The 56,223-nt window shown below is 69.1% G+C and carries 57 protein-coding genes and 1 tRNA gene (2 of these 58 cut by a window edge); 29 read left to right on the top strand and 29 right to left on the bottom strand.

Annotation, left to right across the window (positions count from 1 at the left end; all coding sequences use genetic code 11):
* From OG285_RS19285 to OG285_RS19245, 9 genes are all read right to left on the bottom strand, one after another.
* On the bottom strand, positions 1-31 hold the 5' portion of the coding sequence (locus tag OG285_RS19285; protein ID WP_371791675.1) for an acyl-ACP desaturase. The gene continues 941 nt to the left of window position 1, outside the view; the window shows 31 of its 972 coding nt (coding positions 1-31); its start codon is at positions 29-31; the stop codon falls past the left edge of the window.
* 191 nt (positions 32-222) lie between these two features.
* Positions 223-1,671, bottom strand: coding sequence for an MFS transporter (locus tag OG285_RS19280; RefSeq protein ID WP_371791674.1), 1,449 nt, complete (start codon positions 1,669-1,671; stop codon positions 223-225).
* A gap of 180 nt (positions 1,672-1,851) precedes the next feature.
* On the bottom strand, positions 1,852-2,718 hold the full coding sequence (locus OG285_RS19275) for an alpha/beta fold hydrolase (protein WP_371791673.1): 867 nt from the start codon (positions 2,716-2,718) through the stop codon (positions 1,852-1,854).
* Positions 2,719-2,839: 121 nt separating this feature from the next.
* Positions 2,840-3,772, bottom strand: a complete 933-nt coding sequence (locus OG285_RS19270) for a prephenate dehydrogenase (RefSeq protein WP_356827707.1) — start codon at positions 3,770-3,772, stop codon at positions 2,840-2,842.
* Positions 3,757-4,674 (bottom strand): phytanoyl-CoA dioxygenase family protein, encoded by a 918-nt coding sequence (locus OG285_RS19265; protein WP_356827705.1) that lies wholly within the window; start codon positions 4,672-4,674, stop codon positions 3,757-3,759. Before OG285_RS19265 ends, OG285_RS19270 begins: the two co-directional genes overlap by 16 nt.
* A 64-nt stretch (positions 4,675-4,738) precedes the next feature.
* Positions 4,739-5,803, bottom strand: a complete 1,065-nt coding sequence (hppD, locus tag OG285_RS19260; protein WP_371791672.1) for a 4-hydroxyphenylpyruvate dioxygenase — start codon at positions 5,801-5,803, stop codon at positions 4,739-4,741.
* Positions 5,800-7,083, bottom strand: coding sequence for a beta-ketoacyl synthase (locus OG285_RS19255; protein WP_371791671.1), 1,284 nt, complete (start codon positions 7,081-7,083; stop codon positions 5,800-5,802). Before OG285_RS19255 ends, hppD begins: the two co-directional genes overlap by 4 nt.
* Positions 7,083-8,732: a class I adenylate-forming enzyme family protein gene (locus OG285_RS19250; protein WP_356827699.1), complete on the bottom strand. Its 1,650-nt coding sequence runs from the start codon at positions 8,730-8,732 to the stop codon at positions 7,083-7,085. The genes OG285_RS19255 and OG285_RS19250 overlap by 1 nt, the downstream gene beginning before the upstream one ends.
* 119 nt (positions 8,733-8,851) lie before the next feature.
* Entirely contained in the window at positions 8,852-9,115 is a 264-nt protein-coding gene (locus tag OG285_RS19245; RefSeq protein WP_356827697.1) for an acyl carrier protein, read from the bottom strand.
* Between the two features lie 18 nt (positions 9,116-9,133).
* Between OG285_RS19245 and OG285_RS19240 the strand changes: the two genes are divergently transcribed.
* Positions 9,134-9,802: a 4'-phosphopantetheinyl transferase superfamily protein gene (locus OG285_RS19240; RefSeq protein ID WP_371791670.1), complete on the top strand. Its 669-nt coding sequence runs from the start codon at positions 9,134-9,136 to the stop codon at positions 9,800-9,802.
* Positions 9,803-9,807: 5 nt separating this feature from the next.
* On the opposite strand, the gene OG285_RS19235 is transcribed toward OG285_RS19240, so the two are convergent.
* Both OG285_RS19235 and OG285_RS19230 read right to left on the bottom strand, forming a co-directional pair.
* A complete protein-coding gene (locus OG285_RS19235; RefSeq protein ID WP_371791669.1) occupies positions 9,808-11,112 on the bottom strand; it encodes a class I adenylate-forming enzyme family protein in 1,305 nt (434 codons plus the stop codon).
* Between the two features lie 385 nt (positions 11,113-11,497).
* Complete coding sequence (locus OG285_RS19230; RefSeq protein WP_371791668.1) at positions 11,498-12,574, bottom strand: alpha-hydroxy acid oxidase; 1,077 nt, start codon at positions 12,572-12,574, stop codon at positions 11,498-11,500.
* Positions 12,575-12,780: 206 nt separating this feature from the next.
* Here OG285_RS19230 and OG285_RS19225 point away from each other — a divergent pair, with 206 nt between their 5' ends.
* From OG285_RS19225 to OG285_RS19190, 8 genes are all read left to right on the top strand, one after another.
* Positions 12,781-13,731, top strand: a complete 951-nt coding sequence (locus OG285_RS19225) for an alpha/beta hydrolase (protein ID WP_371791667.1) — start codon at positions 12,781-12,783, stop codon at positions 13,729-13,731.
* Positions 13,732-13,735: 4 nt separating this feature from the next.
* Positions 13,736-15,076, top strand: coding sequence for a PLP-dependent aminotransferase family protein (locus OG285_RS19220; protein WP_371791666.1), 1,341 nt, complete (start codon positions 13,736-13,738; stop codon positions 15,074-15,076).
* A gap of 81 nt (positions 15,077-15,157) precedes the next feature.
* Entirely contained in the window at positions 15,158-15,757 is a 600-nt protein-coding gene (locus OG285_RS19215; RefSeq protein WP_371791665.1) for a TIGR03086 family metal-binding protein, read from the top strand.
* A 74-nt stretch (positions 15,758-15,831) separates the two neighbouring features.
* Entirely contained in the window at positions 15,832-16,092 is a 261-nt protein-coding gene (locus OG285_RS19210) for a hypothetical protein (RefSeq protein WP_356827683.1), read from the top strand.
* A 15-nt stretch (positions 16,093-16,107) separates the two neighbouring features.
* Entirely contained in the window at positions 16,108-17,082 is a 975-nt protein-coding gene (locus tag OG285_RS19205) for a hypothetical protein (RefSeq protein WP_371791664.1), read from the top strand.
* Entirely contained in the window at positions 17,072-17,425 is a 354-nt protein-coding gene (locus tag OG285_RS19200; protein ID WP_356827679.1) for a holo-ACP synthase, read from the top strand. Before OG285_RS19205 ends, OG285_RS19200 begins: the two co-directional genes overlap by 11 nt.
* Complete coding sequence (locus OG285_RS19195) at positions 17,422-17,874, top strand: acyl-CoA thioesterase (RefSeq protein WP_371791663.1); 453 nt, start codon at positions 17,422-17,424, stop codon at positions 17,872-17,874. The genes OG285_RS19200 and OG285_RS19195 overlap by 4 nt, the downstream gene beginning before the upstream one ends.
* Positions 17,871-19,466: an AMP-binding protein gene (locus OG285_RS19190; protein ID WP_371791662.1), complete on the top strand. Its 1,596-nt coding sequence runs from the start codon at positions 17,871-17,873 to the stop codon at positions 19,464-19,466. Before OG285_RS19195 ends, OG285_RS19190 begins: the two co-directional genes overlap by 4 nt.
* 20 nt (positions 19,467-19,486) lie before the next feature.
* Here the strand turns inward: OG285_RS19190 and OG285_RS19185 are convergent.
* Positions 19,487-19,560, bottom strand: a tRNA-Thr gene (locus OG285_RS19185).
* Between the two features lie 181 nt (positions 19,561-19,741).
* Between OG285_RS19185 and OG285_RS19180 the strand changes: the two genes are divergently transcribed.
* From OG285_RS19180 to OG285_RS19170, 3 genes are all read left to right on the top strand, one after another.
* Positions 19,742-20,875, top strand: a complete 1,134-nt coding sequence (locus tag OG285_RS19180) for a sn-glycerol-3-phosphate ABC transporter ATP-binding protein UgpC (protein ID WP_356827673.1) — start codon at positions 19,742-19,744, stop codon at positions 20,873-20,875.
* A 221-nt stretch (positions 20,876-21,096) separates the two neighbouring features.
* Positions 21,097-21,510 (top strand): hypothetical protein, encoded by a 414-nt coding sequence (locus tag OG285_RS19175; RefSeq protein ID WP_356827671.1) that lies wholly within the window; start codon positions 21,097-21,099, stop codon positions 21,508-21,510.
* Between the two features lie 142 nt (positions 21,511-21,652).
* On the top strand, positions 21,653-22,390 hold the full coding sequence (locus tag OG285_RS19170; protein ID WP_356827669.1) for a nucleotidyltransferase family protein: 738 nt from the start codon (positions 21,653-21,655) through the stop codon (positions 22,388-22,390).
* Between the two features lie 138 nt (positions 22,391-22,528).
* Here the strand turns inward: OG285_RS19170 and OG285_RS19165 are convergent, their stop codons facing one another.
* The 7 genes from OG285_RS19165 to OG285_RS19135 form a co-directional block, all read right to left on the bottom strand.
* The gene (locus OG285_RS19165; RefSeq protein ID WP_371791661.1) at positions 22,529-24,175 is read right to left on the bottom strand and encodes a DoxX family membrane protein; all 1,647 of its coding nucleotides are present in this window, start codon (positions 24,173-24,175) and stop codon (positions 22,529-22,531) included.
* Positions 24,176-24,436: 261 nt separating this feature from the next.
* A complete protein-coding gene (gene rlmB / locus OG285_RS19160; protein ID WP_356827665.1) occupies positions 24,437-25,393 on the bottom strand; it encodes a 23S rRNA (guanosine(2251)-2'-O)-methyltransferase RlmB in 957 nt (318 codons plus the stop codon).
* 72 nt (positions 25,394-25,465) lie between these two features.
* Positions 25,466-26,866: a cysteine--tRNA ligase gene (cysS, locus tag OG285_RS19155; protein WP_356827663.1), complete on the bottom strand. Its 1,401-nt coding sequence runs from the start codon at positions 26,864-26,866 to the stop codon at positions 25,466-25,468.
* 155 nt (positions 26,867-27,021) lie between these two features.
* Positions 27,022-27,426: a PPOX class F420-dependent oxidoreductase gene (locus OG285_RS19150; protein WP_356827661.1), complete on the bottom strand. Its 405-nt coding sequence runs from the start codon at positions 27,424-27,426 to the stop codon at positions 27,022-27,024.
* Between the two features lie 179 nt (positions 27,427-27,605).
* Positions 27,606-28,076, bottom strand: coding sequence for a 2-C-methyl-D-erythritol 2,4-cyclodiphosphate synthase (ispF, locus tag OG285_RS19145; RefSeq protein WP_356828312.1), 471 nt, complete (start codon positions 28,074-28,076; stop codon positions 27,606-27,608).
* A 55-nt stretch (positions 28,077-28,131) separates the two neighbouring features.
* Positions 28,132-28,926 carry a 2-C-methyl-D-erythritol 4-phosphate cytidylyltransferase gene (ispD, locus tag OG285_RS19140; RefSeq protein WP_356827659.1) on the bottom strand — a complete coding sequence of 265 codons (795 nt, stop codon included), beginning with the start codon at positions 28,924-28,926 and terminating at the stop codon, positions 28,132-28,134.
* 355 nt (positions 28,927-29,281) lie between these two features.
* A complete protein-coding gene (locus tag OG285_RS19135) occupies positions 29,282-29,764 on the bottom strand; it encodes a CarD family transcriptional regulator (RefSeq protein ID WP_006380568.1) in 483 nt (160 codons plus the stop codon).
* A 610-nt stretch (positions 29,765-30,374) separates the two neighbouring features.
* Between OG285_RS19135 and OG285_RS19130 the strand changes: the two genes are divergently transcribed.
* Positions 30,375-31,058 carry a DUF461 domain-containing protein gene (locus OG285_RS19130; RefSeq protein ID WP_356827657.1) on the top strand — a complete coding sequence of 228 codons (684 nt, stop codon included), beginning with the start codon at positions 30,375-30,377 and terminating at the stop codon, positions 31,056-31,058.
* Between the two features lie 104 nt (positions 31,059-31,162).
* Here OG285_RS19130 and OG285_RS19125 read toward each other — a convergent pair whose 3' ends face one another.
* Both OG285_RS19125 and OG285_RS19120 read right to left on the bottom strand, forming a co-directional pair.
* Positions 31,163-31,843, bottom strand: a complete 681-nt coding sequence (locus tag OG285_RS19125) for a response regulator transcription factor (RefSeq protein WP_102918029.1) — start codon at positions 31,841-31,843, stop codon at positions 31,163-31,165.
* Positions 31,840-33,165 (bottom strand): sensor histidine kinase, encoded by a 1,326-nt coding sequence (locus tag OG285_RS19120; protein WP_371791660.1) that lies wholly within the window; start codon positions 33,163-33,165, stop codon positions 31,840-31,842. Before OG285_RS19120 ends, OG285_RS19125 begins: the two co-directional genes overlap by 4 nt.
* A gap of 269 nt (positions 33,166-33,434) precedes the next feature.
* Here OG285_RS19120 and phoU point away from each other — a divergent pair, with 269 nt between their 5' ends.
* Both phoU and OG285_RS19110 read left to right on the top strand, forming a co-directional pair.
* The gene (gene phoU, locus OG285_RS19115) at positions 33,435-34,115 is read left to right on the top strand and encodes a phosphate signaling complex protein PhoU (protein ID WP_164259765.1); all 681 of its coding nucleotides are present in this window, start codon (positions 33,435-33,437) and stop codon (positions 34,113-34,115) included.
* Between the two features lie 98 nt (positions 34,116-34,213).
* Positions 34,214-34,363, top strand: a complete 150-nt coding sequence (locus tag OG285_RS19110) for a hypothetical protein (RefSeq protein WP_356827653.1) — start codon at positions 34,214-34,216, stop codon at positions 34,361-34,363.
* A 200-nt stretch (positions 34,364-34,563) separates the two neighbouring features.
* Here OG285_RS19110 and OG285_RS19105 read toward each other — a convergent pair whose 3' ends face one another.
* From OG285_RS19105 to OG285_RS19085, 5 genes are all read right to left on the bottom strand, one after another.
* Positions 34,564-35,751, bottom strand: a complete 1,188-nt coding sequence (locus tag OG285_RS19105; RefSeq protein ID WP_371791659.1) for a PQQ-binding-like beta-propeller repeat protein — start codon at positions 35,749-35,751, stop codon at positions 34,564-34,566.
* A gap of 379 nt (positions 35,752-36,130) precedes the next feature.
* Entirely contained in the window at positions 36,131-37,297 is a 1,167-nt protein-coding gene (locus tag OG285_RS19100; RefSeq protein WP_356827649.1) for an alpha/beta hydrolase, read from the bottom strand.
* A gap of 303 nt (positions 37,298-37,600) precedes the next feature.
* Entirely contained in the window at positions 37,601-38,602 is a 1,002-nt protein-coding gene (locus tag OG285_RS19095; RefSeq protein WP_371791658.1) for a serine protease, read from the bottom strand.
* Positions 38,603-39,519: 917 nt separating this feature from the next.
* On the bottom strand, positions 39,520-40,521 hold the full coding sequence (locus tag OG285_RS19090) for a hypothetical protein (protein ID WP_371791657.1): 1,002 nt from the start codon (positions 40,519-40,521) through the stop codon (positions 39,520-39,522).
* Positions 40,522-41,126: 605 nt separating this feature from the next.
* Positions 41,127-41,882 carry a GntR family transcriptional regulator gene (locus OG285_RS19085; protein ID WP_371791656.1) on the bottom strand — a complete coding sequence of 252 codons (756 nt, stop codon included), beginning with the start codon at positions 41,880-41,882 and terminating at the stop codon, positions 41,127-41,129.
* Positions 41,883-41,959: 77 nt separating this feature from the next.
* Between OG285_RS19085 and OG285_RS19080 the strand changes: the two genes are divergently transcribed.
* The 4 genes from OG285_RS19080 to OG285_RS19065 all read left to right on the top strand — a co-directional run bounded on the left by OG285_RS19080 (position 41,960) and on the right by OG285_RS19065 (position 44,052).
* A complete protein-coding gene (locus tag OG285_RS19080) occupies positions 41,960-42,238 on the top strand; it encodes a hypothetical protein (RefSeq protein WP_371791655.1) in 279 nt (92 codons plus the stop codon).
* Positions 42,239-42,743: 505 nt separating this feature from the next.
* Entirely contained in the window at positions 42,744-42,968 is a 225-nt protein-coding gene (locus tag OG285_RS19075) for a hypothetical protein (RefSeq protein WP_371791654.1), read from the top strand.
* 8 nt (positions 42,969-42,976) lie between these two features.
* On the top strand, positions 42,977-43,708 hold the full coding sequence (locus OG285_RS19070) for a GntR family transcriptional regulator (protein WP_371791653.1): 732 nt from the start codon (positions 42,977-42,979) through the stop codon (positions 43,706-43,708).
* Positions 43,705-44,052: a hypothetical protein gene (locus OG285_RS19065; protein WP_371791652.1), complete on the top strand. Its 348-nt coding sequence runs from the start codon at positions 43,705-43,707 to the stop codon at positions 44,050-44,052. The genes OG285_RS19070 and OG285_RS19065 overlap by 4 nt, the downstream gene beginning before the upstream one ends.
* A gap of 3,414 nt (positions 44,053-47,466) precedes the next feature.
* Here OG285_RS19065 and OG285_RS19060 read toward each other — a convergent pair.
* Together OG285_RS19060 and OG285_RS19055 are read right to left on the bottom strand one after the other, a co-directional pair.
* Complete coding sequence (locus tag OG285_RS19060) at positions 47,467-47,844, bottom strand: hypothetical protein (protein WP_371791651.1); 378 nt, start codon at positions 47,842-47,844, stop codon at positions 47,467-47,469.
* A gap of 9 nt (positions 47,845-47,853) precedes the next feature.
* The gene (locus OG285_RS19055) at positions 47,854-48,318 is read right to left on the bottom strand and encodes an NUDIX hydrolase (protein ID WP_371791650.1); all 465 of its coding nucleotides are present in this window, start codon (positions 48,316-48,318) and stop codon (positions 47,854-47,856) included.
* 18 nt (positions 48,319-48,336) lie between these two features.
* On the opposite strand from OG285_RS19055, the gene OG285_RS19050 reads away from it, so the two are divergent.
* The 10 genes from OG285_RS19050 to OG285_RS19005 all read left to right on the top strand — a co-directional run bounded on the left by OG285_RS19050 (position 48,337) and on the right by OG285_RS19005 (position 55,402).
* Complete coding sequence (locus OG285_RS19050; protein ID WP_371791649.1) at positions 48,337-49,116, top strand: GntR family transcriptional regulator; 780 nt, start codon at positions 48,337-48,339, stop codon at positions 49,114-49,116.
* 136 nt (positions 49,117-49,252) lie between these two features.
* Entirely contained in the window at positions 49,253-49,609 is a 357-nt protein-coding gene (locus OG285_RS19045; RefSeq protein WP_371791648.1) for a hypothetical protein, read from the top strand.
* Between the two features lie 2 nt (positions 49,610-49,611).
* Positions 49,612-50,967 (top strand): FtsK/SpoIIIE domain-containing protein, encoded by a 1,356-nt coding sequence (locus tag OG285_RS19040; RefSeq protein ID WP_371791647.1) that lies wholly within the window; start codon positions 49,612-49,614, stop codon positions 50,965-50,967.
* A gap of 77 nt (positions 50,968-51,044) precedes the next feature.
* Positions 51,045-51,719 carry a DUF2637 domain-containing protein gene (locus tag OG285_RS19035; RefSeq protein WP_371791646.1) on the top strand — a complete coding sequence of 225 codons (675 nt, stop codon included), beginning with the start codon at positions 51,045-51,047 and terminating at the stop codon, positions 51,717-51,719.
* A 17-nt stretch (positions 51,720-51,736) separates the two neighbouring features.
* Positions 51,737-51,928, top strand: a complete 192-nt coding sequence (locus tag OG285_RS19030; protein ID WP_371791645.1) for a mobile element transfer protein — start codon at positions 51,737-51,739, stop codon at positions 51,926-51,928.
* Positions 51,929-51,942: 14 nt separating this feature from the next.
* On the top strand, positions 51,943-52,098 hold the full coding sequence (locus OG285_RS19025; protein ID WP_371791644.1) for a hypothetical protein: 156 nt from the start codon (positions 51,943-51,945) through the stop codon (positions 52,096-52,098).
* A 23-nt stretch (positions 52,099-52,121) separates the two neighbouring features.
* The gene (locus tag OG285_RS19020) at positions 52,122-52,430 is read left to right on the top strand and encodes a SpdD-like protein (protein ID WP_371791643.1); all 309 of its coding nucleotides are present in this window, start codon (positions 52,122-52,124) and stop codon (positions 52,428-52,430) included.
* A 91-nt stretch (positions 52,431-52,521) separates the two neighbouring features.
* Positions 52,522-53,961, top strand: coding sequence for a replication initiator protein RepSA (gene repSA / locus OG285_RS19015; RefSeq protein WP_371791642.1), 1,440 nt, complete (start codon positions 52,522-52,524; stop codon positions 53,959-53,961).
* On the top strand, positions 53,955-54,164 hold the full coding sequence (locus OG285_RS19010) for a helix-turn-helix transcriptional regulator (RefSeq protein ID WP_371791641.1): 210 nt from the start codon (positions 53,955-53,957) through the stop codon (positions 54,162-54,164). Before repSA ends, OG285_RS19010 begins: the two co-directional genes overlap by 7 nt.
* Entirely contained in the window at positions 54,164-55,402 is a 1,239-nt protein-coding gene (locus OG285_RS19005; protein WP_371791640.1) for a tyrosine-type recombinase/integrase, read from the top strand. Before OG285_RS19010 ends, OG285_RS19005 begins: the two co-directional genes overlap by 1 nt.
* A gap of 739 nt (positions 55,403-56,141) precedes the next feature.
* Here OG285_RS19005 and OG285_RS19000 read toward each other — a convergent pair.
* Positions 56,142-56,223: the 3' portion of a phosphoglyceromutase gene (locus OG285_RS19000; RefSeq protein WP_356827645.1), read on the bottom strand. It continues 680 nt past the right edge of the window; only the last 82 of its 762 coding nucleotides appear in the window; its start codon lies off the right edge, out of view; the stop codon is at positions 56,142-56,144.

Genomic DNA, 56,223 nt, shown 5'->3' with positions numbered 1-56,223 from the left:
TGGAGCGGTCGGATCGGTCGATGGGAGGCATGCTGCTCTCTTCTCCCCGTGGGTCGCACGGTCAGGTGGGTCGCACGGTCGGCGGGTCGCACAGTCGGGGGTTCACACAGTCAGGGGTTCGGGCGGTCAGCGGGTCGCGCGGTCAGGGGTTCGCACGGTCAGGTGAATCGCGCGTTCGCCGGCACCGGGGGAGGTGCCCGCTCCCCCGGTGGATTCCGTCGGTCACGCGGACTTCCGGGCCCCCGCGCGGATCGCCGGGGCGACGGCGGCAGCCGCGACGGACCCGATGGCGCAGGCGAGGAAGACCCGGAGGTAGCCCTGGTCGTCGAGGACGTCGTAGCGTTCGAGGACGGCAGCCAGGACCGCGATGCCCAGCGCCCCGCCGATCTGCCGGGCCGTCATCATCAGTCCCGTTCCGGAGGCGAAGCGCTCGGGGGCCAGGGACGCCGTGGCCGCGTTGGAGATCGCCGTCAGCGCGGCGCCGATGCCGATGCCCGCCACGACGCCGATCGGCAGCCACACGCCGAGGTAGCGCTGCTCGGTCCCGAGCAGCAGGTACATCGCCGCGCACGAACCGCCGAAGAGCAGCGATCCGAAGAGCGCTGCCGCCCACTGGGACTGCGGGCCCACCCGCCGTCCCACCACCAGGGCGCCGATCGCCGCACTGAAGGCGCCCGGCGTCACCGCGAGGCCGGCCTTCAGCTCCGAGTAACCCCACACCGCGTTGAGGAACAGCAGCGTCGAGAGCAGGTAGGAGTACATGGCCGCGCCGAAGAGCAGCGACGTGACGTTCGTGGCCGCGAAGGAGCGGCTGCGCCAGAGGTCCCACTCGATGGCGGGGGCGACGTGCCGCCGGGAGAGCAGGAGAGCCGCCGCGAGGAGTACCGCACCGCCGGTCAGCAGTCCGACGACCCGCCCGCTGCCCCAGCCCCAGTCCGTCCCCTGGGTCACACCGAACACCACCCCGCCGACGCCCAGGGCCAGGGCCAGCGTCCCCAGCGGGTCGGGGAGCCTGCGGCCGCCGGCGGTGTCGCCGGAGAGCCGGGCGGCGCCCGCCACGATCACGATGCCGAGCGGCAGATTGATCAGGAAGACACTGCGCCAGCCCCATGCGTCCACCAGCAGCCCGCCCAGGCTCGGGCCCACGGCCGCCGCCATGCTGCCGACCGCGCCCCAGACACCGAGCGCGACCTGCCGCCGGGCCGCCGGGGTGTGCTGCAGGACGAGACCCAGCGCCGACGGGATCATCCCGGCGGCCGCCACGCCTTGCAGCGCCCTGGCCGCGATGAGCATGGGAACGCCGACGGCGGCCCCGCTCAGCAGCGAAGCGACGGTGAACAGGGCGGTGGAGAAGAGGAACAGCTTCTTGCGCCCGATGACGTCGGCGATCCTGCCCGCGACGGCGAGCAGGGCCGCGAACACGACGGTGTACGCCGTGACGACCCAGGTCAGCTGGGCCAGCGACGCGTCGGGGAAGTCGGCCCGCAGGTCGGGGAAGGCGATGTTCACGACCGTGGTGTCGAGCACCGCGAGGAACGTGGCCCCGGACGCGACGAGCAGGGCCCGCTTCGCGACCGGGGAGGCGGCGACGTCGTGCTCCTGCGTGCCGTCCTCCCGGTCCGTGGTCCCGGCCGGTCCCGCGTCCCGCGAGGGAGGTGAGGCGGTGGTCATGCGAGGAGGTCCCTTCGTCGTCGGTTGCGCAGCCGTCACCCGGTCCGCAGCGGTGGGCCGCCCGATAAAAGTAAACGACCGTCCGTGCTTTATGAAGGGGAATCCGGGAGCATCCCCGTTCCCGCCTCCGGAAGGGCCCCTCCCCCCGTCCTGAAAGGGGCCCCCGGTGCTCCCCCGGTGCTACGCGGCGGGCCCGCCGGCGGCCCCGCCGATGAAGTCCATCGCGCTGTCGATGACCACCTGCTCACCCAGTACCTTGCGGTGCCCGAGCCCGTTCGTCAGGACCAGCTCCGCCTGGTCCCCGTACGCCTGCTTCAGGGCGTGCGCCTGCGCGACCGGCACCAGTTCGTCGTGCACGTCGTGCACGATCCGCATGGGCACCTTGATCTCGTGGGGCCGGCAGGTGGCGTCGAACAGCGACCAGGGATCCTCGACCGCCGCGAACAACTGCTGTGCGATCCGGTCCCGCAGACCGCCGTGGAGCGGGCCGGCGAGCCCGAGGATCCGCGCGAACTCGTCAGGAAGATGGCCGAAATCCTTCACCGCCGAGACCGTCACCAGACGCTCGGCGCGGATCCCGCCGCGCAGCGCCAGGAACGCGCTGGTGGCGCCGAGCGAATGAGCGAGCACGGTGTGAAAGGTCCCGTACTCCTCCTGGAGGAGACCGATGATCTCGCGGTACTCAAGGATGGTGGTGGTACGTCCCGACGACTCCCCGTGCCCCGGGGTGTCGAACGACAGCGCTGTCAGACCGAGTTCTTCGAGGCGCGGGACGAACCCGGCGAACCGCGACGCGCGGGACTGCCAGCCGTGCAGCATGAGCACGGGGCGCGCGCCGGTGCCCCACCGGTAGACGCGCACCCGCTTCCCGGCCACGGTCAGCGTCGCCGTGCCCGCCCGCTCGTGCACCTCGCGCTCGGGGGGCAGCACCTTGCCGCGCCTGAGCGGATGGCAGAACAGCGAGTACACCGCCCTCCCGGCAAGACCGGGCGCCGGGCGCGCCAGAGCGTTCAGGGCCGCACCGACGAGCGGCGCCCCCCGGCTCATCGGCGGGCCCCGTCCGCCGCGCCGGCGGTCCGGCGTGGCAGCCGTACGGTCGACTCGCCTGCCACACACGGGAGTACGGCCGGATCCAGCAGGCCCCGCGGCGGCAGGGGTACGTCGGTGCTCACCTTGTCAGCTCTCCGATCATCTCGCTGTCCGGGTGTGCGGCGCGGGGGACACCGCGTACGGGCGCCCCGGGGATCCGGCCGCGCCCCTGCACACCGCGGACCAGCGCGGTGTGCAGCCGCGCGCGGGCGGCGGAGTCCTCCCGCGACGGTTCAGCCCCCAGGTCCCGCAGTGCGCCGGCCACGGTGTTCAGTTCGGCGACGAACTCGGCCAGCACGTCCGCGACCGCTGTCGCGTTGGAGCCGAGGATGTCGGTCCACAGCTCCGGGTCACCACCGGCTATCCGGGTCGCGTCCCGCACGCCCTGTCCCGCCAGGCGGAGCTGGGAATCGTCCCCCTGCAGGAGCCGGGAGGCGAGGAGACTCGCGACCACGTGCGGCGTGTGCGACACGAGGGCCATGGCCCGGTCGTGCTGGTCGGGTTCCATCGTCACCGGCCGGGCGCCGCACAGCTCGGCGAGTTCCGTGACCCGGACGACCGTACGGCGGCCGACGCCGCCGGCCGGGGTGAGGATCCAGGGCTTGCCCCGGAAGAGATCGACCTGGGCGGCGAGCGGCCCGGACTGCTCCCGGCCCGCCATGGGGTGGCCGCCCACGAAGCAGGTCAGATCACAGCCCAGCGCCGCGGCTTCGGACTGGGGCCGCACCTTGACACTGGCCACATCGGTGAAGTCATGCGCCAGACCCTTGAGTTGCTGGTCCCGCAGGGCTGACGCCACATGCTGGGGCGGCACCGCGATGACTGCCAGGTCCACCGGCACCCGGGGCGCTCCCACCACACCCGCTCCGAGTTCGGCCGCGATGCGCGCGGCTTCCGGGTTCGCGTCGATGAGGTAGGGAGTCACGCCCTGGCTCCGCAGAGCCAGGGCGATCGACGTACCGATCAGGCCCGTCCCGACCACAGCGGCGCTGCGCATCAGCTGCTGCGCCACAGCACGGGGAGGAACTCGGGGTCGCTGTAGTCCGGCGTACCACCGCTGGTCCTGCGCACCAGGACGTCGTGGTTGTACGAGACCTGCGTGCCGTCCGACCGGCGGAAGTCGCGGTACCGGTTCTCGCCGTCCTGCAGGTGGAGGGAGACCGCCCGGCGGGGGCGGTCACTCACGTTGGCACCGCTGCCGTGGTACGTGCGGCAGTGGTGGAAGTTGACGTGCCCCCTGGGTATGTGGACGGGGATCTTGCGCACCTCTGTGTTGTTGTACGCGGCGTTCTCCCGGAGCATGGTCTCCAGCTCGCCGCGGTCACGCTCGGCGAAGTGCTTCGACGTCGCGTCGTTGTCCGCGGTCTCCTTCCACAGGTGGCTGCCGTCGACCATCGTGATCGTGCCCATGTCCTCGCCGCAGTCGTGGAAGGGGATGAAGGCGGTGAGCATCCGTTCCGACGTGGACGTGGCCCAGTAGTGCCGGTCGAAGTGCCAGGGGACGATGTTCGACTGTTCGCCGGCGACCGGCGGCTTGTAGATCAGCGTCGACTGGAACACCCTGATCTCGTCCGCCTGCGCGAGGCGGGCGGCCACCGCACCGAGCAGCGGCTTGCGCAGGATGCCGCCGATGGTGTCGTCCTCGTAGTGGATGTAGTCGTTGTGGCGCTGCACCTCACCGCGCTCGGGCTCCCAGTAGGCCAGCTTGGGCGGGCGGGCCGGCAGGGTGCGGTCGCGGTGGCCGGAGTAGAAGCGCTCACTGGCCGACTCCAGGAGATCCGTCTCCTCGTCGGTGAACAGCTTCTTCGAGAGGTACCAGCCGTGCTCGGCGTAGAACGCGACCTCCTCGTCGGTGGGGAGGAGCGCACGCTCCTCGGCGGTCAGGTCGAACGGAGCAGAGTCCTGAGCAGTCACGGGTGTTCCTTAGGTACGACGGGTACGACGGACGGGGACGTGCCGGAACGGTGCGCGGGCCCGGTCAGGCCAGTGCCTTCTCCCGGGCGACCGCCTCGTAGAGGGCCTTGATGTTCCCGCTGCCGAAGGTGCGCGCCCCGTGCCGGTCGATGACCTCCCAGAAGAAGGTCTTCCGTACGTGCATGGACTGGGTGAAGATCTGGAAGACCTGGCCCCAGTGGTCCTGGTCGACCAGCACACTGGTGCGGCGCAGATCCTCGATCCGCAGTTCGGGCCGGCCCATTCGGGCCGTCAGTTCGTCGTAGTAGGTGTCGGGCGTCTCCAGGAACTTCACACCGCGCGCCTCAAGGGCGGGCACCGTGGTGACGATGTCGTCGGTGAGCAGCGCGAGGTGCTGTACCCCGGCACCGCCGTGCCGGGCCAGGAAGGCGTCGATCTGCCCCGGCTGGCGGTCCGCCACCGGTTCGATGAGAGTGAAGGTGACCTTGCCCGACGGGCTCTGCACCACCTTGGAGTCCATCGCCTGCTCACCGACCTCGATGAACTCCTCGAAGATCTGGCTGAACCCGAAGACCTTCTCGTAGAAGGCGACGGTCGGGCACAGTTCCCCCGCCGGCAGGCAGACCGCCGCATGGTCCACGGTGTGCAGCAGCTGCGCGTTCTCCTCGGGGTCGTCGGCGAAGATGTCCATCACCCCGGGCAGGAAGTCGCTGCGGTCCCCGCTCCGCTGCACCAGCCGGTGGGCGACGTCGCCGAAGCCGAGCACACTGGCCGTGACGACCTCCGTGCCGTCCCGGCGGAAGGTCTCCGCCTCCTCGACGACGGTGGCGCCCCGGCCGACCGCCTCGGCCAGGGCCCGCACGGTGTCGGTCACCTCGAAGGCGATGTTGGCCACGCCGTCCCCGTGCAGCGCCACGTACCGGGCCGCCGGGTGGTCCGGGGAGAGCGCGGAGGTCAGCACGATGTCGGTGCCGCCCTGGCTCAGCAGCAGCGAGCGCCGGTCCCCGTGCCCCGTCTCCGGCCCTGCCTGGCCGCGCACCCGGAATCCGAACGCCGTGCACAGATAGAACGCCGTCTGCTGGGCGTCTCCGACATAGAACTCGATGTGGTCTACGGCTCCGATGTTCACGCGTAATCCCCTCCCTGACGCTTCTTACGAGTGCTGGCTGTACCGAAGAGCAAGCTGACGTTGTGGCCGCCGAAGGCGAACGAGTTGGAGATCGCGGCGTCGATCCGCCCGCGCCGGGCCTCACCCCGCACGTGGTCCGCCTCGCACGCCGGGTCCACCTCGTCGAGGTTGTGGGTGGGCGGGAGGACGCCCCGCGCGAGGGCGAGCGCGCAGATGGCGGCCTCCACCGCCCCGGATCCGCCCAGCAGATGACCCGTCATCGACTTGGTACCGCTGACGGCGGGCGCGTGCGCGCCGAAGACGGACCGGATGGCCTTGGTCTCGGCCACGTCGCCCAACTTGGTCGCCGTGCCATGGGCGTTGACGTAACCGACGTCCTCGGGCACCATCCCGGACGTCCTCAGCGCCCCACGCATGCTGAGCGCGGCCCCCTCGCCGTCCGGCCGTGGCGCGGTGGGCCGGTACGCGTCGGTCGTGGCCCCCCAGCCGAGGAGATCGGCGTACCCGGCCGCCCCGCGGGCGTCCGCGTGCTCGGCGCGCTCGACGACCAGGACGCCCGCGCCCTCCGCCAGGACGAACCCGTTGCGGCGGCGGTCGAAGGGCCGGCTGGCCGCCTCGGGGTCGTCCCAGCCGCTCGCCAGCGCCCTGGCATGCGCGAACGCGAGCGCGGATGTGGGATTGAGCGGTGCCTCGGCACCCCCGCACACCACCACGTCGGCCTCGCCGTACCGGATCAGCCGGGCCGCTTCGGCCACCGCGTGCGCACCGGCGGCGCAGGCCGTGGCCATGGCCGAACTCCACCCCCGTATGCCGTACTTGATGGCGATGCGGGCCGCGGCCATGTTCGGCAGCATCCCGGGCAGCAGATAGGGGCTGACCGCCGTCGGGCCGCGCTGCGCGCGGGCCTGGGTCTGCTCCTCGTACGTGGTGAGACCGCCGGCGCCACTGGAGACGATCACTGCGACCCGGTGCGGGTCGACGTCCTGTCCCACCACGATCCCCGAGTCGGCGAGCGCGTCGTCGGCCGCGGCCAGGGCCATCAGCACATAGCGGTCGACCAGCCGGCCCTCGCTCCTGGGGAGCACTTCGGCGGCCTCGATCCCCGGCGCGATGCCGGCCACGTCCAGCGTGCCGTCGAGGAGGTGTCCGGCCGGGGGTCTGCGCAGACCGGACTTGCCGTTGCTCACCGCGTCGAACAGGTCCGCCGCGCCACGCCCCAGCGGCGTGAAGGTGCCGAGTCCGGTGATGACGGCGGCCGGGCCCGCCGTGCTCGCGGCCATCAGGCGGCCACCTGCCCGGCCGCGGTCTCCTGGCCGAGCAGCTCACCGTCGAGGAACCGCCGGCGCAGCAGGACCTTGCGCACCTTGCCGGTCGCGCCGAGCGGGATGCTGTCCGGGCTGACCACCACCACGCGCTCGACCGTGCGCGCGACCTGGGGCGCCAGGGCGGACAGGACCTCCCCGGTGCGGTCGGCCTCCTGGTCCGCCGTGGGGTCGAGCACCAGCAGGACCGAGGTGGCGACCCTCCCCTCGTTCCGCACGGCGACGACCGTGCACTCCCGCACGTCCGCGCAGTCGGCCAGGATCTGCTCCTCGCACAGCATCGTGTAGAGCTTGCCGCCCTCGCCCAGATCGACCGCGTCCACCAGCCGGTCCACGTGGTAGTAGTAGCCGTCCTCGTCGTGGAACACGAGGTCACCGGTCAGGAAGTAGCCGTCCCTGCGGGTGCGGTAGGTGGTGACCGAGTCGTTCCAGTAACCGAGCGAGAGCGTCGGCGCGCTGACGGCGAGCTGCCCGACCTGGCCGGCGCCCAGCTTCTCCCCGTCGTCACCGACGACGGCCACGTCCGAGAAGGCGTGCGGCTTGCCGATGCACCGGCCGTAGCGCCCGGTGTCGGGGGTGTGCGTGATGAAGAACTGGGAGTGGCCCATCTCCGACGAGCCGAGTCCGTCCACGAAGAAGGATCCGGCGCGGCGCTCCCGGCCGCGGGTGGTGACCGATTCCCGGGTGCCCACGGCGATGAGCTTGCGGATGTGGGACTCGTGCGCGCAGTCACCGGTGTTCCACCAGGTGCGTACGGAGCCGAGGTCGCGGGCCGAGAAGTCCTCGCCCGCCAGCTCCGACCAGGTGGCGGCGAAGCCGAGGACGCTCTGCGGCTGCCAGGACTCGATCGCGTCCAGCACCGCGGGCCCTGACTGCTGTGAGAGGACGGCCAGTTGGGCCCGGTTGGTCAGGGCGAGGTTGACGGCGATCACGGTGGCCGCGTGCGCCGACGGCAGGGCGCCGAGCATCCGGTCGAGCCCCTGGCCCTTGGGCAGCGACAGGCGGTGGCGGATCGCCGCGAACAGGCTGTGGTGCGAGTGGGTCACGGCCTTGGGCAGGCCCGTGGTCCCGGAGGAGTGGGTGATGACCACGGGTTCGTTGCCGTGGTGCCGGTACGGGCCGGGAGCCCGGGCCGCGTCGCCGCCGCCCAGGTCGGCAGGGGCCGCGAGGAACGCCGTGGTGGCCCCCGCCGAGGTCAGGGCGGACCGGTGCGGGGCGTCGGCGATGACGCCGACGGCTCCCAGCCGCCTGATGTACTCGGCGGCCTGCCCGGCGGGGAGTCTGCCGTTGACGAGTGCGGGAATCGCTCCGATCCGGACGAGTGCCAGGTAGCTGAGCACCTGGTCGGCTCCCTCGGTCACCCAGACGGCGACCGGGTCCCGGGGCCCGACCCCGAGCGTGTGCAGCGCGGCCGCCCGGGCGGCCACCCGTTCCCCCAGCTCGGCCAGCGTCAGGGCCTGCCAGGCCGGGTGGCCGTCCACCTCGGTGTCGAAGGTCAGTGTGGGCGTGTCGAGAAGGGTGCCGCGTTCGATCAGCGTGGTGAGTACGTTGCCCACGCCCAACCGCTGGTCGGCGGCGAGTTCCGCGCGCTCGTTCTTGGGATTCATTCCCCGGGTCTCCACATTCTGGGTCGGACTCTTCGCGTACGGCGTGCCGCTCCTGCCCTGCCCGCCGCGGGTGCGGCTCGGGCAGGAAGGAGCGTGTTTCGGGCCTGAGCGGGCGGCGGCTACTTGGCCGCGGCAGCGGTGGCCGCCCGCTCGACGATCTCCTTGACGAGTCCGGAGACGGTGAGGAGAGCGACGGTCTCCATCTCGTCCTCCTCGAACTTCACGCCGTACGTGTCCTCGACCTGGATGGCTATCTCGGCGACGGAGAGCGACTCCAGGTCCAGACCGGCCGGCCCCAGCGGGGTTTCGCCGGTGACGTCCGTAACGTCGTAGTTCATGTTCTCAAGCGCTTCGATGATGAACTTCTCGACTTCAGCAGACATTTGATTGACTCCCTCTTCATGGATGGGCACCCGGGACTGAACCCGGACACGGTGACGGTGCTCTGGTGCACCACGGACGGGGACGAACGCCGTTCTGCACACACCCTGCTGGTGCGTACCGCGGCGCGGATGCTCGATGTCCCGCTGCCCGAGATCTGGTTGGAGCACGAGCCCGGCGGCCGGCCGCTTCTCGGCGGCGCCGGCAAGTCGCTGCAGGTCAGCGTGGCTCACGCGCGCGGAGCCCTGGCGGTGGCGCTGACCACCGCGGCCCCGGTAGGGGTGGATGTGGAGGTGGTACGGGGGCTGCGTGCCGAGGCGCTCGCGCGGACCTGGCTGCACCCCTCGGAGGAGGTGTGGATCGCCGCCCTGCCCGAGGCGGACCGGTCAGCGGCGTTCCTGTGGCTGTGGACCCAGAAGGAGGCGGTCGGCAAGGCACTCGGCCTGGGGCTGCGCCGGGGAGGCATGAGCCGCCCCGTGCCCGTTGCCGAGCACTGGCCTCCCCGCACCGGCGGAATGCCGGTACCGCGCCCGCTGCCGGGTGATCCGCGTATCGCCGCTGCCGCGGCGCTGGCCGACGGCGGGCGTCATGTCATCGGTGTCGCCGTGCACGGGTGCGCGGACGGCGGGCCTGAGACGCGCGGGGTACGGGTCCGGGTGCACCGGGTGGCCACCGCGCCGCGCGATTAAGCAGGTCATGTCAGGGCTGCCGACCGCGCGGCCGCGCGCAGGACACCGGCGTCGCGCACCGGCTTGCCCGTGACGGTACGGGGCAGTTCCGTCAGAATGTGCAGCGCGCGCGGCCGTTTGTACGGCGCGAGGCGGGCCGCGACCGAGTCGGCCAGGCCGTCGGAGGTGTGCTGGTCGGTGACGGTGACGAAAGCCTCGATACCGGTGCCCTGCACCACCACGGCGTCGGCGACGCCGGGCAGGGTGGAGATGGACTCCTCGACCTCGGAGAGGTCCACCTTCAGCCCTCCGACGGACACTTGGGAGTCGAGCCGGCCCTGCACGGTGAGCAGCCCGGTCGACTCGTCCAGGACGCCCGCGTCCTTCGTGCGCAGCCAGCCGTCCACGAAGCGGGTCGGATCCGTCTGCCCCACGTACGGGGTCTCCGGCAGCCCCAGCAGGATCTGTCCCTCCGCGACGCGCACCTCCATTCCCGGCGCCGGGGTCAGAGCGGGGCTGGTGGCCCCGGTCAGATCGGCGGCGATGACTCCGGCCTCGGTCATTCCGTACATGGCTCCGAGCTGGGCGCCGTAGAGCCGGGTGAAGCGCTCCCGGACATCGGCCTTGACGAGTTCACCGCCGACGATCAGGCGGCTCAACTGGGGCAGTGCGAGCGGCGACCGGGCCGCGGCGAGCAGTGCGGCCTGGGACGGAACGCCGAGGATCGTCGTCGGTTCGGGCCCTGCCGCGACAGCCTTGAGGACTCCGTCGACCGTCTGCATTCCGGGCAGCACCACCTGCACTCCGGCAGCGAGCCCGTGGAGCAGGCCGCCCACCAGCCCGAGGACGTGGACGATCGAGGCCAGCACCACGCTCCGTTCCCCTCTGCGGGGGAACCCTTCGAGCCGGGCGTAGCGTTCCAGCTCGGCAAGGAGGCTGCTCACCGTACGGCCGATCACCTTGGAAGGGCCGGTCGACCCGGAGCTCAACTGCAGCAGGGCGTGGGGCGAGACGGCCGGCCGGCCGCCGGGCAGGGGTGTGATGCGGCTGTGGACATCGAAGTAGCCGCGCAGCCGCCCGGTGACCTCCGCCACGGGCTCCACCACCAGCTGGGGCGTGAGGCGGGCGATCGCCTTGCCGACCTCGTACGTGGTCAGCCGGTGGTCTATCAGGGCCACTTGGCCGCCCTGCCGCCATCCGGCGAGCAGCGCGACGACACAGCCCAGGGAAGGGGGCATACGGACCGCGAGTGTCCCGCCGGCCGTCAGACCGGCCGCGCGGAGGCGCTCCTGCTCGTCCGCGACCAGCCGGCGGAGTTCCGCACGACTCACGGAGCGGCCGATATGGAGAATCCTCTCCTGCCCGTCCCCCGAGAGTAATATGTCGTCGACCCACGCGGTCTCGAACCAAACGGGCCTTTTCGGCACCGTTTCCCCCACTGAAATCCCCACCCATCACAGTTTCAGAACGAAACGGCCGCTGCGCACGACTCTGCAAGGCGCACCTGTGCCGGATACAGAAGCCGCCGATATCCCCTCCTGCGGCACATTCATCGTTACCCACTACTTTCGAGTAAGCAAGCAAAACTTTGCGTGAAGTGCCGCCGGACGGAAAGGGCTTTTCCGGGAACGCCAAAATCCCCATTCGCCAGTACGGTGAACCGTACGGAGAAACGAACGAATGGGGTGAGGTTCATTCTGGTCAACCCTACAAAGGTTAACGGCGGGCGACTCCAGAGGAACTGAATAGCTGGACTCGGGGAACACCCATCAGCGCCATGACCTCTTCGAACTCTTCCTGGAGGACTTGGAGAACCGCGGCCGCACCAGCACTTCCCGAATGGGCGAGACCCCAGAAAACAGGGCGCCCGACAAACACGGCGCCCGCACCGAGACACAGCGCTTTAGCGATGTCGGCACCATGCCTAATACCGCCGTCCAGGATGAGCAGACATCGCCCAGCAACCGTCTCGGATATCTCGGGAAGGGCGTCGACGGCACTCTGGGCAAAATCGAGCTGACGCCCTCCGTGATTCGAGACGACGATGCCGTCGATGCCGTACTTCACAGCGGTTTCGGCATCCTCGGCCGCCAGGACGCCCTTCAGCACGATCGGCAGTGACGTGTGCTCACGGAGCCAGGCCAGGTCCTCCCAGGTAATGGAGGGGTCGAACTGCTCCTTCGAATGCCGGGCGATGGCGGATTCACCGGCCGTCCCGACGTGGGACGCGGACATGACCGACGGATCGATGTTCACCGCGCGGACACCCTCGGGAACGGCGAAGCCATTGCGCACGTCCCGGTGGCGACGGGCGACCCTCGGCGCGTCGACCGTCAGGACGAGGGCCTGATACCCGGCATCCTCCGCGCGGCGCATCAGGCCGGTCATCAACTCGCGGCGCCTGAGCCAGTAGAGCTGAAGCCAGAGCGGCCCCTCGGCCGCCGCCGCGATGTCCTCCAGGGTCCGGCTCGCGAACATGCTGACCGTGAAGAGGGAGCCGGCCGCACCGGCGGCCCGCGCCGTCGCCACCTCGCCCTCGGGGTGGGCGAGTTGGTGGTACGCCATGGGGGCGATGCCCAGGGGCGCCGCCAGCCGCGCGCCCAGCAGCGACGTACCGGGGTCACAGTCCGAGACGTCCACCAGGCATCGCGGCCGCAGCGGCAGCCGGTCGAGCGCGTCCCGGCCGGCCGACAGCATTGACTCGGTACCACTTCCACCCGCCAGGAAGTCCCACACGGGCCGCGGCAGCTGCTCCCTGGCAGCCGCCTCGTACTCATGAAGTGCCAGCGACATCAATGCAGTTGCCCCCATCATCGTCTGCCTTCACACGCCGCGGGCCAATCCCCCAACTAACCGCACGGGCGTACGTTAACCTAACCCTCCCACATGTCCGCACGGTCGTCCACTTAGTCAGCCGGGGCCCCGAACTCCCCTTGGCCGCACGGCAGTCCGGACACCGGCCGCACTCCCGCGGCCCACGAACCCCGCCCGGAGGCACCATGTCATTCGATCCACAGCTACAGGCCCTGTACGACCGGCGGGCGCAGCAGGACGTCCGCCCGCTGTACGCCATGACGCTCGCCGAGGCGCGGGCCGCCGATCTCGCCGCGATACGGGCCGGTGCCGGCACTCCGGAACCGGTGGCCCGGGTCATCGACACCTCGATGGACGGCCCGGCCGGACCGCTGCCCCTCCGTATCTACCGCCCCGACGCCGAGGGGCCGCTGCCCGTACTCGTCTACTTCTTCGGCGGCGGCTGGACGCTGGGCTCACTGGACACCGGCGACGCGATCTGCCGGAGCCTGACCAACTCGGCAGGCTGCCTCACCGTGGCCGTCGGCTACCGGCTCGCCCCCGAGCACAAGTTCCCCGCGGCCCCCGACGACTGCTTCGCGGCCGTACGGTGGGCCGCCGAACACGCCGGTCAGTACGGCGGGGACGCGGCCCGGCTGGCCGTCGGCGGGGACAGCGCGGGCGGGAACCTCGCCGCCGCGGTGACCCTCATGGCCCGTGACGCGGGCGGCCCGGACCTCCACGCCCAGCTCCTGGTCTACCCCAACACCGACTGCCTCGCGGACACTCCGTCGCGCCGGGAGAACACCGACCCGCTCCTCTTCAACGACAAGTCCGTGCGGTGGTACTGGGACAACTACCTGGCCACCCCGGAGGACGGCACCCACCCGCTCGCCTCGCCGCTGCGCGCCGCCGACCACTCCGCCCTGCCGCCCGCGCTGGTGATCACCGCCGAACACGATCCGCTGCGCGACGAGGGCGAGAGCTACGCACGGCGACTCCGGGACAGCGGGGTCCCCGTCGAGGTGACGCGGTACCCCGGGACGGCCCATGGCTTCTTCGCGATGGCCGGCACTCTCGACGCGGGCCGCGCCGCGCTCGGGCAGGCAGCGGCCCATCTGCGTACGGCCCTCGCTCCGGCCCCGGCGGGAGGCTGATCCCGTGGACGACCTCACCGCACCCTCCGCGCGGCCCCGCCCGCTCGCCCTGGGCGACCTGCACGCCTCCCTCACCGATCCCGTGCTCGACGCGATGAACTTCCTCAACGAAGTCGTGGCGCGCTTCCCCGAGGCACTGTCCTTCGCCCCCGGCCGGCCGTCGGAGGGCTCCTTCGAGGTGGCCGACCTGCCACGGTACCTGCGCTCCTACACCGACTACCTGGAACACGAACTCGGCTGGCCGCAGGACCGGGTGCGCACCCAGCTCTTCCAGTACGGGCGCACCAACGGCATCATCAACGAGCTCATCGCCCGGACCCTCGCCAACGACGAGCAGATCCACGTGAGTCCGGAGTCCGTGGTGGTGACGACCGGCTGCCAGGAGGCGATGCTGCTCACGCTGCGGGCCCTCTTCGCCCGGCCCGAGGACACCCTGCTCGTCAGCTCCCCCTGCTATGTGGGCGTCACCGGTGCGGCCCGGCTGCTCGACATCGCCGTGCGTCCCGTACCGGAAGGGGCCGAAGGGCCGGACCCCGAGGCCGTCCTGGCCGCCGTGCGCCGGACGCGGGAGGAGGGGCGCCGCCCCCGCGCCCTCTACGTCGTACCGGACTTCGCGAACCCCTCCGGTACGAGCATGCCGGTCGCCGCACGCGAGAGGCTGCTGGAGCTCGCGGAGGCGGAGGACCTGCTCGTCATGGAGGACGATCCCTACGGATTCTTCGTCCGCGCCGGACCGGCCCGCCCCACGCTCAAGGCACTGGACCGTCGTCAACGGGTCCTGCATCTGGGGTCGTTCGCCAAGACCGCCCTCCCCGGGGCCCGCGTCGGATACATCGTGGCCGACCAGACGGTCATCGGCCCGTCCGGGGAACGCGTCCCGCTCTCCGAGCAGTTGTCGAAACTCAAGAGCATGACCACGGTGAACACCTCGGCGCTCGGCCAGGCGGTCATCGGTGGTCTGCTCGTGGAGTCCGGCTGCCGCCTGCGCGAGGCGAACGCCGAGGCCGTGTCGCACTACCGGAACAACCTCGACACCCTGCTGCGCGAGCTGGACCGGCACTTCCCGGCCGAGCGCCGCCGCGAGCTCGGCATCAGCTGGAACGAACCCGACGGCGGCTTCTTCCTCGTGGTCGACGTCCCCTTCCCCGCCGACACCAAGGCCCTGGAGCACTCAGCCCGGACCTTCGGCGTGCTGTGGACCCCGATGCGCGACTTCCATCTCGACGGCGGGGGCACGCACCAGCTGCGCCTGTCCTGCAGCGCCCTCACACCCGACGGGATCGCCGAGGGCGTGGGCCGGCTGGCCCGGTTCATCGAGGCGCGGACGGCCGAGCCGGCCCCGTGAATCTCCCCGCCCGGACACTCAAAGTGAACGCACGATCGTGCTAATGTCTCTTCCGGACAACCACTCCTCGAAAGGGTCCGCATGGATATCCGGAAGTTCGACCGGACGGCTGTGCTGGAGACCGTACGCATCCTGCAACGGGCGACTCCCGACGACTGGGAGTCGCCCACCCCCTGCGCCGGCTGGACACTCCGCCGGCTGGTGGGCCACATGGCGGGCCAGCACCACGGTTTCGCGGCGTCAGCGGGCGGCAGCGACGACCTCGCGGCGTGGCATCCGCTCGACCTCGGCGACGACCCGCTCCCGGTGTACCGCGCCGCAGCACTGGCCGCCATCGACGCGTTCGCCCCGCCAGAGGTGCTCACCCGGATGTTCAGCCTTCCGGAGATCAGTACCGCCGACCGGTTCCCGGCCTCGGTCGCGATCGGGTTCCACTTCCTGGACTACGTGGTCCACGGCTGGGACGTGGCCCGTACCCTCGGCCTCCCCTTCGAGCCGTCCGAGGAGATCGCGGACGCCGCGCTGGTGATCGCCCTGCGCGTCCCGGACGACGAGCGCAGGCTCGGGTCCGACCCGCTCTTCCGCCCGTCCCTGGCGACGGCTCCCGGAGCCGGGTCCCTGGACCTCGCACTGACCGCGCTGGGCAGGAACCCCGGCTGGTCCGCCCCGGCGCATTCCTAGGGCGTGTCCGCGAAGTCGCGCCCCAGCCACCGCCCCGACCGGAACCGACCCGACCCGACCCGACGGAGCCTCCCTTGCTCACCGAACTCAGAAGCCGGATCGCACACCGCCTGGGCCTGCCCCAGGAGGAGGTGTTCGCCGGACAGCCGCTGTCGGCCGTTCTGGCCGCCTCCCCTTCGGCGATCAACTCCATCGACCTGCTCGACGCGTTCGCCGGTGCGCTGGCGGACATCGGCGTCGAGGACGACGTGGAACTCCCGACGATGACGCTCCATCACACGGCGGAGGACGTCCTGGCGGCCCTGGGCAAGCAACTCGCTCCCCTCCCCTCCTGAACGGAAGGCGTGCCCGTGCTGATCATGACCGACATCGTCAAGGAGCTCCGCGCCGGAGCCACCATCAGTGATGTGCTGCGCGTCCAGCAGAGCTACCACGAACAGCGCCGGTGGGCGACGGACGCCCTCTTCGACGGCCGCCGGCTCTCGCGGCCGGCCCCCGCGGACAAGGCCGCGCTCTGGCACGCCGCCCGCGCCGAACTGACAACGCAGCCTGCCGGGATCCGGCTCGCCGTCGACGGGGTGAAGCTCGCCGCCGAGATCCGCGACTCCAACCCCCTGGGCAGCGACGTACTGCACGTCGCCGCAGCCTGGTCGGCCCGGTACTGGCTGGAGGAAGAGGCCCACCACGAAGTCGCGTTCGGCCGCCTCATGGAGATGGCGGACATCGACCCGGTCGACGAGGCCGAGGTCATCGAGCACCGCGGGTCCTTCCCCACGGACAACTACGCCCGCGTCTGCATCCTCCAGGCCTGCGTGGAGATCGAGGCCTGCGTGTCGTACGGATGGCAGTCCCGGACGACCGAGGACGGACTCGTCCGCGACGTGTTCCACACGATCATGAAGGACGAGGTGCAGCACCGGCAGTACTTCGCCTCCTTCGCCAAGGCGCTCGTCGAGACCGGTGTCTACCCGATCAAGGACGTCCTGTCGATGGCGTACACCTGGATCCGCCCCGACGGCGGCGAGACGTTCGGCCCGGCACGCGACGCCCAGACCGAGCGCGAGGGCTTCGTCAACTGGTGGGAGCGGACGCGCTCGGGTGACGGTGAGTTCAGCCTCGGCGACGACGCGCTGCACGAAGGGGCCGTCCACACACAGAAGGTGACCAGCGTGTTCGCCCTGGTGCGTGAAGTCACCGGCATCGAGACCCGATCCTACGAGGACCTCAAACGTGCCTACTTCGCCAGTCTCCGCACGAACGATGTCGACCGGATTCGATCTGCAGTCCGTGACGGAGCTGCGCGAGAAAGCGCACTTGCGCGCTAGCGCAGCGGTGTTCACCGCCGCGGAGCGCGCGCACTGCGCCTCCCGCCCCGACCCGGACGCGTCCCTGACCGGGCTGTTCTGTGCGAAGGAGGCCTTCATCAAGGCGCTCAGTTCGATGGGCGGTGCGCCCGCGGGCTCGTTCCCCCAGATCGAGGTCGTCCACGGCCCGGCCGGGCAGCCCCGGCTGCGCCTGCACGGAGCTGTCGCCGACTGGTGCCGGGAACGGAACATCCTTCCGGACCTGTCCATCAGCCACACCGGAGACCTGGCCGGCGCGGTGGTGGTGCTCCTCGCCCGGCCCACGACCGGTGAAGAGCGAGCCGGCGGTGAGCCGTCCACATGAGCCATCGGCCCACACCACCGGCACCACTGAAACCAGCGGGCCTGTCACACCCCTGTGAAGTCCAAGTCCCCCTGCGTCCGAACGACTTCGACTGGGCCGGGCACCTGAACAACAGCGTGTATCCGCAGCTCCTCGAAACCGGCCGCTGGGAATGGGGCCTGGCCCACGGTGCCGACCTGCGGCACAGCCCGCTGGTCGCGGTGGTGCTCAGACTCCAGCTGGACTATCTGCGGACGGTCGAGTGGGATCCGGTGGGACGCCTCGTCGTACGGACGTCGCTGGCGGACCGGTCCCCGTACAGCTTCACCCTGGCCCAGGACGTGGCGGAACCCGGCGGCACTCCCGTGGCCAGAGGGCTGGTCCGACTCGGGCTCGTCGACCGCCACACCAAACGCGTCCACCGGGCCGACCTCGAATCCCTGCTCGGCCCGACCGGGACGGTGGCATGATCGCCGCAACTCTGCGCGAGGCGCTCGCCGGTCAGGCGGACCGCCGGAACGCCACCGTGACCTTCGGTACCTCGGCCCGGCGGGAGAGCCTCGCCTACCCCGCCTTCGCCGAGCAGATCGCGGCGGCGGCAGGCGGCTTCGTACGACAGGGAGTGCGCCCGGGGGACCGGGTCCTGCTGCGGATCGGCAGCTCCCGGGAAGGAGTGCTGGCCCTCCTGGGACTCCTTCATCTCGGAGCCGTGCCCGTCTCCGTGAAGCCCCGTGTTCCGGGAGCGGCCGTCGAGCAGTACCTCGCCACCGTGATCCGGCAGCAGGGGGTCCGTCATGCCTTCCGGATGCCGGGGCGGGGTCTGAACGGACTCGATCTGGAGCTCTGCCCGGCGCGGGCCACCGGGCCCCCGCCCGGAGGACCGGAGGACCTCGCCTTCGTCCAGTACACGAGCGGATCCACCGGAACGCCCCGGCCCATCCCGCTGAGCCACCGCGCGGTACTCGGCAACATCGAGGCCATCTCGTCCGCAGCCGGGATGGAAGCGGGGGACGCCGGACTCATCGCCCTGCCGCTCCACCACGACATGGGGCTGATCGGAGTGCTGACCTCGCTCGTCCGGGGCCTGGACCTGGTGGTCGAGGAACCGGGAACGTTCCTCCGCAGGCCCCTGGCGGCCCTGCGCCTGGTGCAGTCGGCCGGGCGGGTCCACGGCGCCTTCCCCGACTTCATGCTCCGCTACCTGGCCGCGCGCATCTCGGAGGCGGCGGACAGGGAAGCGCCCGATCCCCGCCTGTTCCGGACGTGGCGCACCGTGTTCTGCGGCGCGGAGCCGATACGCCGGGAATCCGTCCGCACCTTCCTCGACGCCACGGCGCCGTGGGGCTTCGATCCCACGGCACTCGTCTTCTGTTACGGGCTCGCCGAAGCGGTCCTGATGGCCACGTCGCACCGGTTCGTGGACGACACGACGAGTTTCCGCACGGACGGGCCGGCAGCGGCCGCGTGTCTCGGCCGCCCTGCGCCGGGGCTGGCCCTGCGCGTCGTGGACGGAACCGGACGTGAGTGCGCAGCGGGGGAGGCCGGGTCCGTACACCTGCGCGGAGCCACCCTGTTCAACGGATACGACGGCGCCACGGACCACCGCACGCAGTGGTTCGACACGGGTGACCTGGGATATCTGCGGTCGGGACACCTCTACCTGAGTGGCCGCCGGGGCGACCGCATCTCCACCGGAGGCGTGAACCTGTTCGCCACGGACGTCGAGCACGTGGCGGGGGCGGAGCCAGGAGTCGCCGAGTGCGTGGTACTTCCGTACGGAGAGTCGTTCGCAGTCGTGGTGGTCCCCGAGCGCGGCAGGACGATCGACGCCGGAGCGATCGCGACCCGCATCACCACCGACTTCGCCACCGCCCCCGAAGCAGTACTGGAGGTCTCCCACAGCGCTGTGGTCCGCACGGCGAGCGGCAAACCCGCTCGCGGATACATGGCGGAGCAGCTGGAGAAGGGACAGCTCCGACCACACCGGCGGACCCACCGAACGGGCCACCTGCCACCCGCCCCCGAAGGCCAGGGCAACGGAAGAACCCCAGGTCACGACTAGCGAGACCTGGGGTTCCACAGAGCCCCCTATCGGATTCGAACCGATGACCTACGCATTACAAGTGCGTTGCTCTGGCCAGCTGAGCTAAGGAGGCGCGTCGCAGCATTCTAACCGCACCGCGAACGTGACCACGTCGGAAATTTGCCCGGCCCGGAACTACTGACAGACCGCAAACCGCCAGGTAGCGTCTCGGTGCAGTTCACCCGTGTGGACTACACCACTCACCTTTACTCGGATCGTCCGGCACGTTCCTGCCGGTGAAGGAGCGCACGCTCATGGCAACAGTCACGTTCGACAAGGCCACCCGGATATACCCCGGATCCACCAAGCCCGCCGTGGACGCGCTGGAGATCGACGTCGAGGACGGCGAGTTCCTCGTCCTCGTCGGTCCTTCCGGCTGCGGCAAGTCGACCTCCCTGCGCATGCTCGCGGGTCTTGAGGACGTCAACGGCGGCGCCATCCGCATCGGTGAGCGCGACGTCACGCACCTTCCGCCGAAGGACCGCGACATCGCGATGGTGTTCCAGAACTACGCGCTGTACCCGCACATGACCGTCGCGGACAACATGGGCTTCGCGCTCAAGATCGCCGGCATCAACAAGACCGAGATCCGCGCCAAGGTCGAAGAGGCCGCGAAGATCCTCGACCTCACCGAATACCTGGACCGCAAGCCGAAGGCGCTCTCCGGTGGTCAGCGCCAGCGTGTCGCGATGGGCCGCGCCATCGTCCGTGAGCCGCAGGTCTTCCTCATGGACGAGCCGCTGTCGAACCTCGACGCCAAGCTCCGCGTCTCGACCCGTACGCAGATCGCGTCGCTCCAGCGCCGCCTCGGCATCACCACCGTCTACGTCACCCACGACCAGGTCGAGGCCATGACCATGGGTGACCGCGTCGTGGTCCTGAAGGACGGCCTGCTCCAGCAGATCGACTCCCCGCGCAACATGTACGACCGCCCCAACAACCTCTTCGTCGCCGGCTTCATCGGCTCCCCCGCCATGAACCTGGTGGAGGTCCCGATCACCGACGGCGGCGTGAAGTTCGGCAACAGCGTCGTCCCCGTCTCCCGTGAGGCGCTCGCCGCCGCGGCCGACAAGGGTGACACCACGGTCACGGTCGGTGTCCGCCCGGAGCACTTCGAGGTCGTCGAGCACGACGAGGTCCCGAAGTCCCTCGCCAAGGACAGCGCCGACGCCCCGGCCGGCCTGGCCGTCGCCGTCAACGTCGTCGAGGAGCTCGGCGCCGACGGTTACGTCTACGGCTCCGCCGAGGTGAACGGCACGGACAAGGAGCTCGTGGTCCGCGTCAACGGCCGCAAGGTCCCGGACAAGGGCACCAAGCTCCACGTCGTCCCGCGCACCGGCGAGATCCACGTCTTCTCGACCTCGACCGGCGAGCGCCTCAGCGGCTGACGGTCCCGCAAGCGGCCGACGGCCCCCGCACCAGCATTCCGCGGCCCCGCTCTCCCTCACCTGGAGGCGCGGGGCCGCAGTGCGTTCGCCGGTAAACACCCCGGCAGAGCGGGCATTTCGCAGCGGTCCGTCAACACCTGATTCGAAAAGCAAACTCGAACCATCCCCCGCACGAGTGACTAAATGTCGCCAAATCATCACCGACCGCTACGCTCCACAGCGTGACCCACACAGCCCGCCGAATCGGCCGAACTCTCGCACTCGTCCTGCCCGTCGTCCTGGTTCTGTCCGGGACGCTCGCGGTCACCCGCGTCCCGTGGGCAGGCACCTCCAACGGCTCGCAGATGCTGACCGCCTCCACCAAGGAGGTGTCGGTGCGCGCCAAGACCCGTACCCCGCAGGACATTCTGCGCGACAAGCTCCTCGCCGAGCTCCAGGAGAAGGACCCGGGCACCGCGCTCACGCACCTCCAGCGCGAGGTCGAGAGCCGGCCGTCCCTGGCGAGCCACTGCATGTCGATCGCCCGCTCGCTGGGCCGTGCCGCCGTCGAGCGGTACGGGCCGACGCGCGCCCAGTCGTTCTCCCGCCCGGTCTGCGACACCTCCTTCGCGTACGGAGTCGCGCACCAGCACTGACAGCGGCAGTGGTGCCCAGCCGACGAGCACCGGCCTCCTGCCGGGCAGCGACGCCATGAGTCGTACGCACCGACGTCATGAGGTGCACCGGCCCTGCCGAGCACCGACGTCATGAGGCGCACCAGGTCGTAGGGTGCGCCTCATGACGACGACCGCTGATCCTCACGCACACGCGCTGCCCACGCAGGCCGTGGTTCTGGCGGGCGGCCAGGGCTCCCGGCTGCGCCCGTACACCGACGACCGTCCCAAGCCGATGGTCGAGATCCCGGGCACCGGCACGCCGATCATCGGCCATCAGCTGGCCTGGCTGGCATCCGAGGGTGTCACCGATGCCGTCATCTCCTGCGGCCATCTCGCCGAAGTGCTCCAGGAGTGGCTGGACTCAACGGAGTTGCCCCTGCGGGTCACGACCGTCGTCGAGTCCGAACCGCTCGGCCGCGGCGGCGGTCTCAAGTACGCCGCCGTGCATCTCCCCCACCCCGATCAGCCCTGGTACGCGACGAACGGCGACATCTGGACGCGCTTCTCACTGCGCGAGATGGCCGCCTTCCACGCCGAGCGCGATGCCGTCGCCACGCTCGCCCTCGCCCGTCCCCGGATCCCGTGGGGCGCGGTCGAGACGGACCAGTTCGGGCATGTGCTGGACTTCATCGAGTCGCCCCCGTCGCCGTACCTCATCAACGCGGGCGTCTATGTCTTCTCCGCGGGCTTCACGGCCCTTCTCCCGGACCTCGGCGACCACGAGCGGTCCACCTTCCCCCGGCTGGCCCGTGAGCGCAGGCTGGCCGGCTACCCGCTGCCGCACGGCGCGTACTGGCGGGCCATCGACACCGCCAAGGACCTGACCGAGGCGGCGAAGGAACTCGGCAGCCCTGCCTGAGCCTCCCCGCCACGGAACTGGACCGAACTGCACCCCGGCGCACCGCACACCTCAACATCCCCCGTGGGCACGGGTAAGGGGCGACCGCCCTTGCGGTCGCCCCTCACCCGTGCTCCTGCGTCTGCCCCGGTGCCTGCGTCAGCCGAGAAGGCCGCCGATCGGGTTCTTGTTGCTTCCCCCGCCGGACGAACTGCCGCCCTCGCCGCCGCCCGACGTGCCCGAACCGCCACCGGTGCTGCCCCCGCCGGTGCTCGTACCACCCGAGGCCGAGGGGCCCGCGCTGGTCGCCGCCGGGGGCGGCGGAACCTGCTGCTGCTGTTGCTGCCGCGACGGCTGCTGCTGGCCGGTGCCCTGGGTCTCGCTGGGCTGCTGCCGGCCCGTGGAGCCGACGGTCGCGCTCTCCCGGACCGTACCGGGCGTCGACGGCTTCGCCGACGGCCGTGCCGCGCCGCTCGCGGAGGGCTCGGGCGCCCTCGACGTGCGCTCCTGCGACGGGCTGCCCGATGCGCCGGGCTCCTGCGGCAGCGGCTGTCCCGGCAGCCGGTTGGTGGGATCGGTGTTCGGACCCGGTACGGTCACGACCTCGGCGGAGCGCACGGCACCGCCCAGCACCGCGCCGATGACCAGCGTCAGCCCCACGACCACCGAGGCGACGACGGCGCCGCGTCGCAGCACCCGCCGCCGCAGGTCCGCCAGTTCGGAGCGCGGGCCGAGCGTGCGCCAGGCCTCGCCCGCGAGACGGCTGTCGATCGAGTAGACCGGGGCGCCCGCGATGATCAGCGGCGACCAGGCGGCGAGGTAGATGATGTCCGGCGCGTCGTACACCGGGACGGTCCGCCAGCTGACCGTGACGACGAGCGCAGCGGAGAGCAGCGCGCCGAAGACGCCGGCGACCCGCTGCCAGAGTCCGAGTACGGTCAGCACCCCGACGACGACCTGCAGGAACGCGATGGTCAGCCCGGCGCCCACCGGATGCGACAGCGCGAAGTCGCGGAGCGGGCTCGCGAGGGCCCAAGGGTGCAGCGAGTGGAGCCACTTGACCATGGAGCCGCGCTCGCCGCCGTCGAAGTAGACGGGGTCGCAGAGCTTGCCCATGCCCGCGTACATCGAGATGAACCCGAGGAACACGCGGAGCGGGAGCAGCACCACGCCGAGGTTCATCCGGCGGTCGGGGTAGTAGGCGTGGCGGATGCCGTCGGAGCCGGACCGCCTGGGGTCCGTACGGTTCGCGTTGCCGTCGGGGCCGTAGCCGAGGCCGTCGTCGAACGCGCCGTCGACGTCGTTGCCGTCGGCGTCATCCGCGTACGCGCCGCCGGAGTAGCGCTCCTGCTCGTCGTACGCTCCGACGGCCTCGCGCATCCTGGGCAGCAACTGCGTGCCGGGGCTCTCTCCCCCGGGGCCGCCGCGCGGCGGTCCGTCCGCTCCGTCGACGCCGACACGGGGGATGACCTGGGTGGCTCCCGCGTCGTGGCCGGACGCGTAACCGACCTCCTGGACGCCGGAGTTCCGCACGGCCTGGAGAAGTCTGATGGCCCCGGTGTCGTCGGGGGCGGACTTCCCACTCCACACGACAGGCGCCCGGCGCCGCCCGCCCGCGCGGGAGGCCGCGGGGATCCTTGCCGTGTCCTTCGGGCCCGAACCGGCGGGCCGCAGAATCGAGTTCGGTGCGAGCTGCACCCGGAAGCTGGCGTGGTTGACGACGACCTGTGCGGGATCGCACGGCACCTTGACCATGCTCAGCGCGGGCAGGTCGTCGAACCCGGGTGTTCTGGTGTCCACGCTCATCTAACCGAGTGACACAGGTTTAGGACACTGCCTTGACACTCCGGATCTGTCCGCGACCCGTCAACAGGCGTTACCCGTAAGGCGAAGCGCCTCCCGGCGGCGTGTCCGGCGCGCCGCCCCGGCGTCCGGGCGCGGCGCCCCTACCAGCCACGACGACGGCGGCAACAGTGCCAACGGCAACAGCCCGGTGTGCGCCGCCCGTCAGGACGGACCTCGCACACCGGGCTGCGTTCTGCCCGTTCCCCGCTTCCGGTTGCCCGGTCAGGCGCGGCGGCGCGCCGCCTCGTACAGCACGATGCCCGCTGCCACACCCGCGTTCAGCGACTCCGCGCCGCCCGGCATCGGGATCCGCACCCGGTAGTCACAGGTCTCGCCGACAAGCCGGCCGAGGCCCTTGCCCTCGCTGCCGATGACGATGACGACCGGGCCGCCCAGCGCCTCCAGGTCCTGCACCTCGTGCTCGCCGTCCGCCGCCAGGCCGACGACCGTGATGCCGGCCTTCTGGTAGCCCTCCAGCGCCCGCGTCAGGTTGGTGACCCGGGAGACCGGTGTACGCGCGGCCGTGCCCGCGGACGACTTCCAGGCGCCCGCCGTCATCCCGGCCGCCCGGCGCTCCGGGACGACCACGCCGTGGCCGCCGAAGGCGGAGACGGAGCGGACGATCGCGCCGAGGTTCCGCGGGTCCGTCACACCGTCGAGGGCGACGATCAGCGGGTCCTCGTTGGCGTCGTACGCGGCGGAGGTGAGGTCCTCGGGGTGCGCGTACTCGTAAGGCGGGACCTGGAGGACGAGACCCTGGTGGTTCAGGCCGTTCGTCATCCGGTCCAGCTCCGGGCGCGGGGCCTCCATCAGGTTGATGTTGCCGCGCTGCCCGGCGAGCTGGAGCGCCTCGCGCACCCGCTCGTCGTTGTCGATGTACTGCTGGACGTACAGGGTCACCGCCGGGACGCCGTCACGCAGCGCCTCGTAGACCGGGTTGCGGCCGACGACCATCTCGGACGTGCCCTTGGCCCCGCCCCGGCGCGGCGCGGGGCGGCGGGCCGCGGCCTGCCGCGCCTGGGCGCCGGCGACGCGGTTCTTCTTGTGTCCCTTGCGTTCGGACGCGGGCGGCGTCGGCCCCTTCCCCTCCAGGCCGCGGCGTCGCTGGCCCCCGCTGCCGACCTGCGCGCCCTTCTTGTTGGACGTGCGGCGGTTCCTGCGCTGGCTGTTCCCGGCCATGACCTACCTGCTTCTCTGCTGCTCAGTACGTACTACGTATAGGAAAGTGTGCCGCGAACGGCGCCGGAGCGCTCACCGCGGGCCCAGGGTCCAGCGCGGACCGCTCGGCCCGTCCTCGATGACCAGCCCGGACTGCTGGAGCTGGTCGCGGATCGAGTCCGCGGTGGCCCAGTCCTTGCGGGACCTGGCCCCCTCGCGCTGTTCGAGTACGAGCCGCACGAGCGTGTCCACCGCCCCGTGCAGGTCCTCGCCGCGGTCCCCCTCGCCCGCCCACTGCTCGTCGAGCGGGTCGAGGCCGAGGACTCCGAGCATCGCCCGTACCTCGGCCAGTCTGGCGACGGCGGCTTCCTTGTCGTCGGCGGCCAGCGCGGAGTTGCCCTGGCGGACCGTGGTGTGCACGATCGCGAGCGCCTGCGGCACCCCCATGTCGTCGTCCATCGCCTCGGCGAAGGCGGGCGGCACCTCGGCGGCCGGGGCGACCGGTCCCCCGGCCTTCTCGATGACCCGCTGGACGAATCCCTCGATCCGGGCGAAGGCCGACTCGGCCTCGCGCAGTGCTTCCTCGCTGTACTCGATCATCGACCGGTAGTGCGGGGTTCCGAGGTAATAGCGCAGGACGATGGGGCGCCACTGCTTGACCATCTCGCTGACCAGCACGGAGTTGCCCAGCGACTTGGACATCTTCTCGCCGCTCATGGTGACCCAGGCGTTGTGCATCCAGTACGCCGCGAACTCGTCGCCGTACGCCTTGGACTGCGCGATCTCGTTCTCGTGGTGCGGGAAGATCAGGTCGATCCCGCCGCCGTGGATGTCGAAGGCGCGGCCCAGGTACTTGTGAGCCATCGCGGAGCACTCCAGGTGCCAGCCGGGCCTGCCGGGACCCCACGGGGTCTCCCAGGAGGGCTCGCCCGGCTTGACGGACTTCCACATGGCGAAGTCCCGCGGGTCGCGCTTGCCGGTCACACCGTCCTCGGCGGGCTGGCGCAGCCCGTCCAGGTCCTGGTTGGAGAGCTGGAGGTAGTCGTCGTACGAGCGCACGTCGAAGTAGACGTTGCCGTCGGCCTCGTAGGCGTGGCCGCGCTCGATCAGGACGCGCATCATCTCGATCATCTCGGTCATGTGACCGGTGGCACGCGGCTCGTAGGTGACCGGCAGGCAGCCGAGCACGTCGTATCCGGTGTTGAACGCGCGCTCGTTCTCGTAGCCGATCGCCCACCAGGGGCGGTTCTGCTCCGCCGCCTTCTTGATGATCTTGTCGTCGATGTCCGTGACGTTCCGGATGAACGTGACCTCGTAGCCGCGGTACGCGAACCAGCGGCGCATGATGTCGAAATTCAGCCCGGACCTGATGTGCCCGATGTGCGGGGCCGCCTGCACCGTGGCGCCACAGAGGTAGATCGAGACACAGCCCGCTGTGAGCGGAACGAAGTCGCGGATCTGCCGGGCGCTGGTGTCGTACAGACGAATAGTCACTACACCAGGGTAGTGGCCCCATACCAGTGCCCCATGACCCTTTGGCCGACGGGGCAGGGAAGTGTGACGCAACAGTGCCCCGGAGCGCCCGTCCGGCAGCCGGTGACCAGCCGCCGAACGGGAGCTCAGGCGGGCACTGCGGGGGAATCCGGCCCTCAGATGTTGCCGACGACCTTGCGCGGGGTGATCCGCACGACGACCCGGGTGGCGTCGTTGACGGAGTCCGGGTTGAACTCGGCGTACCGCTTGCCCTGGTACTTCAGCGCCAGCTTGTCGATCAGCTCCTGGCCGCCCTCGGTGGAGAGCGTCGCGCTGCCCCGGATCTCGGCGTACGAGTAGGGGGCGTCGGCGGGCTGCACCAGCACGGTGACCCGGGGGTCGCGGCGCAGGTTCTTCTCCTTGCGGCGGTCGACCGTCGTCGAGAACAGGACATCGTCGCCGTCGCGCGCCACCCAGACCGGGCTCACCTGGGGGCTGCCGTCGGGCTGGATGGTGGCGATGTTGACGAAGACGGGGCTGTCGAGGAGTTCCTTGAGCTTGTCACTGAGTGCGGCAGACACGGGCTTGGCCTCCGGGTTGCTGAACAGGGTGCGGAACAGTCGTCGTACGGGCGTCGCGCCCCCATCCCTACCCCAAACAGCGCGGCTCTGTCCCGGCTTCCCCGCCGCGCCGCGCGGATACGGGCGGCCCTGCGTGCTTGCGTACGGACCAACCGTCGTCACGTACGGACCAACCGTCTTCACATACGGACCACCAGTGCCGTCGCGATGGCCGCCAGCCCTTCGCCGCGGCCGGTGAAGCCGAGCCCGTCGCTGGTGGCAGCGGAGACCGAGACAGGAGCGCCGACAGCGCCCGAGAGGACCCGCTGCGCCTCGTCCCTGCGCTTGCCGATCTTCGGCCGGCCGCCGACCACCTGGACGGCCACATTGCCGATGGCGAACCCCTCGGCGCGGACGATCCTGGCGGCCTCGGTGAGCAGGGTGAGCCCGGAGGCCCCGGACCACTCGGGGCGGCCGGTGCCGAAGTGGGCGCCGAGGTCGCCGATCCCGGCGGCCGAGAAGAGCGCGTTGCAGGCGGCGTGGGCGACCACGTCCGCATCGGAGTGCCCGGCGAGCCCGGGGCCCTCGCCCTCCCAGCGGAGGCCGGCGCACCAGAGCTCGCGGCCCTCCTCGAAGGCGTGGATGTCGGTCCCGATACCGACCTGCGGCATCACCACCGACGGCTGCTGGGCGTGGTCGGGCTGGGCGTGGTCGGGCTGGGCGTGGTCAGAAGCCACTGTTGATCCTCCTGCGGGCGAGAACCGCCTCGGCCAGGACCAGGTCCAGCGGCCTGGTCACCTTGAACGCCTCTTCGTGTCCGGGGACCACCACGACCCGCACCCCGAGCTGCTCGACCATGCTCGCGTCGTCGGTGACGTCGTGGGTGACCGTGGCGTGCGCGCGGGCGAGCAGCGCACGGTCGAAACCCTGCGGGGTCTGTACGGCGCGGAGCAGGGCCCGCTCCGGGGTGGCGACGACCGGTTCGGGGCCGCCATCGGTCCGCGGCTCGACCTGTTTGACGGTGTCGGCGAGCGGCAGGGCGGGAACGACCGCGGGTGCACCGTTCCGTACCGCCGCGATCACCGCGTCCACGGTGTCGACGGGCACCAGCGGGCGGGCCGCGTCGTGCACCAGCACCGCGGTGACGCTCTCGGGGAGTACGCCGATCCCGAGGCGGACGGACTCCTGGCGGGTGTCACCGCCGGGTACGACCAGGAGTTCGGTGCCCGGGGGGCAGGAGTGCCCGTTCAGCAGGGCCTCGACCTCCGCCGCCCCGTCCGGCGGGGCCACGACGACCACGAGGGAGACCGCGCGTGATCCGGCCATCGCCCGTACGGCGTGGACCAGCATCGGGGTTCCGTTGAGGGTGCGGAGCGCCTTGGGGGCTCCGGGCCCGAGCCGGACACCGCGGCCCGCGGCAGGGATCACCGCGGCGGTGGTGTGGCCGGATCCGGCCGGAGCGGCGGCTCGGGATCCGGCGGTGGAGCTGCTGGGGGACGGGGTCCCGGGCTCGTCTGACATCGGTTGCGCGTTCAGGGTTTGTGTCCTCAGCCGACATGGGTATGGCCTGGGAGTGCCGGGCGCGACGCCCTGACCGGCCCCTTCCGTGACGACTGGTCGAGTCGGCATCCCGGGCCCGGCACACCACGTACCGATCAAGGTACTGCTCACGCAGCATCGCTCCATGAAAAACAGGCGAACAGCAGACCCGTCCGAAGCCGCGGAGAGCATGAGACCGTGGCGGAAGAGCTGCGCGAGAAAACAACATGCCGTAGTGCCCGACGACACATGGACTGATCCATGTGGTCAGCGGGCACCACGGCATTCAAAGCGTCAAGCAGTAAAACGAGTCAAGCGGTCTAGCGGGTCAAGCAATTCAGGACGCGAGGACCTCGTCGAGCAGAGCCTCGGCCTTGTCTTCGTTGGTGTTCTCCGCGAGAGCGAGCTCGCTCACCAGAATCTGGCGGGCCTTGGCGAGCATGCGCTTCTCACCAGCGGAAAGTCCGCGCTCACGCTCACGACGCCACAGGTCACGGACCACTTCGGCCACCTTGATGACGTCGCCGGAGGCGAGCTTCTCAAGATTCGCCTTGTAGCGACGGGACCAGTTCGTGGGCTCTTCGGCATACGGTGCACGAAGCACCTCGAAGACCCGGTCCAGTCCTTCCTGACCAACCACGTCACGCACGCCTACGAACTCCGCATTGTCCGCCGGCACACGAACAGTCAAGTCGCCCTGGGCGACCTTGAGCACCAAGTAGGTCTTGTCCACGCCTTTGATCTGGCGAGTTTCGATAGCCTCGATCAGCGCGGCCCCGTGATGGGGATAGACCACGGTGTCGCCAACCTTGAACGTCATGTGACAGGTACCCCTTCCGTGGCTATCCAGTCTAACACGAGAACGGCTTCTTCTGAATGACGTTTTCGCAGGTCAGGGCATATCTCGGGGCTTGACAACAGCAACACGAACGTGCTGCGGAGAGCTCCCCCGGGACGGTATTCGCAGGTCGGAGCGGCTCTGCGCACGGAGAGAAACGCAGGCGCCACAGGGATCCGAAGCCTTCCCACAGGCGGCTAACGTCCCGATTTGCCGCATTCGAAACGGTGAACTTCGCGACCCCAGTTCGGATGTCGATCACCCATACGGACGCAATCGGAAATTGATCACTGTGCGCCGGAAGAGGGTTTTCCGTAAGGAATACGTGGTGGCCGAGAGCGGCAGAGGGAATTGATCACTCGCGATATGTGAACGGCGTACGAAGGCATGCGCACGAAGCCATACGTGGGAGCCGTGAGAGCGGGCGCCCCGAAGGCATCCGTCAGGTACCGGTACCGGCCGCGGGGCGGGTCGGGTGCGGGGCCGTGACGACGGCTCGGTAACCTGAGGCCGCTGACACACCCTTAGGGAGGCTTTACCCCTCCCGACCCCCTGTCCGTCCTGTCCGTACGTCCTAGGAGAAGCCGCCGCCGTGAGCAGCAGCCTTCGACGCGGCGTCCTCGCCGCTTCTGCCATCGTGGTCTCGATCGCCGCCCTGTCCGCCTGTGGTGCGGGCAACAACGCGGCGACGATCGAGGTCAAGCCGGACAACGCCGCTACGTCGGTCGGTGTCATCAGGGTCCAGAACGCGACGGTGATCACCCAGCCGAAGGCCACGGTCAAGGGCCCCGCCGTCATCTCGGCGACCCTCTTCAACAACGGTGACACGAACCAGACGCTCCAGGACGTCAAGCTCGCGGGCTCCAGCTCCACCGTGAAGCTCACCCCGGCCAAGGGCAAGGGTCCGATCTCGGTGCCCGCGCACGGCTCGGTCATCATCGGCGGCAAGAACAACGCCGCCGCCGTGCTCGCCGACGGCCGCTCGGCAGCCGCCGACGGCTCCACGCAGGACCTGGTCTTCCAGTTCAGCGAGACCGGCCGGGTGGCGCTCAACGCGCTCGTCGTCCCGGCCACCAGCTACTTCCACGGCTTCGGCCCGAGCAGCCTGCCCGCGGTGCCCTCGTCCCCCGCGGGGACGCCCTCGGGTTCGGCGACACCGGGCGGCAAGGCGACTCCGGGCGGCACCGCGACCCCCGGCGGCAAGACGACCCCGAGCGGCAGGGCGACCCCGGGTGGGAACGCGACGCCCAGCGGCAACGGGACGCCCAGCAGCTGAACCGCGAGCGAGCGCGCAGAGCGCCCGCAGCGCGTACGGAGGTGCCCCGCCGGGCAGCAAGATTCCGGCGGGGCACCTCCGTATGCGCGTACGTACGGGTCGGCTTACGGCTCGAACTTGTAGCCCAGGCCCCGGACCGTCACCAGATACCGGGGCGCGCCCGGGTCCGGCTCGATCTTGGCGCGCAGCCGCTTCACGTGGACGTCGAGGGTCTTGGTGTCCCCGACGTAGTCCGCGCCCCAGACCCGGTCGATCAGCTGCATCCGGGTCAGCACCCGGCCCGCGTTCCTGAGCAGCATCTCCAGCAGGTCGAACTCCTTGAGCGGCAGGTCGACCTTGGCGCCGGAGACCGTCACGACATGGCGGTCCACGTCCATCCGGACCGGGCCGGCCTCCAGCGCCGCCGGGGAGACCTCCTCGGGTTCCCCGCGGCGGCGCAGCACCGCGCGGATACGGGCGACCAGCTCCCGTGACGAGAAGGGCTTGGTGACGTAGTCATCGGCTCCTATTTCCAGGCCGACCACCTTGTCGATCTCGCTGTCCTTGGCGGTCACCATGATCACCGGGACGTTGGAGCGGCCGCGCAGCTGGCGGCACACCTCGGTGCCGGGCAGTCCCGGCAGCATCAGGTCGAGCAGTACGAGGTCGGCGCCGTTGCGCTCGAATTCGTCGAGTCCGTCGGGGCCCGTGGCCGCGATGGCGACCTCGAACCCTTCCTTGCGGAGCATGTAGGACAGGGCGTCGCTGAAGGATTCCTCATCCTCGACGACAAGCACTCGGGTCACGGAAGGACCTCCGGGGCAGGAATGGGTTCAGAGGACAGGAAGGTCGCGAAGGGCTGGTCGTCGTCATCGCCGACAGCGTCAGTGGGATCAGCGGGAGCGGTGTGGCCAGTGTGGCCGGTGGGGCTCTCCGGGGCGGGCGCCGGATCTGTGCGGCGGCCGCGGCGATCGCGTACGGAACCGGCTTCCGGCAGCCGCAGGGTGAAGGTGGAGCCCTGGCCCTCCGAGCTCCACACCGTGACCTCCCCGCCGTGCGAGGCGGCCACGTGTTTGACGATGGCGAGGCCCAGGCCCGTGCCGCCGGTGGCGCGCGAGCGGGCCGGGTCGACACGGTAGAAGCGCTCGAAGATCCGCTCGCGGTCCTTCTCGGTGATACCGAGCCCCTGGTCGGTGACGGCGATCTCGATGAGGTCACCGCCGGGAGCGGAGGTGCGGCGGGCCGCGATGCCGACGCGGGTGCGGGCCGGTGAGTAGTTCACCGCGTTCTCCACGAGGTTTCCCAGCGCGGCGGCGAGCTGGGAGCGGTTGCCCCAGACGTGGAGGTCGGCCGTGCCGCCGGCCGCCATGGTGATCTGCTTGGTGCCCGCCTGGTGGCGGCAGCGGTCGATGGCCTCGGCGACCAGGACATCGACCCGGACCGGCTCGGCGTCTTCGAGCGGGTCGTCGTTCTGGACCCGGGAGAGGTCGATCAGCTCCTGGACCAGATTGGTGAGCCGGGTCGCCTCTATCTGCATCCGGCCCGCGAAACGGGTGACCGCCTCCGGGTCGTCCGACGCGCCCATGACCGCCTCGGAGAGCAGCGAGAGCGCCCCGACCGGGGTCTTCAGCTCATGGCTGACGTTGGCCACGAAGTCACGCCGTACGGCTTCGATGCGCCGGGCCTCGGTGAGGTCCTCGACGAGCAGCAGCACCAGCCGGGAGCCCAGCGGCGCCACCCGGGCCGAGACCGCGAGCGCCTCGCCGCGGCCGGTGCCCCGGCGGGGAAGGTCGAGCTCGACCTGTCGTATCTCCCCGTCGCGCCGGGTGTCCCGGGCCATGTGCAGCATGGGCTCCACGGCCAGCTTCCCGCCCCTGACCAGGCCCAGGGCGTACGCGGCCGAGCTGGCCTTGACCACCGAGTCGCTCTCGTCGAGCACCACGGCGGATGAGCTGAGCACGGAGAGAACTGTGTCCACGCCGGGTGGCAGCACGTCGTCGGTGTGCAGGGAGGTCCGGGTGGGGCGGGCCAGTTCGCGCTCGCTCCAGCGGAACGCCAGCACGCCGATGACACCGGTGCACAGCCCGGCGATCGCGCTTGCTGCGGCGACCGCCGCGTTCACGTCCATGTGTCCAGGTTATGCGGCTCCACCGACACATCCCCAGCCAAACGGGGACCTGCTCGAACGTTCGTCGCCCAGAGTTCACCGAGGGGATAGGGCCGGTTCACTTGGGATGACGGAAACGGACGCGTGGCACACCGACCGTGGAGGCGCGGAGGCGGGACACACCTGTCGGGCCGTACCGGCCGAAAGATCGGCCGTACAGGAGCAGCCGTACAGGCCGGCAGTACAGACCGGCCAGCCGTACAGACCAGCCGTACAAGAGAGGGACTCCCATGCGGGACGCGTACCACGAGGAACTGGACTCGATCGGCGAGGGCCTGGTCGAGATGGCCCGGCTCGTCGGTTCGGCGATCGGCCGGGCCACGACCGCGATGCTGGACGCCGATCTGAAGCTCGCCGAGAGTGTGATCGCCGCCGACCAGAAGGTCGACGATCTCCAGCACGACCTGGAGGCGCGGGCCATCGCCCTGCTGGCCAGGCAGCAGCCCGTCGCCACCGATCTGCGCATCGTGGTCACCTCGCTGCGGATGAGCGCCGACCTGGAGCGCTCGGGCGACCTCGCCCAGCACGTGGCGAAGCTCACCCGGCTCCGCTACCCGGACCGGGCCGTTCCGCATGATCTGCACGCCACGATCCTGGAGATGGGACAGCTCGCGCAGCGGCTGATGGCGAAGGCGGCCGAGGTCATCATCACGATGGACGTCGACCTGGCCCTCCAGCTGGAGACGGACGACGACGAGATGGACCTGCTGCACCGGACGCTCTTCCAGCACCTGATGGACGACCGGTGGAAGCACGGCATCGAGACGGCGGTCGACGTGACGCTCCTCGGCCGCTACTACGAGCGGTTCGCCGACCATGCGGTGTCGGTGGCCAAGCGGGTGGTCTATCTGGTGACCGGCGAGCACGCCGACGAGATCCAGTCCGCTCCGGCGCAGGTCGAGGGGGCGTGAACGGCGCGCTTGCGCGCATGCGCCGTTGATGCGCCCCACCTGGGTGGGTATGGGATGGCGGAACCAGTACGTCCTCGCACGCCGAGCAGGAGGAAATCATGGCCGATTCCCCCGTCACCGACCCCGAGCAGCAAGCCCCCGTCGAAGTGCACCATCTGCGCGTTCTCGGCGCCTGCGGCTGCGGCTCGGGCTGCGGCTGCGGCTGCCAGTCCGGCGCTCCGTGCCAGTGCGGCGGCTGCCAGGGCTGACGCGGACCGTTCCGTACGCCTGCGAGGGCCCCGCGCCACGCCACCGGCTCCGACTCCGGTGACGTGGGGCGGGGTCCCGCTGTCGGCCCGGGAGAAGACCCGGCTCGCCCCCGTTCGTCGCGGGAGGCGGGACGCAGGACACGAAGAACGCAGGCCGGGGCCGGAGGGTGACCACCGGGACCGGCGGCCACGCCCGTCACTCACTTCCCGTACGCCACCAGCAGGTTGGTGGCCGGAACCACCACGAGCCCGCCGCCCGCACCGAGACCGGCCAGCGGCTGGGACACGTTGTGCTCGTCGGGCTCGTTGATCGGCGCGCCGACATCGGTGGACCAGACGGACTGACCGGTGGCGCCGTTGAGCGCCCACAGCCGGCCGGTCCGGGAGCCGACGTAGACGTAGCCGTTGACGACGATCGGCGCCGTGCTGATCCGGCCGTCGCCCTCGAACGTCCAGCGAGGCGCCAGGGTGCGGCTGTGCCGTTCCTGGAGGACACCGCCATCGACGAAGTAGCCCTGGTGGCCGTCGAAGGCCGGTGCCGGCGACCCGCTGGCTGCCTCGTACGTGCCGCGGACCTTCCCGTCGGCGGCGTTGAGGACCGATGGGGTCATCCCGGCGTCGTCGCGGATCCAGACACCGCCGTCGGCAACAACAGGGGTACGTCCCCCGCCGCCGGAGCACTCCGTCTCGTGGTGCCAGACCGGGTTGCCCGACTTGGGGGCGAAGGCGTACGTCTGCTCGCAGGCGTACGAGACGTAGACCCCGTCGGCCGTGACGGCAGGCGAACTGTTGTCCCCGTTCGCGACAGGCTGTGTCCAGAGCATCGAACCGCTGGCGGCGTCCACCGCGTACAGGGTGCCGCCCGAGCCGGCGCCGCCCGTGTACACGATGCCGCCCGCGAAAGTGGGGGGCGAGGTGAAGGAGTACTGACCGGGCAGCGTGACGTGCCAGATCTCCTTCCCGGTGGCCGGGTCGAACGCGGTCAGCACGCCGTCGTAGTTCTGCGCGTACAGCCGACCGCCCCCGTAGGCGAGCGCGGACCACCGGAAGGTGCCGCCGAGGTCAATGGGCTTCCAGGCATCGTTGCCCGAGTCCGCGTCCATGCCGTACAGAGTGGTGCCGTACCCGTCCGGCGAGACAGCGGTGGCGAAGACCCGCCCGTCGGCCACGACGGGATAGGAGACGCTCCCACCCAGGTCGCGGGACCACTTCTGGCTGAGGGGCGGAGCGCCCACCGCGGTATCGACCATGCTGCCGTTGTGCCGTGCGTTGAGCTGGTAGGTGGTGGAGACTCCGGTCTGTGTCGGTTGTGCGCCGGCCGGCGTCACGAGTACGGCAACCGACAGTGCGGCACCGAGCAGGACCGCGGTGGTTCTTCGGCGTTTCACTCAGACATCCCCCTCATCCGGCACCGCCGTGGCGATGCGCGCAGGCCGGACCAGCCCCAGGTTCGGCGGCCCGTTTCCATGCGCCATTGTCTTACTCGGATGCCACAACCGCCTTCTTTTTCTTCCCAGTTGGAGAACTTCGCGACCCTGTTCCGTGAACCTGAGCGGGGCTCCCGCCGCCCCACGACCACCCCTGACGCCCCGCCGCCCGGGCTCAGCGCACCAAAAAGCCCCCTGCCCGCGGAGTCTCCGTGGGGCGGGGGGGGCTTTCTGCTGGGCGCTGGGGTGTGGTTGTGGGTGTGGGTGTGGGGCCCTCAGGCTTGAGAGCGTCGGGGCTCCCCTCCACTCCCACCCGGCCGTCAACCCGGCGGGAAAGTGCTCAGTTGTCGCCCCCGTCGAACTGGGTGCTGACGGCACCGCCCGTGCCGGGGAACGACTTCTCGCCCGTCAGGTAAGGCTCGTACTGCGTCCGGCCGAGCAGGTGGTCGGCGAAATAGGCGCTCACGTAATCCTTGGTGATCCGGCGCTGCTGCTGCTCCGGGAGTTCCTTCTGATCGGTCTGGGGGGTGGTGGCTCCGGGGAACTGGGACGTGCAGGTGCCTGGCTTGCTCCCGGGAACGGCGTCGTCATGTGCGCTGACCTGGCCGCTGCTGGGTGACCACTGCTTGTTGTAGAAGTCGTGGACACCGCCGCGCACCGTGTACTGGGCTATCGGTGCGCTGTTGTCGCCCTTGTTCCAGTCGAAGTACTCCCCGGTGTTCACCTGGTCGCACGTGCCCCACATCACCGCAAACGATGTCTTGGTGATGGGATCGACGTCCCAGGTGGCGGTGGGTGCGAGAGCGAACGCGGCCTTGATGGACACGCCTTGGGGCCACGTGTCACGGCTGCTGTCGGCGATCTCCTCCATCACTCCGCCGCCGCCCATGGAATGCCCCATCAGCCCCACGTTCTGCAAGTCCACATGGTTCTTGAAGTTCACCGGTGACGGACGTCCGGACCTGGCGTCGACGAAGCTGCCGCGCAGCGGGCCCTTGCCCGTGGACGACAGTTGCCGCCACATGCGCAACTGGGCGTTGATCAGTGCCGCGCGCTCCTGATAAACCGTGTCGGCCTGGCCGAGTGACGTCGAGTTGATGCCGTTCGCCCCGATGGAGACAACGACGAACCCCCGGCTCGCCAGATCACGGCCCAGGTAGTCGTATCCGAGATAGCTGGGGATCTGCCGCACCCCAGGTGCGCACGGCCAGGCCGACAGCCGGTCCGAGGCGGCCTTGATGATCGCCTCCTGCTTCGCCGCGTCGGCCGTGTCACCGCTCTGCTCGTCCTTCGCCAGTGCGGCTTGCGCCGCGGTGAGTGACGTGGAGGCGTCGGCGTCGGCGCAGGTGTCCCAGAACCCATGCTCGATCATGATCAGCGGGTGGGTGCCTGAGGAGATGTCGTCGGGGTAGTAAACAGCCCCGTCCAGCTCGTTGTTGCCCACGTATCCGAGAGACTTGGGCGGCGGGAAAGCCTCGTCGCCCAGGTTGTAACGCACCTCGCTCACCCCCTGCCGCGCAGGCTGAGTACTGGACCCGCCGACGGCAGCGAACGCCTCTGTCGAGGTGAAGAAAACAGCACAGGCTGTTACGGGCGCGGCAAGCAGCAGCAACTTCGCACGCCCTGTGCGTCCAAGTTTCATATTCGCCTCACCCATGTGGAAGGTAGATGTCGAGAATCGCGATGGCTTTTGCTGCGACGAAGCAGTCAGCGGGAAATGAGCGGTGGGAGAGCGGTGGGAAATGAGCGGTGGGCGATTGCCCGCGCGGCTCGACGCATCGCCCCTTCCGGAGGGGGACCGGGGCGCCACTCAGGCCCGCTGAGCCCGGTCGTACAGCGGCTTGGTGATCGCCGAACTGAACTGCGGACCGACGAGGTAGCGGAGGCAGCCGTCGTGGGAGGTGGCGCAGGAGGCGCCTGTGGTGTCGAGAAACCCGCCCTGCGTGTTGACGCCGACCACGGTGCCCAGACCGGTCACCCGGTTCAGACCGGTGATCCGCGGCCCGCCGCTGGAGCCGCCGCCCATGATGCACGGCGGGCCGAACTGACCAGGCGGCTCAGGGGACTCGGGCGTGCCGGGGTATTCCTCGGCCGTCCCTGAGCAGTACGCAAGACGTTCACCGGTGTACTCGGGCAGGCCCTCGCGCGCCGGGTCGCCGCTGGCGCGCGGGTAGCCGAAGGAATCGCTGGGCACGTTGCCGGGCCGGTCGAAGCCGATCCTCTGCGCCGTTCCGACCGAATCCTGCAGCCTCTGGCCCCGCTCGCCCACGTTCAGCACGACGAACGCCTGGTCGTAGGCGTTGTACGTCTTCCCGTGCTGCTGATCGTTGGCCAGCCAGGTGGCGTCGACGACGCCCATGCGGCCGACGAACCTGCCGTAGGGCGCGTGACCGTCGTGGTAGCCGGGCACGAACATCTCGTTGGTCGCCCACTGGTTGTTCTCGCCCAGCAGGTCGGTGTTGTCCACGCAGTGGCCTGCGGTCACCACGGTGCTTCGGTTGGCGCTCTGGATCACGGTGGCGGTGCAGCTGGTGTCCTCGCCGTGGTCGGTGAAGAACAGCCGCCCGACCGTCCCCGCCAGCGCGTTGCCGGTGGTCCAGGGCGCGCCGTCGGGGCCGCCGGTGGGCGGGTTGTCGGACGCCGGCGTGGTGAGCGCGGCGATACGCTCCGACGTCCAGTACTGGAGCACCGACTGCTGCTGCGCCTCGGTGACCGCCTGCTGGTGAACGGCAACCTGGCCTGCCGCGGGGCGTTCCGCCGCGTGGGCAGGGACCGCGGCCGGCAGAGACGTGCCTACGGTTGCCGCCGCCACTGCGGCCACTGCGGCCGCGGTGATGCGCCACGACGGACGGGGGGGTTGGCCGACGGAACGGTCTTGGGGGGTATCGCATGGGGTGGAGGGTACGGAGAGAGTGTCAGGAGGCTGTGAGATTCCTGTTTTCAGCCGATGCCGGGCCGGGCAGCGTTCCTGGACGTGTTCACTCAGTTCGCGTTCACGGTGACCGCCGTCGGGTCGTCTCCCAGGCCGGGTCCCCCAGACCCAGGGCAAACGAGAGCCCTCGATCTGCGCCAGGTGCGCAGGTCAGGGGCATGATCGCTACTCTTACTTCTTCTTGCCCTGGTTCTTGCGGGAGATCTCACCGACCAGGGTTTTTGCAGGTGGGGGCGCTGATCGACCCGGCGTGAGCGGTCGCCGTTGGTCGTCATCGGGTGCTGTTGAGCAACCTCGGACGGCCCAGGGACGGCCCAGCCGGAGGCGCCCGAGCACCGCTTCAGGAGGCCGCTCGCGCTTGCCATGGTTCCAAGTGAAGACAAGGCCAAACAGGTCATCCAGTCGCCGACGCCACTGGTGGTCAGAGGGGACTGCTGCACGGATAGGGTGACACTGTCACCCAACCGTGCAGCAGTCCCGGGCAGCATTCAGCGCTTATGGCTGTCGGAGCATGCGGTTTTCGACTGTAAGGTCTGCCGCGGAATTAGATCGAGTCTGCGGCACTCCTTAACTCATGCGGTATCGCACGGCTCGGACGCCTAGGTCATATGCCATGGAACCGAGACACAGGACCACGAGGGGCCACACGAGGGGGGAGTTGGGAGGGATGGCTCCACTGACCAGGGCGGTGGTGACTGCGCCTGTACCGGCCATGGCGGTCAGCGCTGGCCCGCTTGGCGCACTCAGTAGAATTTCTGCGCTTACCGGCCCTGAGGGGCTCTCCTGCTGGCCACGGTTCATGATGCACCGGCCACCGCAGTAGCCGCGGACTGGGCGCGCTCTGTGTAGAGCTTGCCGAGGCGCTTCAACTTACGCCGGACGCTCTCGCCGAACGTTTCTGGGAGCCGTGCAGCAAGCGCCGCTCGATGCCAGTTGCTATCTGGCACTTCCGCCCATTGTTCCGCCACGGATGCCTCCTCGGGTGTGAGCCGGCGGAGCACTGCTGCGACCCGACTGTCGTCGTGCTCGGCGTGCAAGACTTCGGCCTCTGGCGTTCGACACTCCGCGAGGATGTCGTGCAGGGTCAGATCCTTGCTCACTGGCTGGCTGAGCAACGCGGTCCGTCTGCCATTCACCTTGCGTTCCCACAGTGGTTGCAGGTGTCGATGTTCGATCTGAGCGTGGTTCCTCAAGAGGTCCACCACGGCCGGATCGCGAAGAATGCCCCTGCCGAGGTTGTTCACCCATTCGCCCAGCAAGGCCATCTCTACCGCGTCGCGCCATCTCTCTGGACGGGTGATGCCGAGCCAGGTCCGGCTGAACTCGTCGACCGCTTCGTGATCACCTTCGATCGCGGCGTTGCGCGCTGTCAGGGCGGCGAGCAAGGCTTCGCGAGTGATCGAGGCGAGCTGCAACCCACAGACACTGGCGAGCATGAGTAGAGCCTCAGAGATGAGGTTTACAGACGAATGTGCGACATCCGCCGCGTCGTCGCGCGGGTTTCCTCTACTCCGCCGCGGGCACCGCTTGCCCCCGTCCTTTGGGCAGTCAGCGCACATTGACCGAAGGTAGACGTTCTCCTCCTCAAAGCGCTCCTTGGTGTCCTGGATTCGCTTGATCATCCGAAGGACGAGGGCTTTCGGCCCCATCGATGGCTCGAGCGGAGGGAGGGGAGAGGGAGGGCGAATCCGACCGTAGCCACGCGGATCTGCCAGATCCTCCTCGAAATGCTTCGCCGTTGAGGTGGCGAGCTCATGTAGATCGCTTGCGTCGTCCACTCCAACGTAGATGGTGATCAACTTTGCGACTCCTTGCCGAGAGGTCGGGATAAGGCTCGTACTTCTAGTCCCGGGAACCCGCCTTACCGACAAAGAATCTTGAAGCTCCCAGTGTGTTGCTCGTCACATCCGAGTGGGCAGGGGACGAGCCGGAAGCCCAAGCCGCCGACAGGTCTCGACTGAGAGAGGCCCAGAGCAACGCCAGGGTGAGTGTCTAACTGCGTGACAATGTCGGCGGACAGCAGCGGACGCGCACGGGCGTCAGCGGACTATCAACGTAGGTGAGGAGCATGCCAGCCCATGGCAGCGGCCCCACTCAAGTTGCTTCGGGACGAAGGGGATCTCGCAGGAGAACGCTGATGCTCGTTCCGTATGCACTGTGGGCCATGTGCGGGCCACGAGAGGTGCACACACGGCGGTGTATGCCTTAGAAGTCACCGTGGGTTCAAATCCCACACCCACCGCAGGCGAGAGGCCCCCGACCAGTACATATGGTCGGGGGCCGTTGCCATGCCCGTTCCCTGTCGGGCACCGCTGTTCCCCCTGGTTTCCCGCACTGTCGGGCACGGAAGGGGCACGCGGGGGCACGGCTGGAGCCCGGCTTTGGACCTGCCGGGGTCAGCTTGTCAGCGGCTGATCGGGATCTCGTAGACGATCTCGCAGTGCGCTGCGGGGACCACGATGTCCGCGGTCTCTACGGGGCGGCCTTGGTCGCTGTAGTACGTCCGGCGGATGTGCGTCACGAGTGCGGCTTTCTGGGTGCCGAGTAGCGATGCTTCCTCGGCGGTCGCGTGTCGTGGTTCGGGCTGCTCCACCGCGTGGCTGACGGTGACTCCGATCGTGGCCATGCGGTTCACGACACCCGCCCCGGCGTGCGGCCCTCCCTCGGGGAGGACGACGAGTGTGCCGGCAGTGAGGTCGTACGGTTCCCAGCTCGTCGACAGCTGCACCGGCCTGCCGTCCGCCAGGAACTCGTACGTGGTCTTTACGCACAGCTCGCCCTCGGCCACCCCGAGTCGCGCTGCGATCTCCGCCGGGGCCGGAACCTTCGCGTCGGTCCGGCTCTCCCAGTCGCCCTGTCTGCCGAGCGCTTTCATGTCCTGGCGGAACGGGGCTCCGCCGGGCTGCTCGCGCGCCGTTGACCGGACGACCCGTACTCGCTGCCGGGTCTCGGCGACGTACGTACCCGATCCGGCGCGGCCTTCCAGCATGCCCTGGGAGATCAGCAGCTCCTGTGCCCGGCGCACCACGTTCTCGCCCACGCCGCATTCCTGGCCGATCTGGGCGCGGGAGGGGAGGCGGTCCCCCGGCTCCCAGACGTGCTCCGCGATGCGCTGCCGGAGTTCGTCGGCGATGCGGAGATAGGGCGGCTGCTCAGGCATATGGAAAATCTAGTCCACTAGCTCTAATCTAGTTAACTAGCTTCACGTACTGTGATCGCCTGGCGACGGAGACACCTGTGCCCGCTTCCGAACTGAGCGCCGAGAACATCGCCGCCCGGTTGTCCGCCGCCGGACTCACCCCGCGCGTGGAGCAGCACGCGCGACACACGTCGATCGAAGTGGAGGTGCCGGACGACTTCCCCGCCGGCTCATGGAGGGAGGTCCTGGAGGTGGTGGCGGATGCCGATCGATTCGGCCTTCTCACCAGCAGCGTGAACGGCCGCACCTTATGGGCCGCCGTACGCAGAACGGTCCCCGCGACGGGCGATGTCCGGGGACCTGGCCATCAGCGATAGGAGCTGATCAGCGTGTTCAACCGTATCCGCCGTGCCCTCTCACGCACCAGTGAGCGGTGCCTCTCGAAGAGTCTGCACAGCCACCCCTTAACACCCACCCGAACGAGAGTCGTTCACCTCAGCGCCTTCAATCCGCCCTCGCTGCCGACAGGGCGGCCCCAAGGCCACACCGAGGTTCTCGCCGGGGAGGAGACGGAGTTTGTCCGCCCATATGTGCTGGCCAGTGAGAAACGGAGGCGGCGACACCAGGCAGCTGTACTGCCCGCCTCCCTTCTCCGCACCCGGCCTACCGCGGCGGAGGCCCTCTGATGCCCGCTCGGCAGCAGCCACGTGTGGCGAAGAAGGCGGCCCCCTACAAGTCGAGTTCGTGCTCGATCGGTACTCACCGTGAATGCGGGCACCCCTCTCCGGCCGTGGCACCGGTCGGAGTCCCCGTGATCTACGAAGCGTGCGGCTGCTCCTGCCACCCGACCGTCGTCCCGACCACCCCGAGGGAGGTTGCCACGTGAGGAGATGGGCGCCCAGCGGGGTTACCGCAGCCAACGTCGAGATCACCTCGGCAAGCGTCCAGCGCGGCGACGTCATCCAGATCGGCGGCCAACCATGCCGCGTGGTCGACATCCTCCAACTGGCGGGATTCGCGAAACAGCTTCGCTTCGAGTCCGGCGAACTGCTCACCATGCACTCGCGGACCCGGCTCGTCGCCCTGCGGATGTCGGGAAGGTGGTGACGGTGCCCGTGGCTTCCCGCCGCCAGGTCATCGCCGACGATCTCCGGGAGCAGATCTCGACCGGCCGCATCAAAGCCGGCGAACGACTGCCCTCGGAGGCGCAGCTCGCCACCCGCTACACGGTGAGCACACCAACGCTGCGGAGCGCTCTCGCAGTCCTCCAAGGAGAAGGGCTCGTGGAGAAGATCCACGGCAGGGGGAACTTCGTCCGGTACCCCCTGCGCAGAATCACGTATGTCGGCGGCGGTCGCCCATCCGATATGGCCACCGCGACCCCGGCACCTCTCCGCATCAACGTCCGCGCTACCCAGCTTCAGGCGCGAGGAAATCTGGCCAGTCTCCTGCGCGTGCCGACAAGCAGTCCGCTGACGGAATTCCTCTGCCTCAGCTACGACGGGAACTCACCACACAGCCTGGCCCACATCTACGTTCCCCGCGATTTGGCGCCCGTTGAGGGGTACGACGAGTCGCTCTGGCGCGAGGGGCTGGATTCCCGGCTTGCTCAACTCCGACCGCCTCTGGCCGAGGTTCAAGAGCGGGTCACCGCGCGCTCCCCGACACCATCGGAAGCAGCGGCTCTCCGAATCAGTTCGGTCCTGCCAGTGCTCGCGGTAACTCGCCTGTCGGCCGACACCACGGGACGCGTCGTCGAGGCGGCGCTCCTGGTGCTTCCCGGCGACCGCGCAGACGCCCTGTTCACCAACCGCACGACGAGCGAAGAGAGGGGAACGGAAGGATGATCACCCATAACGAGCTGCGACTCCTCCCATGGTCGGGCCCCGAGGGTAAGCCCTGCTACCTGAGCACCGATGATGCAGACGGCTACCTGTCTCGCCTGGCTGACAGCACCGAAGCGGTACAACTTGGCCTGGCAGATGAACTTCTGGAGCACGCGCCGGAAGTTCTCGGCGATGGGACGGCGGAACTGGCAGAGCTGAGGTTGCTGGCGGCGTCCCTCACGGGAGCCCTGCGCGACGTCCTCCGCGTGGCGATCAGCCGCGGTCATCGCTTGTCGGTACCGGGGCTCGGCACTGGCGAGGAAGACAACGAGGGGCCATGTCTGCCCGCGGCGGCCTTCGGGTAGCAGCAATCCACAATTAGTGAGACCCACACGGTTCGGCTGTGTACCGTCGCTGCCGACCGACCCGTTGATGTCAGAAGCAGATGCCAGTGGCTCCCAACCACGATCGGTTGGGAGCCACTGCGTTGCTGGGCGCGGACGGCTTTGAACGGCCGACAACGCTTTGTAAGTTCGTTCTCCGCCCGGTACGACTGGGGCCCGCCTCGTACACCGGTGCCATACACAGCTGCTGGTTGTCGCCGCTGTCCGCCGTCGTTGATGTCACTCGTGGATGTCAGAACGGTGCAACCACGTGAAAGCATGTCGCCGTGATCACCCTTGATGTCAGCGAGGTGTCCGACGAGCGCGCCCTGCACCTACTTCATCCCAGAACATGTGCGCTTCCTCGGCTGGATCAGCTCGCGGTCGGCGTTCCCCGCGGGGCCGCCATGCTTCGACGGGCGCTCGACAACTACCAAGGCACGTACCGCCCGGAGTTCGTCGCTGAGTCTGCCTAGCAATGAGAGCAATCTCCGGGCTTAGGCATGGCTGTACCAGTGTCGCAGACGAACGGGGGTGACCTGGGGTCGTCGTGTAGGACCCCTGCCACTGCTTGTCGCTGTCGGTCGCTGTTGCGCGGCCTTGGACGGCCCAGGGACGGACCCCGAAAATCTCGGCTCGCCCGTGGTCTGACCAGCTAGCATCGCGGCCAGTCCAGGAGATGGGGGCGCGCCATGGCAATCGGCCGCAAGGGTTCACGACGCATCGTCGTCGACGGCACGGCTTACCGCTGGTGCCTGCGCCGCCGGCCTACGTACGACCAAGCTCTCTGTGATCGACCGTGTACGTACGCAGTGCAGCACGCGGACGCCCCAGGCACGACCTTGGTGGTCACCACGAATCAGCCCCATGCCAGCAATTGGTTCGGAGTGCCAAGCGTCGCGGTTCTGCCAAGAGACGTCGCTGCCGCTATCGCCTCGGCTCTCGCCCGGGGCTGGTCCCCTACGGAGCCGGGCTCCCCGTTCCACCTGAACCAGTCCGAAGGCTTCGCCGCCGGCCCGGCGCTCCCCTTGGCTGAGCCGCTGTAGACCGTTCGTCAAGCCAAGCGGTTAGAAGGCGCCTGGTGTGCTCGTTGGCGCATCCGCTCTGACCTGGCCCGTCTTGGACGCCAAGTATGAAAGGTCGTCCCCTTCGACACATATTCGACAGAGGAGGATGTGAACGTCCACGGGCGGCGTCAGTAGCAGCGGAGCCGAGTCTCAACCGAAAGTTGCATTCTGGACATCGTTGCTCATCTTGGAGATCGGATCACTCGCGGCGCTCGGGCGCGTCAAGATGTGGGTATGGATGCGGGATTGGCGGGGCTTCTGGGTGGCGTGATCGGTGCAACTGTCGGCGGGGTATTCTCAACTGTCTCGGCGCACCTCACGGGACGCAAGGCGGAGCAGCAAGCGCGAATACAGGCTGATTCCCAGTTTGAGCAGGCCAGGATTCAAGCGCACGTGCAACTTACTCAGGCGCAGGTGCAGGCAGCTCAAGTGAATCAGCAGATTCGCTCCGATCATCTATTGCAACGCAGAGAAGCTCGCACGAGAGTATTCCTTGAGTACGCGGAAAAATTCCAAGAGGCGACTGCCCGACTGCGCGACCTGCGTCAAGGGATCCGTAGCAACACCAGCGAGACTGAAATCAGCTCTCTTGATGGGAAACTTCGCGACTCAATTGGGCAGCTTGGACCTCTAATTGCGCGAGTTGGCTTGGAAGGATCTACAGACCTTCGGAAGCTTTGCTCAAATATGCAGAGATGGCTTATGTCGCAGGCGAGCATATCCCCAGGTGAGCTCAATGGTGAAGCGTGGAGGGATGCTCAAACCGATGGATACGCTGCTGAGATGTTTGAGAGTTTCATCGCCTTGGCTGGCGCGGTCCTGGAGACTGACGGGGTAACGCCGGTCACGGTAGATATGCCAGCCGGTTGGGGCGCTACTAGAGGCAGTTCGGCGCCGCAGCAGACAGCAAATACGCGAATGCCTCCATGGCCGGGCCCGCCGACATAACCCCCAACACCTCCAACTGGATCTTCTGCGCGCCAGGAACGAGTTCTACCTGATATTCCGGAGGCTTTCACCCGACCGAGCCATAGATAATAGATACCTTGTGAATCCGCGGTCGGGCATGGATGAGGCGCGGCGGCTTCTGATCCGTAGCCATATGCGGATCGGTCAGCCACGGTCAAACCAGTCGTGCATCGGTCCTGGGTGGACCTTGTTGGGCAAGCTCGGTTGCCGTGGTTGTTGCACGTCCCGCTGTACAGCCGGGGACCATTCACGGTTCCGCTAAGTGATCCCAGTCTCTGGAAATGCCGCCCGTGCGTTCATGCGAGAGGCGATCCTGTACGTGGCCGATGAGCCGACCGTTTTGGGGGATGTATGTCTGGCAGGGCGTTACCTGTGGCAGCGCTAGTTGTGTCGATCGTGGCGTTCGGACTGTCGTTGGCCGCCACAGTGGCACAGCGGCGAAGGGCCAATATGGAGATCGCTCGCACACTCCACATCGACTTGACCTCGGGCGTTGTGGCTGAGGCGCGTAGGCCCCTTGGTGAGCTCGCCTTTGCACTCAGAAGTGACTGGAGAGCCGAGGGAGATCCGAACCCTGGGCAGGTGCTCAGACAGAGTGGTGTGGCGGCGACGGATTTGCGGCACGACTACTTTGTCTTACTGTGGTGCTTTGAGCGAGTTTGGCATGGATATCAGGTAATTAGCGGTGACCGTGTGCTCGGCCTCCGGACAGACAAGGAGTTCGCGAACATGCTGGGGTGGCACGTTCGGAACTGGTCCGCAGACCTACCCGCGATCAAGCGGGCCTTGGAGACGGAGGTGGGCAAGATCTATGACGGTGACTCCGCTCGGGCGCTTGCTGCTCTGGGAGACGCAGTCTTGACGGATGCGGACGTCAGAATTGTGCGCAGCAGGCTAGATGAGATGAGTTTGGAACCCGTAGGTGAACCTGAATGGTGGGTCGGGCTGACTCCTCAACCATAACTCCCCCCAGCTCCCATCCCGTCCGCCGTCGACCCACACATCGTGGAGCGGGCGTGGTTCATGGCGTCCAGGTGGAGCGCGCCACTGTACGAACGACCTGGACGCCATGGGCCACGTCTGCTCGGCTCTGCCTGGGTCGACGGTGGACGGGATGGGAGCCCGCCACCCTCACCACCCACGGGCCCGCAGTCGGCAACGGCGCCCCCTCCATCCCGGTGCCGGCCGATCCCCCGCCGGAGGCATCATCTTGTGCCCGCGGATAGCGTCCCGCCCTTGCCCGCATGCACGTAGCGCGCCGCCGGACGCGGCCAGCCGGGGCGAAGACAGGAGGCAGGCCGCGCCGCAGAGGCGGCGCGCGCCCGCGCTGTGCGCGGGCCTTGATGAAGTAGGGAAAGTTCTATCGCGCGGTCTGGTTGTGCTCGGCTCGGTACTCGTCGAAGAGGCTGAAGAACATGTCGATGGGCTGCTGATCGGTCGCCTGGGCCTCGTGTTCGATCTCGGCTGCCCAGCCCAACGGGCTCGGCCCTCCGAGCCGTTGCCACAGCCATTCGGCGAATGGTCCTTGGCTACCGGGGCTCCAGAAGGGCCAGTTTTCGGCCACGCTGTGAGCGGACAGGGCGACACGGTAGCCCATCAGGATCGATTCGAGGTGGAGCAGCGAACTGCCGCGTACCCACATCCCAGGGCGCAGACGAACCTCTTCGAGGAAGTCGTAGACGTCGTCCAGCTCTGTCGGGTGCTTCGGTGTGCGGCGTGGCTCGTTCGGCGTCTGCATGGTCTCCGCCTACTGGTGGAGGAGCCGTCGGCCGTCGTGGCTCCGCACATGTGGCCCCGCCCCGTCCAAGGCGTCCAGGAGCCGGACCGCGTACACCTCGCCCATCCACTCGGAGACCTCGTCGGGGGTGAGCCAGTCAACCGCGGTGGATTCGCTGGATGTTCGCTCGATGCCGCCGACGGGCTTGCACCGGAAGACCAGTGCCACGATGCCTCGCGTTGTGTTCTTGTAGACCCCGGTGAGCTCGCCCACCTCGATGTGGATGCCCGTCTCTTCCCAGACTTCCCGCTGGACGCCTGCCTCGGGAGTCTCGTTGAGTTCGAGCACGCCGCCCGGGAGCTCCCAGGCGCCATTGTCGGCGCGGCGGATCGCCAGGAGTCGTCCGTCCTCGCGCACGACCACTCCGGCCACGGACACGGAGTGGAGCGGCGTTGACGTGCCTTCCTGGGCGCTGTTACTCATGTACAGGAGCATAGGAGGAAGAGAAGGACTATGGGAACAGCAACAGGAGGTGGGAAGGCCGTACCTCGGTACGTGCAGATCGCCGACGAAATCGTTGAGCAGATCCGGGCCGGGATCCTCAAGTCCGGCGACATGGTGCCCAGTGAATCGGAGCTGGTCGAGCGCTATGGCGTTTCGGGCGGCACGATCCGCAAGGCCATGGTGGAGGTGCGCGCGAGCGACCTTGTCGAGACCCGTCAGGGCAAGGGCTCCATGGTCAAGGCGCGTCCGCCGGTGCGGCACCGCTCCTCCGATCGTTTCCGGCGCTCGCACCGGCAGGGTGGGAAAGCCGCGTACCTGGCCGAGTCCGAGCAGTCGGGCGCGACCCCGAGCGTCAGCGTTCTCTATATCGGCCCGATGGCGGCCCCTGAGGACATCGCCGAACGGCTGGACCTTGCGGCCGGCACTCAGGTGCTCGCGCGGCGGCGCCTGTACTTCCGTAACGGCACGCCCGTCGAGACTGCGACGTCGTACCTGCCGTGGGACGCCGTGAAGGACATCCCCGAGCTGTTCGCCGAGAACCCCGGCGGGGGCGGGATCTACGCCAGGCTGGAAGAGCACGGGCACGAGTTCGCCGAGTTCATCGAGACGCTGCAAGCCCGGCTCGCCACCAAGGCCGAGGCGTCCGAACTGGCCCTGAGTCCTGGTGCGTCGGTGGTTCATCTGATCCGTGAGGCCAAGACCACCGAAGGTCGGGTGGTGGAGGTCTGCGACACCCTCATGGCTGCTGACCAGTTCGTTTTCAGCTACCGGATCCCCGCGACCGACTGACGCTCGCTCAACTCTTCACAGCCCGCCGCGACTTCTTCTCCGCGGCGGGTTGACTCATGTACAGGAGTGATGCACTCTTCTTGTCACTCATGTACATGAGTGACGGAGTTCAGCACATCTATAGGAGTGATCTTCTGTGCGTACGATCCCCGTCGACACCTCCGCCGCATCCGTGATGGTCGCCAAGCCCCCGGTCACCAAGGTCAAGGACCGCCGTACCGGCGAGATCGCCATGGACGTCGAGAGCGGCGCGAAGCTCATGACCGTGGACGTGATGTTCGCGGCCAACGACGAGGTGGAGATCCTGTCGGTGACGGTTCCTGAGCCGGGCATCTCCGGCGAGCTGATGATGGGTACGCCCGTCGCCGTTACCGGTCTGATCGCCCGCCCGTGGGAGAACGACTTCAACGGGCAGAAGCGGCACGGCATCGCCTTCCGCGCGGTGGCGGTCACGTCCCTCGCCGCTGGTGCCGAGCAGTCCAAGGCGGCCTGACCATGACCAGCTTCACGGTCACGCTGCTGCTGGTCGTCGTCACCGCAGTGATCCTGCGGTGGCGGCGCCCCGCCTGGTACTGGATGGCCTTCGGGGTCACCTTCGCCGCGCTGCGGATCGCGATCCGCTACACCTCGGTCATGGACGCCTGCGGGCTCACGGTCCCGCCCTCGCGCTGGCGTCTGTCGCTCGCCCGTCTCGCCCACCGGCCGGTCCCTGAGTCCCGTGCCCCGCTCATCCTGCGGCTGCGTCCGACTCGGACCGGGTTAGTGATCCGCCTCAAGCTCCGCCCCGGCCAGGACGCTTTCGACGTCTCGGCGGCCACCGACCGGCTCCGGCACTCCTTCGGGATGTACGGGGTCACCTCCCGCGAAGTCCACTCCGGGGTAGTCGAGTTGCGCATGACCGGCTACGACGTCCTCAAGCGGGTCCAGATGCCCGCCAAGACCGACCAGGCACTGATGCGCGTCCCCGTGGCTCTGTGCGAGGACGGTGCCGTCCACTACCGCGACTACCGGGCTGTTCCGCACGGGCTGACGCTGGGAGCCACCGAGTCCGGGAAGTCCGTCTACCAGCGCAACCTGGTCGCCGGTCTCGCGACTCATGACGTCGCCCTGGTCGGCATCGACTGCAAGCAAGGCGTTGAGCTCTTCCCGCTCGCCCGCCGGTTCTCCGCTCTCGCCGACAACCCGGACACCGCGCTCGCACTGCTCGATGCCCTGGTGGGACACATGCAGGACGTCTACCAGCTGATCCGCTCGGCTCAGCGCATCACGGTCGACCTCCCCGATGCCGAGATAGCCGCCGACATCTGGGACCTGCCCGAGGACATGCGCCCAACTCCCGTCGTGGTCCTGGTCGACGAGGTCGCGGAGCTCGCTCTCTACGCCACCAAGGACGAGGAGAAGCGCCGCGACCGGATCATCACCGACCTCGTCCGCCTCGCCCAACTCGGCCGTGCCGCGGGGATCTACCTGGAGATCTGTGGGCAGCGCTTCGGCTCGGAGCTCGGTAAGGGCATCACGATGCTCCGGGCTCAGCTCACCGGCCGGACCGCTCATCGCGTCAACGACGAGTCCAGCGCCAACATGGCCTTCGGCGACATCGCCCCGGACGCGGTCCTCGCCGCCATCCAGATCCCCACCGACGTTCCCGGCATCGCCGTATCCGGCGACTCGACCGGCGGCTGGACTCGTATCCGTGCACCGCACACCTCACTGCGCCAGGCCGTGAACATCTGCAACCGGTACGCCGACCGCACCCCGGACCTGCCCGCGCTCGCGGCCTTCCGGCCCGCCGTCGCCCCGCTGGTCCCGGCCCCCGTGTCGCTCTCCAAGGCCGCGACAGCCACCGCCTGATCTCCCCGCACTCCGGTCGGCGTGACCTCCTCGCGCCAGGTCCTTACCCGCCCCATGCCGAAAAGGAGAAGCCCGCGATGGCCCGTCCCACCGTCCGCGTGGACGCCGTACTCGTCCAAGCCGTGATCGCCGGCGCGCTGTCCTTCGCTCACCTTCACGACCTCGCCTCCGCCGCCGGACAGGACGGCTGGAAGGCGTGGGCCTACCCGATCAGTGTTGATCTGCTCTTGGTCGCTGCCTGGCGTCGGCTCCGGAACGACGGTCCTTCCAGGCTCGCCTGGTGCTGGTTCGTGGTCGCGCTCATCGCCTCGCTGGGAGCCAACGTCGCCACCGCGGGGTTCCTCGACCTGCAACACCCGCCAGGCTGGCTGCGCTTCGGCGTTGCCGGATGGCCCGCGCTCGCCTTCCTCGGCGGCACGCTCCTCGCCCACACCACGCAGGCGACAGACCCGGTCGACGCCCCCGCGCCCGACCAGCCGGCACCCGAAGCCCCTGCGTGCGAGCCGGTGCCCATCGAAGAACCGAGCGCCCCGGCACTCGCACCGGCCGCGGCTCCGGAGGACGAGGACGTTCCCGCGCGTCCCGTCGCCGAACCGGCCTCGACCGTCCCGGCCGCCCTGGTCGAGCACGCCCGGAAGGTCGCCGCTGAACACCGCGCCCGTACCGGATCCCCGATCGACACCGACACCTTGCGCACCCGCCTCGGCGTTCCGCTCCAGCTCGCCGACGCCATCGCCGCCCAACTCACCTGACCCACGAGGAGACCTACATGCCCGCCCGAGATCACTTCCACTCCGTCATGCGGATCGGTCCTGTGCAGCTCGGTACCCACCGCGACCGGCACGGCCGTACCAAGCACGCCGCAGTGTGCACCGCCGACCGATGCGGCTGGTCGTCCGATTTCAACAGCCAGTCCGCCGCCCAGCTCGCCGCACGCACCCACCGCTGCAACCCCCGCTGAAGGAGGCCACCCCCGTGGACGTCCCGCTCTGGCTCGCCCTGATCGTCGTCGGCTGGCTCGGCCTGAAGCTCATCCGCCCGCCGTGGTGGCTCGTGATCGTGCTGCTGCTCGGTGGCTACCTCCTCGCCGACAGCCTGCTGTCCCCCGTGATCAACACCGCCGTCAAGTGACCCCCGCAGAAAGGACAACCGCCATGTTCCGTCCGAAGATCCCGACCAACCCCGTGCCGACCGGCATCGTCGCGGCATCCGTCACCGCCGAGGGGCCCGCCGTGATCCATCACGCCCCGGCCCCGGTACCTACGACTCCGGCTCCGGCCCGTCCCACGGTCCAGCTCACGCCCGGCGCTGTCGTCGCCCTCGTCGGCGGCGGTACGGCCGTGGTCCTGGTCGTCGGTGCCGTACTCGTTTCCATGCTCCTCGCGGTCGCGGTCACCGCCGCCTCACTCGCCGTCTGCGCGCTGGTCATCCGCTCGCTGATCGCCTCGCAGAACCGCCGCTGACCGGCTTCCGGGCGGCCTCGATACCGCCAAGCATCCGCCGCCCGGAAGCCGTGCCCCTCTCCGAACCACAGATCCGGAAGGAAGCATCATCATGACCGACCGCACCCGCCCACCGGCACCGGAACGAGCCGTCCGGTCCGTCGCCGGGAAGGCGTCCGTGCCTGACGCACTGCGCGACCGGATCACCCTCAACGACCTGCTGAGGGTGGCCTCGGCCCCCGACTTCGACCGCTGGGAAGACCAGATCCGCCGCACCGGCGGCTGCTCCGACCCGATCCACCTGACGGGCTGGACCCGCACCAAGGACAGGACCACCGGCGAGACCCTGCACGAGTACTCCACCGGTACCGAGCCCGGCGGCCGCCTCCGCCTCGCCTGCGGCAACCGTCGGGCTTCCCGTTGCCCGTCCTGCGCCTGGACGTACGCCGGAGACACCTACCACCTCATCCGCGCGGGCCTGGCCGGGGACGACCGCCGCGACATCTCCTCCACCGTCCGCGACCACCCCCGCGTCTTCGCCACCTTCACCGCCCCGTCCTTCGGCTCCGTCCACAACCGGCCCGACCGCGGCACCTGCCGCTGCGGTGGCCGGCACCCCGAGAACGCCCCGGAACTCGGCACCGCCCTCGACCCCGCGACATACGACTACGCCGGATCAGTCCTCTTCAACAACCACGCAGGCGACCTCTGGATGCGCTTCACGACCCGCCTCCGCCGCGAGATCGCCGCCCGCGCCGGACTCCCCCAAGCCGAACTCAAAGAGTCGGCCCGGCTCTCGTACGGCAAGGTCGCGGAGTTCCAGAAGCGAGGAGCGATCCACTTCCACGCCGTGATGCGCCTCGACGGCCCCGACGGACCAGACAGCCCGCCCCCGGCCTGGGCCACCGTCGCCCTCCTCACCGACGCGATCCACGCCGCCGCCCAGCACAGCTACACCTCCGTATCCGCCCCCGCCATCGACGACCAGCCCGCCCGTACCTTCCGCTGGGGCAGCCAGCTTGACGTCCGCCCCGTCATCGCCTTCGGCGACGGCACTGACCTCACCGAGCAGGCTGTGGCGTCCTACGTCGCCAAGTACGCCACCAAGGCCGCCGAGAACACCGGCACCCCCGACCGCCGCATCGGGGAACTCTCCGAGCTGGACCGGCACGGCGTACCCGACCACGCCCGCCGCCTCATCAGCGCGTGCAAGACCCTCGATCCGCTCTACCCGGAACGCCGCCTCTGGGCATGGGCCCACATGCTCGGCTTCCGCGGCCACTTCTCCTCCAAATCCCGCCGCTACTCCACAACCCTCGGTGAACTCCGCCAAGCCCGCGCCGACTTCCGCTCCGCCCAAGAGCGCCAGGCCCTCGGCCTCGATGACCGTCAGCCGGACACGGTGCTCGTCCTGGCCGACTGGCAGTACGCCGGCCACGGCCACAGCCCCGGCGAAACCGCCCTAGCCGCCACCATCGCCCGCGACCTCCAGCTCAACCGCGAGACTGCCCGCGAGGCCCTCGCGGAACTGGTCGACGAGCGGGAGTGGTGACCGTGACACTCCCTCTCCCGCCTCGCTATCTGACGCCTGACGACCTGGTTGAGATGTTCGAGCTGCCCAGCATCGAGACGGTCTATCAGTGGCGCCGGAAGCACACCGGCCCCCGCGGCTTCCGGGTCGGCCGGCACCTTCGCTTTGATCCGGCCGACGTACAAACCTGGGTCGATTCCCTGCGCAGCGGGGTGGCCGCCTGATGGCCGGGCACGTTCAGGATCGCTGGTACACCACCAAGGCCGGTGCCGATGGCAAGGAGATCAAGGTCAAGTCCGCCCGGTACGGGACTGGGCTCCGCTACCGCGCCCGCTACATCGGCCCGGACGGCACGGAGAAGGCCAAGAGTTTCCCGGACCGGCAGAAGCGGCTCGCGGATCAGTGGCTGAGCCATATCGAAGCGGACATGGCACGCGGTCAGTACATCGATCCTCGCGCGGCTCGGACCACGTTCCAGCAGTACGCAGAAAGCTGGGTGGCCACACAAGGAGCTGATCCGAACACGCAGGCATCGATGGAGTCACAGCTCCGGCTGCACGCGTTCCCCTACCTCGGTACACGTCCGCTCGGCTCCTTCCAGCCCGCGCATATCCGTGACTGGGTGCAGCAGCTCCAGGAAAACGGCGTCCGCGGCTCGTACGCCCGGACGATCTACTCCAACCTTCGGGCGGCTCTGAGTGCGGCCGTGGACGACGGGCATCTCCCCCGGAATCCCTGCGCTGCCCGCTCGGTCCGACCACCCGCCGTGGACACGAAGCGCGTCACGCCGTGGACAGCAGAACGGCTCTTCGCCGTGCGCAAGGCCATGCCCGACCGGTATCAGGCGATGGTCGACCTGGGTGGCGGCTGCGGCTTACGGCAAGGCGAGATCCTGGGCGTCGCGGTGGATGCGATCGACTTCGGCTCGGACACGCTGCACGTCGTCCAACAGCTGAAGCTGAGCCGCAGCAAGCCCGTCTTCGCTCCGCCCAAGGGCGGCAAGCTCCGGGACGTACCGCTCCCCCGTCCGGTCACCGATGCGCTCCGGGCCCACATGAAGCAGTTCCCGCCGGTCGAGATCACCTTGCCGTGGAAGGTCGCGGACGGTCCGCCGGTGACCAAGCGGCTGATCTTCACCGGGCCTCGTGGCGGTCACGTCTGGCGTACCTCGCTCAACGAGGAAGCCTGGAAACCGGCGCTCGCGGCGGCCGGAGCCATCCCTGTGCCTGAGCGAGGCAAGCCGTACGCTGAGTCGCGCGAGAACGGCATGCACGCCATGCGGCACTTCTACGCATCAGTACTGCTGGACGCCGGGGAGAACATCAAGGCGCTCGCCGAGTACCTCGGTCACTCGGACCCCGGCCTGACGCTCCGGGTGTACGCGCACCTGATGCCGTCGAGCCAGGAGCGCACCCGGAAGGCTGTGGCCTCGGTGTTTGAGAGCGCTGGCGGAGAGAAGTGACGAGGGCAACGGTTCTTCGTATCCGTGAAGTACAACGCGAGGACATGGAACAGCATGTCAGCGAAGCTCGAATCGGAGAAGAAGAGGCCGAGAATCACTCGAAGACGAACACAGATCACACGCACGGAAAGTTGAGAGTATTAGTTACGAGTGAGAGACTCAGATCCAGCTAGATCTAGTTAGCTTCATCTAGCTCTAGATAGATCTTAAGAGCTACGAAGACTAGAACGACCGAGGACCTGGATCCGGCTGCAACCAGATCCAGGCCCTCACGCAGTCAGCGAGCCCGGTCGCCTAACAGCAGACCGGGCTCGCTGCATGTGCAGCACCCGATCCCGACCGTTCTCACGCGTGACTCGCTCATCGAGCGAACTGCATCACGCCGGTAGCGATGGCTACTAGTAGGCCCCCTCCCGTAAGCCAGACCTGCCACCTCTCGACACTGGTCCACCTACGGGGCTCGTCCTTCTTAAGACTCACCTCTACCGCCTCCCCTCTCCTCCAGCCGACCCGCTTCTCGGGCCGGAGCCTGAGAACTCACGTGCTCTAGCTCGGAGTTCAGGGGAGGATCAGACGAGGCGGGACAAGCATACCGGTCACATAGCTATTCACCGAGGCGCTCAGGAACCCTTGACAACAGCCCTGAATCCCTCTTACGGCCCACAGACGGCCCAGCGCACCAAAAAGCCCCCCCCCACCACGCGGAGAACCCGCAGGTGGGGGGCTTACAGCTGCCTGCTTACTTCTTCTTGCCCTGGTTCTTGACCGCCTCGATGGACGCAGCGGCCGCGTCCGGGTCGAGGTACGTGCCGCCGGGGTTG

This window comes from Streptomyces sp. NBC_01471 (assembly GCF_041438865.1).
In the GTDB taxonomy this organism is placed as follows: Bacteria; Actinomycetota; Actinomycetes; order Streptomycetales; family Streptomycetaceae; genus Streptomyces.
The sequence above is the reverse complement of the archived record's forward strand: the minus strand, read 5'-3'. Positions and strand labels throughout refer to the sequence as shown.

What these genes read in the sequence shown, in the direction of transcription:
- OG285_RS19280 (WP_371791674.1), bottom strand. Translation starts at nt 1,671, where the DNA reads ATGACCACCGCCTCACCTCCCTCGCGGGACGCGGGACCGGCCGGGACC.
- OG285_RS19275 (WP_371791673.1), bottom strand. Translation starts at nt 2,718, where the DNA reads ATGAGCCGGGGGGCGCCGCTCGTCGGTGCGGCCCTGAACGCTCTGGCG.
- OG285_RS19255 (WP_371791671.1), bottom strand. Translation starts at nt 7,083, where the DNA reads ATGGCCGCGAGCACGGCGGGCCCGGCCGCCGTCATCACCGGACTCGGC.
- OG285_RS19250 (WP_356827699.1), bottom strand. Translation starts at nt 8,732, where the DNA reads ATGAATCCCAAGAACGAGCGCGCGGAACTCGCCGCCGACCAGCGGTTG.
- OG285_RS19245 (WP_356827697.1), bottom strand. Translation starts at nt 9,115, where the DNA reads ATGTCTGCTGAAGTCGAGAAGTTCATCATCGAAGCGCTTGAGAACATG.
- OG285_RS19240 (WP_371791670.1), top strand. Translation starts at nt 9,134, where the DNA reads ATGGATGGGCACCCGGGACTGAACCCGGACACGGTGACGGTGCTCTGG.
- OG285_RS19230 (WP_371791668.1), bottom strand. Translation starts at nt 12,574, where the DNA reads ATGTCGCTGGCACTTCATGAGTACGAGGCGGCTGCCAGGGAGCAGCTG.
- OG285_RS19225 (WP_371791667.1), top strand. Translation starts at nt 12,781, where the DNA reads ATGTCATTCGATCCACAGCTACAGGCCCTGTACGACCGGCGGGCGCAG.
- OG285_RS19215 (WP_371791665.1), top strand. Translation starts at nt 15,158, where the DNA reads ATGGATATCCGGAAGTTCGACCGGACGGCTGTGCTGGAGACCGTACGC.
- OG285_RS19195 (WP_371791663.1), top strand. Translation starts at nt 17,422, where the DNA reads ATGAGCCATCGGCCCACACCACCGGCACCACTGAAACCAGCGGGCCTG.
- OG285_RS19190 (WP_371791662.1), top strand. Translation starts at nt 17,871, where the DNA reads ATGATCGCCGCAACTCTGCGCGAGGCGCTCGCCGGTCAGGCGGACCGC.
- OG285_RS19180 (WP_356827673.1), top strand. Translation starts at nt 19,742, where the DNA reads ATGGCAACAGTCACGTTCGACAAGGCCACCCGGATATACCCCGGATCC.
- OG285_RS19170 (WP_356827669.1), top strand. Translation starts at nt 21,653, where the DNA reads ATGACGACGACCGCTGATCCTCACGCACACGCGCTGCCCACGCAGGCC.
- OG285_RS19165 (WP_371791661.1), bottom strand. Translation starts at nt 24,175, where the DNA reads ATGAGCGTGGACACCAGAACACCCGGGTTCGACGACCTGCCCGCGCTG.
- rlmB (WP_356827665.1), bottom strand. Translation starts at nt 25,393, where the DNA reads ATGGCCGGGAACAGCCAGCGCAGGAACCGCCGCACGTCCAACAAGAAG.
- ispF (WP_356828312.1), bottom strand. Translation starts at nt 28,076, where the DNA reads ATGCCGCAGGTCGGTATCGGGACCGACATCCACGCCTTCGAGGAGGGC.
- ispD (WP_356827659.1), bottom strand. Translation starts at nt 28,926, where the DNA reads ATGTCAGACGAGCCCGGGACCCCGTCCCCCAGCAGCTCCACCGCCGGA.
- OG285_RS19135 (WP_006380568.1), bottom strand. Translation starts at nt 29,764, where the DNA reads ATGACGTTCAAGGTTGGCGACACCGTGGTCTATCCCCATCACGGGGCC.
- OG285_RS19120 (WP_371791660.1), bottom strand. Translation starts at nt 33,165, where the DNA reads ATGGACGTGAACGCGGCGGTCGCCGCAGCAAGCGCGATCGCCGGGCTG.
- phoU (WP_164259765.1), top strand. Translation starts at nt 33,435, where the DNA reads ATGCGGGACGCGTACCACGAGGAACTGGACTCGATCGGCGAGGGCCTG.
- OG285_RS19110 (WP_356827653.1), top strand. Translation starts at nt 34,214, where the DNA reads ATGGCCGATTCCCCCGTCACCGACCCCGAGCAGCAAGCCCCCGTCGAA.
- OG285_RS19085 (WP_371791656.1), bottom strand. Translation starts at nt 41,882, where the DNA reads ATGCCTGAGCAGCCGCCCTATCTCCGCATCGCCGACGAACTCCGGCAG.
- OG285_RS19065 (WP_371791652.1), top strand. Translation starts at nt 43,705, where the DNA reads ATGATCACCCATAACGAGCTGCGACTCCTCCCATGGTCGGGCCCCGAG.
- OG285_RS19060 (WP_371791651.1), bottom strand. Translation starts at nt 47,844, where the DNA reads ATGCAGACGCCGAACGAGCCACGCCGCACACCGAAGCACCCGACAGAG.
- OG285_RS19055 (WP_371791650.1), bottom strand. Translation starts at nt 48,318, where the DNA reads ATGCTCCTGTACATGAGTAACAGCGCCCAGGAAGGCACGTCAACGCCG.
- OG285_RS19050 (WP_371791649.1), top strand. Translation starts at nt 48,337, where the DNA reads ATGGGAACAGCAACAGGAGGTGGGAAGGCCGTACCTCGGTACGTGCAG.
- OG285_RS19040 (WP_371791647.1), top strand. Translation starts at nt 49,612, where the DNA reads ATGACCAGCTTCACGGTCACGCTGCTGCTGGTCGTCGTCACCGCAGTG.
- OG285_RS19035 (WP_371791646.1), top strand. Translation starts at nt 51,045, where the DNA reads ATGGCCCGTCCCACCGTCCGCGTGGACGCCGTACTCGTCCAAGCCGTG.
- OG285_RS19030 (WP_371791645.1), top strand. Translation starts at nt 51,737, where the DNA reads ATGCCCGCCCGAGATCACTTCCACTCCGTCATGCGGATCGGTCCTGTG.
- OG285_RS19020 (WP_371791643.1), top strand. Translation starts at nt 52,122, where the DNA reads ATGTTCCGTCCGAAGATCCCGACCAACCCCGTGCCGACCGGCATCGTC.
- repSA (WP_371791642.1), top strand. Translation starts at nt 52,522, where the DNA reads ATGACCGACCGCACCCGCCCACCGGCACCGGAACGAGCCGTCCGGTCC.
- OG285_RS19005 (WP_371791640.1), top strand. Translation starts at nt 54,164, where the DNA reads ATGGCCGGGCACGTTCAGGATCGCTGGTACACCACCAAGGCCGGTGCC.